Genomic DNA, 56,083 nt, shown 5'->3' with positions numbered 1-56,083 from the left:
CCCCCCCCCCCCCCCCCCCCCCGCCATCGCGGAGGGCGACGCCTCAGGCCGCGAGCGCCAGGTACGGCTCCCACCGCGGGTCGGACTTGTCCACGCCGCGCACTGTCCAGGACGACCCGTGCGGCGGCCCCGGGATCAGGCGCAGCTCCCACATCATCTCCTGGGGCGTGCGGTCCCCCTTGACGTTGTTGCAGCGCAGGCAGCACGCGACGAGGTTCTCCCACGTGTCCTTGCCTCCGCGCGACCGGGGAAGCACGTGGTCGATGGTCGACGCCGCCTTCCCGCAGTAGGCGCAGCGGTGCGCATCCCGACGCAGAACCCCGCGGCGGGTCACCGGCACGCGGCGCGCGCCGGGCACGCGGACGTAGCGGGTGAGGATGATCACCGCCGGGCGATCGTACGTCCCCGCCGCCGCCCAGACGGGATCGCCGTCCACACGTTCGACGACGGTGGCCTTCTCGTTCATCACGAGCACCAGGGCCCGCTTGAACGACACTACGGCGAGCGGTTCGTAGCCCGCGTTCAGCACCAGTGTGCGCATTCCGTTTCCTCTCGAATGGCCGAGACGGCTTCTCGGATGTTCGACTCGCGACGGTGGAAGAGGCGCTGGGGCATGAAAAAAGGCGCCGTCTATGCAGACAGCGCCCCAGAAGTCGCGGTGAGGCCGCGGCATCCGCTCACACGATGCCGAAGGACGAGCAGCCCGAGCGCATCCATGGTGCGGATGTGAGGCATGGTGTCCATCAGCGTTCCCTTCGGTTCTCCCGACGTCGCGAACAGGCTAACCCACCGCGACACGCCCGGGGTCCGCTCCACAGGGAAACGACAGACGGCGTGTCGGAGAACGATCGTCTCCGGCACGCCGTCTGTGATGCGGTGATCAGCCCGCGTTCTGCTGAAGCCAGGCGTACGGATCGACCACGGAACCGTTGATGTGCACCTCGAAGTGCAGGTGGTTGGCGGTCGAGCTGCCGGTCGAGCCGACGAGGCCGATCAGCTGCCCGGCGGCGACCGTTTGGCCTGCCTGGACCTGGCGGCTGCCGTAGGTCATGTGGCCGTAGGTGGTGGTCACCTTCTGGCCGTTGATGACGTGTTCGATGACGATGCCCACGCCGTAGCCGCCGTAGCTCTCGGACGACACCGAAACGACACCCGCGGCAGCGGCGAAGATCGGTTGGCCCTGCGGCGCGAGGATGTCGACGCCCTGGTGGTAGCCCGAGTCCCACAGGCCGCGGCCGAGGACGTAGCTGGTCAGGGGCCAGCGCACCTCGCCGGAGCCGGGTGCGGTCATGTTCAGGTTGATCGAGGAGACGGCGACGTTGGCGCTGGCCGCGAGCTGCCGGGCGCGCTCGGCGGCGGCCGCCGCGGCGGCCTCCTGATCCTTCTTCTTCTGGATCTCCTCCGCCGTGGTGGCGGAGTAGCTGCTGCGATCCAGGGTTTCGGCGTTCGCGTTCGAGGCGACGACGAGCGACTGGTTGTCGGGGGCCGACATCTCCTGCAGCGTCATGGTCTCGGCCGCGGGCAGCGATGCGGCATAGGCGGGGATGGCCACCGTCGCGACGAGCCCGGCCACCATGGACAGGATCACTGCGCTGCGCAGCGGCTTCGTGTTCCGCCGGAACGACGACGAGTTGGGGGTGGGAGCGGTACGCGAGACCGTCGACGACGCGACAGCGGGCTTCCGCGGGGGGCGGGCGGCGGGCCGGGTGACCGCGGCGCGCGCGCTCTTTCGAGTCTGACCCGTTGCGGGGACCTCGGGCAGGTCCGCGACGGAATCGGTGTGTTCAGCCAAGTTTCCTCCGGCGCCTCTGCGTTCATACGCTGGCTCGTCAGCACTCGATTGTGGGCGCGATGTGCGGGCTTCACCCTCTGCGGACGACGAGCCGGTGAGGCAAACCGCGAGGGGTCCGACGGCGGGCTTCTCGCCTGTGGACCTTTCGAGGCTACCCGAACATAACGAAACTGTCACGCCTGGTACCCCCGCGTGCAGGCGATGGCCGGGTTGCGACGTCTCCGGCCGTCACGCGGCGACACCGTGCGTCACCCGCGCCCGATCGCCGCGCGCGTCGAGTCGCTCCGGGGGCGCGATCGCCCCGCGGCTCAGGCCTCGTCGACGAGGAAGATGTGCGAGGCGACCTCGACCGGCAGCTCGAGTCCGTCCTCGACGCCGTCCATCTCGACCAGGACGTAGCCCTCGTTGAAGCGGTAGTTCCCTCGCGCGCCGGGAAGGACGCCGGCCGCCTTGAGCTGCTGCAGCAGTTCGGGATCGACCTGCGCCGGTTCGGCGAGACGGCGAACCGTGCCGGAGATGGGCTCACCGGCATCCGTCAGCTTGCGCACGAGTCCGACGACACCCTCTTCGAAGGTGGCGCTCGCGACGTCGCCGAGCTGGTCCAGGCCCGGAATCGGATTGCCGTACGGCGACTCGGTGGGGTGGCCGAGGAGCTCGACCAGGCGGCGCTCGACCTGCTCGCTCATGACGTGCTCCCAGCGGCAGGCCTCGTCGTGGACGTAGGCCCAGTCGAGACCGATCACATCGCTGAGGAGGCGCTCGGCGAGACGGTGCTTGCGCATCACGTCGACGGCCTTCTGACGCCCGTCGCCGGTCAGTTCGAGACGCCGATCCTCCGAGACGACGACGAGACCGTCGCGCTCCATCCGGCCGACGGTCTGCGACACCGTGGGACCCGAGTGCCCCAGACGCTCCGAGATCCGCGCGCGCAGGGGGACGATGTTCTCCTCTTCGAGCTCGAGGATCGTGCGCAGGTACATCTCGGTGGTGTCGATGAGATCGGTCATTCAGCAGTCCTCGGGCGTCGTGGCGGTGTTCCCAGCCTACCGACCCCGTCCGACACACGCGCCGGTCGCGTCCGACCCCCGCCCTAGAATCGACGCATGCCGCACGTGGACCTTCCCGCCGACCTCCTGCCCACCGACGGACGCTTCGGATGCGGCCCTTCGAAGGTGCGCGGTGCGCAGCTCGAAGCGCTCGTCACCCGCGGCGCCTCGATCCTCGGGACCTCGCACCGCCAGGCGCCCGTGAAGAACCTCGTCGCCAGCACGCGCGAGCGCCTCGCCGAGCTGTTCCGTCTGCCCGAGGGGTACGAGATCCTCCTCGGCAACGGCGGGTCGACGGCATTCTGGGATGCCGCGGCCTTCGGTCTCATCGAGAACCGCAGCCAGAATCTGGTGTCGGGCGAGTTCGGCGGCAAGTTCGCCGCCGCGGCCGCCGCGCCCTGGCTGCAGGCACCCGACGTGCGCCGCGCCGAGCCGGGCACCCGGGCCGCCTTCGAGGCCGTCGAGGGCATCGACGTGTACGCGTGGCCGCACAACGAGACCTCCACGGGCGTCGCCGCACCCGTCACGCGCGTGCACGGGGATGCCGGAGCCCTGACGGTCATCGACGCGACGAGCGCCGCGGGCGGCATCGATTTCGACGTCGCCGAGGCAGACGTCTACTACTTCGCGCCGCAGAAGAACCTCGGCTCGGACGGCGGCCTCTGGTACGCGGCGGTGTCACCGGCCGCGATCGAGCGGATCGAGCGCATCGCGGCATCCGGTCGGTACATCCCCGAGTTCCTGAGCCTGAAGAACGCGGTCGACAACTCGCGGCTGCAGCAGACGCTGAACACTCCGGCGCTCGCGACGCTCCTCCTCCTCGACGAGCAGCTGGGCTGGATCCTCGACAACGGCGGCCTCAGCTGGGCCGGTGCCCGCACGGCGGAGTCCTCCTCGGCTCTCTACGCGTGGGCCGAGGCGAGCGAGGTCGCGACGCCGTTCGTCGCCGATCCCGCCGACCGCTCCCCCGTCGTCGTCACGGTCGACTTCGACGACTCGATCGATGCTGCGGCGATCGCGAAGAGTCTGCGCGCGAACGGCATCGTCGACACCGAGCCGTATCGCAAGCTCGGCCGCAACCAGCTGCGCATCGCGACGTTCGTCTCGATCGAGCCGGAAGACGTCCGACGCCTCATCGGCGCGATCGACTACACGATCGAGCGCCTGCCGCAGGCCTGACCTCGCATCGCACCGGAAGCCGTCCCGCCGCCGCGGGGCGGCTTCCGTCGTTCAGAGCGGACCCGGATGCCGAAACCGGCGCCGTCAGCGACGGGTGTACGCGATTCAGTAGCTGCGTTCGTGCTCGTCGTCGTCGAAGTCGTCCTCGTCCGAGTCGTCGTCTTCCTCGTCGGAATCGTCCTCATCCGAGTCGTCGTCGGAGTCATCGTCCTCGTCGGAGTCGTCGTCCTCCTCGTCGGAGTCGTCGTCCTCCTCGTCGGAGTCGTCGTCCTCGTCGTCCGCCGAGTCGTCGAGTTCGTCGATGTCGACGCCGTCGAGGTCGCCCGCGTGCAACCGCGCCTTCGGCTCGTCGTCCTCGTCGTCGTCCGAATCCTCGTCGTCGGACTCGTCGTCCAGGTCGTCGTCGTCCTCGTCGTCCAGGTCGTCCTGATCGTCCAGGTCGTCGTCGGACGCTTCACCCGCGGCGGCTGCGGCGGCCTGAGCCGCCTGGTATTCCGCGAGGCGCTTCGCCCACGGCACCCAGTCCGGGGCGAGCAGCGCGCCTTCACCCGGCAGCAGCTCCGCCTCGAGAACCGTCGGCTCGGAGTCCTCCACAACGGCGATCGTCACGGTCCAGTGCCAGCCCGGGTATCCCGCGAGGCGCGTGTGGAACCGCAGCGAGACGACGTCGTCGGCCTCCACGACGTGGCCCGCCGGGGGTCCGATCGTGTCGGCCGGGGTGATCTCCCGGAGCGCCGAGAGCGCGAGGTCGTGTGCGTGGAGCAGTCGCTCGTCGGCGACGGGCTCAGGCTTCGAAGTCATCGGCGACCTTGCGCAGGACCGCAGCGATCTTCTTGGCATGCGCGCCGCTGGGGTAGCGACCGCGGCGCAGGTCGCCGCCGATGCCGTCGAGGAGCTTGACGAGGTCCTCGACGATGATCGCCATGTCGTCGGCGGGCTTGCGGGACCGCTTCGCCATGCTGACGGGAGCTTCGAGCACACGCACCGAGAGGGCCTGGAGCCCGCGCTTGCCGTCCGCGACGCCGAACTCCAGACGCGTGCCGGCCTTGGGGGCGGGTGTCCCGGCGGGCAGGGCGGTGGCGTGCAGGAACACGTCCTGGCCGTCATCGGTGGTGACGAAGCCGAAGCCCTTCTCTTCGTCGTAGAACCTGACCTTGCCGGTGGGCATGGACACCTCGCTGAGTGTGTGCGCGATTGCGCGGCGGAACGCGGAACCCGATCGGATCCCGGCCCCTCAGCCTACGGCACGCCCGCCAGGCGCTAGGCTGACGACGATGAGCACGCGCACCCCCGACGGCGATGTCCCGATCCGTCGCATCGATCGCATCCTGGCTTTCATGTCGCTGGGGCTGGGCATCCTCTCGATCGTGTGCTTCTTCGTCGTGATCCTCGCGCGGCCCGCCGGTGTCACGAACTTCGGTGAAGGCATCTGGCCGACCATCGTGGTGCTGCCTCTGGTCGCGCTCCCGATCGCCTTTCTCATGATGATGGCCGTGCTCATCATGAGTTTCGTGCGAAGGGCACGCGCCAACAGGGGACGCTGACGTGCCCGAGACCTCCGACCAACGTGCGCTGGCGGTCTCGTTGAGCGCTCTCGACGACGGGGTCCTGGCCGCTCTCCTCGCGGATCGCCACGTGTCGGAGTCCGCGACGTGGCGCGACATGTTCGACGCCGCGGACGCCCTCCTCGATCCCGCCTCCGTCGCTCGAGCCCTCCCCCTCCTGGACCGCGCGGAGGCCGACGCCCTCATCGCGGCGGCGGTCGACGGCATCCCGGTCCCGGATGACGCCCGCGAGGCCCTGCGCGGACGCGGCCTCGTCGACGCGGACGGGCTGCCGTACGCGGTGGTCGCCACGGCGGTCCGCGAGGCCGCCGCCGACGGACTCCCTGACGCCCCCGCCACCGCCGAGGTCCCGGCGTCGGACGACGCCGCCGCGGCCGAGTCGGCGTTCACCCACGCCGCCGCACTGGCGGACGTCCTCCTGCTGACGCTGGAGGCTCCGCTCGGACGCATCGGCTCGGGTTCGCTCGGCGCGGGCGAGCGACGCCGGCTTGTGGATTCCGGAGCCGCCGCGACTCCGGAGGAGGCCGACCTGCTCGTGGGCATGGCCGCGCGGACCGGGCTCCTCGGCACGAACGGTCGCGCATGGCTCGTGACGGCTTCCGGTCGCGCGTGGCTGCGACTGCCCACCCTCGAACGGTGGGCGACGACCGCCCGAGCGCTGCGCGACGCGCTCCCTCGCGCCTACCGCAGGCCGGACGGCGGATGGATGCCACAGGCCACCTGGTCCACCGCGACCCCGTTCGATCCCGCGGGGCCCGAACGCGCCGCACGGTGGACGCACCGCCTCCGCGCCTGGGGGCTGCTGGACGACCGCGGCGCCGTTCCCCCGTGGGGACGGGGACTCTCCGAGGGCGGCGACGTGGACGTGTCGGCGCTCAGCGCGCTGCTGCCGCCCGAGGTGGACCGCGTCTACCTGCAGAACGACCTCACGGCCATCGCGCCGGGACCGCTCGCCCCGCACCTCGATGTACGGCTGCGCAGCATGGCGGCGCGTGAGTCGCGCGCGCAGGCCTCGAGCTACCGGTTCAGCGCCGCGACGATCGGCGCGGCCATCACGGGCGGCGAGACGGCGGACAGCCTGCGCGAGTTCCTGACCGGGATCTCGCTCACCGGGCTCCCGCAGCCGCTCGCCTACGTCATCGAGCGCACCTCGGCCGAGCATGGTCGCGTGCGGGTCACCGCCGACACGGCATCCGGTCTCACCACCGTCCGTACCGACGACGAGACTCTGCGGCGCTCGATGGAGGTCGACACGTCGCTCCGCTCCGTGGCCCTGACCCGGTCGGGCGACGAACTCATCACGCACGTCGCCGCCGACGTCGTCTTCTGGGCGCTCACCGACGCCCGGTACCCCGCGGTCGCGGTCGACGAGGACGGCCGCCCTCGCGCGGTGGACCGCGCGCGGCTCGCCGCCGCGGAGACGCACGAGACGCCCACCGCCGTCTATGCGCCGCTCATCGCCCGGCTGCGGGCCGGGGGCGAGGATTCGGATGCCGCGTGGCTGGAGCGCGAACTCGACCAGGCGGTGCGCGCCCGCGCCGTGGTCGACGTCACCGTCCGCCTTCCGGACGGTTCCGCGCGCGTCTTCCGGCTGGAGGCGACGGGTCTCGGCGGCGGGCGCCTGCGCGGCAGGGACCGCGCCGCGGACGTGGAGCGCACCCTCCCGCTGTCGCACATCGACTCCGTCAGCCCCGTCTCCTGAGCGACCGGCGACGACGCCGCCCCCGGCGCACCGGTAGAATCGAACGCTATGGCTGACGGCCCCCTCATCGTCCAGAGCGACCGCACGGTGCTCCTCGAAGTCGCGCATCCCGACGCGGAGACCGCGCGGCACGAGCTCGCGGTCTTCGCCGAGCTCGAGCGCGCCCCCGAGCACATCCACACCTATCGCATCACGCGCCTCGGCCTGTGGAACGCCCGGGCAGCCGGGCACGATGCGGATGCGATGCTCCAGACGCTGGACCGCTGGTCGCGCTTCCCGGTCCCGGCCTCGGTGAGCACCGACATCCGCGAGACCGTCGGGCGCTACGGCCGGCTCGTCATCGAACGCGACGAGGAGGGGGCGCTCGTCCTGCGCTCGACCGATCCCGCGGTTCTCGGCGAGGTGTCGCGCAACAAGCGCATCTCGCCGCTGCTCATCGGCCACCCCACCCCGGACAGCTACACCGTCGACGCGTGGGCCCGCGGCCACATCAAGCAGGAGCTGCTGAAGATCGGCTGGCCGGCCGAGGACCTCGCCGGGTACACGCCCGGGACCCCGCACCCGATCGATCTCGCGGAGGACGGCTGGAAGCTGCGCCCGTACCAGCGCCAGGCGGTCGAGTCCTTCTCCGAGGGCGGCTCCGGCGTCGTCGTCCTTCCCTGTGGCGCCGGCAAGACGCTCGTCGGCGCCGGTGCGATGGCCGAGACCCGCACGACGACGCTCATCCTCGTCACCAACACCGTCAGCGCCCGCCAGTGGCGCGACGAGCTCCTGCGCCGCACGAGCCTGACCCCCGAGGAGATCGGCGAGTACTCCGGCCAGTCCAAGGAGATCAAGCCGGTCACGATCGCGACGTACCAGATCCTCACCGCCAAGCGCGGCGGGAAGTACGCCCACCTCGCCCTCCTCGACGCGCTCGACTGGGGCCTGGTGCTCTACGACGAGGTGCACCTGCTGCCCGCGCCCGTGTTCAAGCTCACCGCCGATCTCCAGGCGCGTCGCCGCCTCGGACTGACGGCGACCCTGGTGCGGGAGGACGGCCGCGAGGGCGATGTCTTCAGCCTCATCGGCCCCAAGCGCTTCGACGCGCCGTGGAAGGAGATCGAGGCCCAGGGCTACATCTCCCCCGCCGCCTGCTACGAGGTCCGCATCGACCTCCCCGCCGACGAACGCCTTGAGTACGCGGCCGCGGCCGACGAGGAGCGCTACCGCCTGGCGGCCACCGCGCCCGCGAAGATCGACGTCGTGAAGCGCCTGGTGGATCGGCATCCGGGCGAACGCGTGCTCGTGATCGGGCAGTACCTCGACCAGATCGACGAACTCTCGGACGCCCTGAACGCGCCGAAGATCACGGGCGCCACCCCCGTCACGGAGCGGGAGGAGCTGTTCCAGGCCTTCCGCGAGGGCTCGATCTCGCTGCTCGTCGTCTCCAAGGTCGCGAACTTCTCGGTCGACCTCCCCGAGGCCTCCGTCGCGGTGCAGGTGTCGGGGTCGTTCGGGTCTCGCCAGGAGGAGGCGCAGCGTCTGGGACGTCTGCTCCGACCCAAGCAGTCGGGGCACACGGCGAGTTTCTACACGCTCATCGCGCGCGACACGGTCGACCAGGATTTCGCGCAGAACCGTCAGCGATTCCTCGCCGAACAGGGCTACGCCTACACGATCCTGGATGCCGAGGGAATCGGCGCCGCGGCCGCCTGAGCCCTATCAGGACGCGGCGTTTCTCGCGACATCCAGCACTTCCCTGAGTGGAGTCACGATAATGGGGCGCATGACAGCACCGCGCATCCTCGTCGTCGACGACGAACCCAACATCCGCGACCTGCTCATCACGAGCCTGCGTTTCGCCGGATTCCAGGTCCGGGCCGTCGCCAACGGCGCGCAGACCATCTCCGCGGTCCTCGAGGAGGAACCCGACCTCATCGTGCTCGACGTGATGCTCCCCGACATGAACGGGTTCAGCGTCACGAAGCGCCTCCGCGGGGCCGGCTACACCGCCCCGATCCTCTTTCTCACCGCGAAGGACGAGACCGAGGACAAGATCACGGGCCTGAACGCGGGCGGTGACGACTACGTCACGAAGCCCTTCAGCCTCGACGAGATCGTCGCGCGCATCCAGGCCATCCTCCGCCGCACGATGCAGGCGGACGAGGAGTCCGTGATCCGCACGGGCGAGCTCACGATGGATCAGGACACGCACGACGTCAGCGTCGGCGACGTCTCGATCGACCTGAGCCCGACGGAGTTCAAGCTGCTCCGCTACCTGATGCTGAACCCCAACCGCGTGCTCTCCAAGGCGCAGATCCTCGATCACGTGTGGGAGTACGACTTCAACGGCGACGCGGGCATCGTGGAGAGCTACATCTCGTACCTGCGCCGCAAGATCGACCCGCACTCCTCCGAGCCCCTCATCCAGACCAAGCGCGGCTTCGGCTACATGCTGAAGTCCGGCAAGAGCGCCTGAGCGGAGCGCGATCCTGGAGAAATCCGACGATGCCCTGACGCACTGGTGGCGCCGGCTGAGCCTTCGCACGAAGGTCACCGGCGTCACAGTGACCCTGCTGGCGGTGGGGCTCATCGCCGCGGGCATCGGCACCCTGGTGTTCCTGCGCACCACCCTCATCAACAACCTCGACGAACAGCTGGGGCAGCAGGCCGCCGGCAACATCGCCAACAGCATCTTCGTCACCGACCAGGTCGACGGCGAGCCGCGGTTCACGCAGGTCGAGAACGCCCCGCAGATCGGCTCGATGGTCGCCGTCTACGCCCCGGACGGCGCCCGGAAGGCGTTCTACAACGGCACGGCGATGAAGACCGTGCCCGAGCTCCCCGACACGTTCACGGTCGAGCAGACCTACAGCCAGGTCGACCGGCGCATCGAGCTCGAGGACCCCGTTTCGGGTCAGCACTTCCTCGCGCGCGTAGGACAGCTCGTGCTCCCCGGCTACAACGGCGTGTACACCCAGATGGTGATCCAGCCGCTCGCGCCGACCGACCGGATCGTCGCCGCGTACGTGGGCATCTACGGGTTCGTCGCCCTGTTGATCCTCATCGCCAGCGCCCTGCTCACGCGCGCGCTCGTGACGCTGACGTTCCGCAGTCTCGGTCAGGTGGAGACGACGGCCATGGACATCGCGGCGGGCGACTTCAGCCAGCGACTGACCGACATCGTCCCCGACACCGAGGTGGGTCGCCTCAAGACCGCGATCAACGCGATGCTCGCCCGCATCGACGGTGCCCTCAACCAGCGGGATGCCACGGTGCGTCAGATGCGGCGGTTCATCGGCGATGCCAGCCACGAGCTGCGCACCCCCCTCGTCACGATGCGCGGGTACGCCGAGCTGTACCGCATGGGGGCGATCCGCTCCGACGAGGACGTCGCGCAGGCGATGGAGCGCATCGAGAAGGAAGCGATCCGGATGGGCGCCCTGGTCGAGGACCTCCTCGCGCTCGCCCGCCTCGACGAACGGCGCGACGTCGCGATCACGACGCTCGATCTGCGGCCGATCGCGAAGGATGCCGCCCTCGATCTGCGCGTGACGTCCCCGCAGCGCGAGGTCACGGTCGACGACACGACGAGTCGCGCCGCGATCATCCTGCCCGTGATGACGCTGGACGCCGAACAGCCCGCGGAGGGGGCGGCCTCGGCATCCGGCCGTCGTCGCACGGCACCCACGACGTCGGCGATGGCGATCGCCGGAGCGACGCTCTCGCGACTGCGTCGTCGCCGCGACGCGGGCGACACGACCGCGGGCGCCGAGGCGGATACGCACGAGAGGGACGCCTCGTCGGGACCCCAGCGCATGCCGAGCCTCGCGCCCATCGTTCTCGGCGACGAGAACCGCGTGCGTCAGGTCGTCGCGAACCTCCTGGGCAATGCCCGCCGATTCACGCCGGACGACTCCCCCATCGGCCTGCGCGTGGGTGTGGATGCCGCCACCGACATGGGGTGGATCGAGGTCATCGACCACGGCGAGGGCGTCCCCGAGCAGATCCGCGAGCAGATCTTCCAACGGTTCTGGCGCGCGGACACGTCGCGGACGCGCGAGACGGGCGGGTCAGGCCTGGGCCTGTCGATCGTGGCATCCATCGTCGACCTCCTGCACGGGACGGTCGAGGTGACGGATACGCCCGGCGGGGGTGCCACCTTCCGCGTCTCGCTGCCGCTCGCGGAGCGCCGGGATGCCAGCGAGCACGCGCTCATCACGACGCAGCCGCTGGAGCGCCTTCCGGAGGCCCTGAGCCCCGAGGCCACGGACGACTAGTCCCGCGACTTCGGGCACATGCGTGTGAGCGGACATTCGCCCGAAGTCAGCAGGCTCGGACACGAAAGAACGCCCCCTCCCGAAGGAGGGGGCGTTCTTTCGTGCCTAGGCGGGGATCAGAAGTCCATGCCACCGGTCGGGTCGGCGGGCGCAGCCGAGGCCTTCTCGGGCTTGTCGGCGACGACGGCCTCGGTCGTGAGGAAGAGACCGGCGATCGACGCGGCGTTCTGCAGCGCGGAGCGCGTCACCTTGGCGGGGTCGATGATGCCCTGTGCGAACAGGTCACCGTACTCGCCGGTCGCCGCGTTGAGGCCGTGACCCACGGGGAGCTCGGAGACCTTGTTGGCGACGACGCCCGGCTCGAGACCGGCGTTGAGCGCGATCTGCTTGAGCGGAGCCTCGATGGCGACGCGGACGATGTTCGCACCGGTGGCCTCGTCACCCGAGAGCTGGAGGTTCGCGAGCGCGGTCTTGCCGGCCTGGATGAGCGCGACGCCACCACCGGCGACGACACCCTCTTCCACAGCGGCCTTGGCGTTGCGGACGGCGTCCTCGATGCGGTGCTTGCGCTCCTTCAGCTCGACCTCGGTGGCCGCACCCGCCTTGATGACGGCGACGCCGCCGGCGAGCTTGGCGAGGCGCTCCTGGAGCTTCTCGCGGTCGTAGTCGCTGTCGGTGTTCTCGATCTCGCGGCGGATCTGGGTCACGCGACCCTCGATCTGAGCGGAGTCACCGGCGCCCTCGACGATGGTCGTCTCGTCCTTGGTGATGATGACCTTGCGCGCACGGCCGAGCAGGTCGACGGTGGCGTTCTCGAGCTTGAGGCCCACCTCTTCGGTGATGACCTGGCCGCCGGTGAGGATCGCGATGTCCTGCAGCTGCGCCTTGCGACGGTCGCCGAAGCCGGGAGCCTTGACGGCGACCGACTTGAAGATGCCGCGGATCTTGTTGAGCACGAGCGTCGCGAGAGCCTCGCCCTCGACGTCCTCGGCGATGATGAGGAGCTCCTTGCCCTCCTGGATCACCTTGTCGACGATGGGCAGAAGGTCCTTGATGTTCGAGATCTTCTGGTTCGCGATCAGGATGTAGGGGTCTTCGAAGACCGCCTCCTGGCGCTCGGGGTCGGTGACGAAGTAGGGGTTGATGTAGCCCTTGTCGAAGCGCATGCCCTCGGTGAGCTCGAGCTCGGTGCCGAAGGTGTTGGACTCCTCGACGGTGACCACGCCCTCCTTGCCGACCTTGTCGATGGCCTCGGCGATGAGCTCGCCGATCGCGGGGTCGGCGGCTGAGATCGACGCGGTCGCGGCGATCTGCTCCTTCGACTCGACCTCCTTGGCCGAGGCGAGCAGCTCGTCGGTGACGGCCTTGACGGCCTTCTCGATGCCCTTCTTGAGCGAGATGGGGTCGGCACCGGCCGCGACGTTGCGCAGGCCTTCGCGCACGAGCGCCTGGGCGAGAACGGTCGCGGTGGTCGTTCCGTCACCGGCGACGTCGTCGGTCTTCTTGGCGACCTCCTTGACCAGCTCGGCGCCGATCTTCTCGTACGGGTCGTCGAGCTCGATCTCCTTGGCGATCGAGACGCCGTCGTTCGTGATCGTGGGGGCGCCCCACTTCTTCTCGAGCACGACGTTGCGACCGCGGGGGCCCAGGGTCACCTTGACGGCGTCGGCCAGGGTGTTGAGGCCGCGCTCGAGACCGCGACGGGCCTCTTCGTCGAAAGCGATGATCTTTGCCATAAGTGTGTCGTCCCTCCCGGACGGGTGACTTCCAGATTTGGCACTCGACGAAAGCGAGTGCTAACTCATTCTGGCACTCGCCCCTGGGGAGTGCAAGCCACGCGCAGGGCCCGGAGCACGACGACGCCGCGGCCCCCGAGAGCGGGGACCGCGGCGTGTGCGAAGCGGAAGGAGGTCAGGCGATCAGGCGGACCGACTCGGCCTGAGGACCCTTCTGGCCGGACCCGACCGTGAACTCGACGGCCTGACCCTCCTCGAGGACCCGGAAGCCGGACATCTCGATGTTCGAGTAGTGGACGAAGACGTCCTGGCCGTCGGTCACGGTGATGAAGCCGTACCCCTTCTCGGCGTTGAACCATTTGACGGTGCCCTGGGCCATGCGAACTCTCCTGTTGCTGAACGACGAGGTCATCGTAAGCACGCGGACCCGCGCCGTTCCGGCCCGGGCGGGCATTGTTGACACGGCGGCAGCCAACTTTTTACGCCGCGGAAACACGCTGCGGAACGAGGGTCAGGGAGTGGGCTGGGCCGACGCGCGATCGAGGCCGATGACCACGACAAGACGCTTCTCCGCGCTCTCGTCCCCGGACGTGTTCGGGTCGTCCGTGGGCTGCAGGAAGTCGCTCTGCGCGATCTCCGCTCCGCCGATCGCGTCGGCCAGCCCGCGCGCCGCCTCCTGATCCTCAGGACCGCGGTAGTAGACGGTCGTCGTCGCGAAATCGGTCGTGTCGGAGTCCCCCGTCTGCACCGCGTCACCTGACCATCCGAGCGCGACGATCCGGTCGCGAAGTTCGCCGGCGAGCCCGGCGTTCCCGGTGCCGTTGAGCACGAGCACCGAGTACGACGTGTCGATGGCGGCCGGGGTGGTCTCGGTGGCGGTCGGGGTCGGCTCGGCCTCACCGCCGAGCGAGATGCGACCGGATGCCACCAGAACGCCGAAGACGCCGACGACGATCAGGACGACCGTCGCCAGGAGGGCCCAGAAGAAGACGACCCAGCCGCGGGAACGCGGACGCTGAGCCCGGTGGGCGCCGACGCGACCCCCCTCGGCCGGAAGGTCGTCGAAGCGATCCCGAGGGAAGGTCGATCTGGGCATTGGACGATGTTATCGGTCGGATTCTGTGGCGACCCTCAGTGGGCGGCAGCGCGCCCCAACCGCGCGCGGTGCTGCTGCGCGGCCTCGTCGCGGCGACGGCGGAGGCGTCGCACGAGCATGGGGTCCGCGGCCAGCGCCTCGGGATCGTCGAGCAGGCGCCCCAGCAGCTGGTAATAGCGGGCCGGCGCGAGGCCGAACTCCGCGCGGATCGCCTCTTCCTTCGCACCTCCGTGCCGACGCCACTCGCCCTCGAAGACGAGGAATGCACGATCACGGTCGGAGAGAGCCACGCCGTCACGCTACTGCGCGAGGGTCGCGGATCCCGGATGCCACGCCACCCATGCCCCGAGCGGATCGACGCTGGCGAGGATTTCCCCGTCCAGCGCGAGCGCGAACCCGCCGGGCCGCAGCTCGGGCGTCTCGTTCCAGGCGTCGTGGAGGCCGGCGGCATCCAGGGTCACCCATCTCCCCGCGGTGCGGGCGGCGTCGATCACTGCACCGCGATGGCGGCGCGGAACGTGGGCGAGGACACCCGGGGTCGTCACGACCAGGGTCGCATCGCGCGGGGCGAGAGCCGCGAGCGCCGGCAGCGCCGCGGCCCCGTCACCGGCGACGAGGAGCGGCGGATCGGCGGCGGCGATGTCGAGGGCGGCCGTGATGCGCTCACGGCGGCCCTCCTCCCCCGGCCACACCAGCCCGGTGAGCCACGCGCGGTCGCCGGGGTCGCGGGCGTCGAGCGGCTGCAGGTCGATGCCCGCTCGCCACACGATCTGAGGGAGGCGCAGCGGCGGGTCGCCGTCGACGTCCGACTCCAGGACCACCGCACTCGGCCCGTCCGTCGGGTCGAGGCGCGTGACCACGCCGTTCGCTGAACGGAAACGGTACGAGTAGCGGTCGGGGTACAGGCACAGCCCCGCGCTCGCGCCGATCTCGATCAGCGCGATGGGCCCGTCGATGAGCGACAGCGCGGGCAGCAGCGCGGCGCACCGCAGCGGTTCGTTCGTCTGCACGGAGCGCCGCCCGGACTCCGCGACGATCGCGTCCGCATGGGCGAGGACCCACGCGGCCCACGGGTCCCCGGTCACCAGCGGAGCGCCGAGCAGGCGCATGACCGCGAAGACGAGCGGAGGCTGCCGATGCGTGTCGGGGATCCGTGCGAGGACCGCCGCGACGTCCGGATCGGCGGTGACCCGCCGCGCCCACGCCTCGTACACCGGAGAACGTCCCGGAGCCTCGTCGCGCGCGAAGCGCCCGTAGCGGTCGACGACGGCGGTCACGGCATCCTGGTCCACTCGGCGATTATGCCGCCACGGGCACCGTGTCCTCGGGACACGAGAGAATGGAGGGGACGAAGGAGACCATCCATGACCTACGCCGTCGAAAAGTCCGACGACCAGTGGCGGGCAGAGCTCACGCCCGACCAGTACGCGGTCCTGCGCCAGGCCGGCACCGAGCGGGCCTGGACCGGCGAGCTGCTCGACGAGAGCCGCGCCGGCCTCTACACGTGCGCCGCGTGCGGTGCCGAGCTGTTCCAGAGCGGCACGAAGTTCGATTCGCACTGCGGGTGGCCGAGCTTCTACGAGTCGGTACGACCGGAAGCGGTCGAGCTGCTCGAGGACAACAGCCACGGCATGCAGCGCACCGAGGTCCGCTGCGCGAACTGCGGCTCGCACCTCGGTCACGTCTTCCCCGACGGCTTCGGCACGCCCACCGGCGACCGCTACTGCATGAACTCGCTGTCGCTGAGCTTCACCCCCGCCGAAGCGCCCACTGACGAGGCATGAGCGCGCTGGAGGCGATGCGCGACCGCCGGTCGTGGTCGAAGGTCACCGACCTCGCCCCGACCGGCCCCGAGCTGGAGGCGTTCGTCGCCGCCGCCGGTCGCGTGGCCGATCACAAGTCCCTGCGGCCGTGGCGGCTCATCGAGATCCGCGGCACCGACCGTGACGTCCTCGCCCGCGCGCTGAACAAGGCCGACGGCAAGAAGGGCCTGTCGTCGAAGCCGCGTCGCGCGCCGCTGATCATCGCCGTGGTCGCCGACCTCCGGTCGAAGAAGATCCCCGCATGGGAGCAGGAAGCGGTCGCCTCGGGCGTCGCGCACATGCTCAGCCTGGCGCTCGACGAGGCGGGCTTCGGCGTGTTCTGGCGCACCGACGACAACACCCGCAGTCGCGTCCTCGCGAAGGCGCACGGCCTGGCCAAGGGCGAAGTGCTGCTGGGATGGCTTTACGTCGGCGGGAAGCCGGTACGGTCCCGTCCCGTCCGACGGAAGACCGTGGATGCCGCGAAGCACATCTCGCGTCTGCCGGGTGGCAAGAAGCGCCGGAAGGTCGACGAGACCCGCCTCTGATCCGCGGCGGCGGTCAGCCCGCTCGTCGCCTCCACGGCACAGCCGCGACGACGACGCCGCTGATCGCCACCGCGGCCGCGATCACGGCCACGGCCACCGGCGGTGCCGCGGGCGCGGGCCAGACGGCATCCAGGATCACGGAGGTCGTGAGCAGCCCCACGACCGACCCGAGCCCCAGCACGAGCACGCCGGTGCGCTGGACGATGACCGACGACAAGAAGATGTAGACGACGCCGATCGCGCCGCCGAGGTACAGCCACGGGTCGGCGGGCAGCGCTCGCGGGGCGCCCACCGCGACGATGTGCACGAGCGCCGCGACGATGAGGACGGCCGTTCCGCCCGCGAAGTTCACGACCGTCGCCGCCAGCGGGCTCTGCACCCGTAGTCGGAGGCGACCGTTCGTTCCCTGCTGCCACGCGACACCCGCGCCGGCGATCACGGGGACGACGAGCATCCAGACCGGGATGCCGCCCACCCGGTCTCCCGCGAGCGACACCGCCACACCGGCGAGCGCGAGCAGCGCGCCGACGACCCGGCGGACGGTGACCGGCACCACGCCGGCGGGTCCGTGGCCGAACCGGTCGAGGAGCAGGCCGCCGGTGCTCTGGCCCGCGACGAAGCCGACGGTGAACAGGGCGACGCCGATCGTGGCCACGGCGAGGCCCTGGCACGCGACGGTGAAGGCCCCCGCGGCACCGCCGAACAGCATCCAGGCCGGGATCGAGCGTTCGCGCACCCCCGCGACCAGCCGCGCCAGCCCGGCACGGCCCGCGGGCAGCGCCGCGGCGATGATCAGCACCACGACCAGCCCCGACCCGAACGAGATCCCGCCCGCGAGCACCCCGTCGCCGAGTTCGCCGCCGAGCGATCCGTTCACGCGCGCCTGCAGCGCGGTGAGCGCCCCGATGAGCACGGCCCCGAGCACGGCGATCCCCGGTGATCGTCGGTGAGACATGGGCCCTCTCCCCCGGCCGCTGCCGTCGAGGGCCGTCGTCGATCGTACGTGCCCGCGCGCCGGTGTGGACCCCGGCGCCCGGATGCGCGAGGCTTTCCGCGTGCCTCACCTCAGCTCCGGTCCCGACGACGTCTCCGGCATCCTGTCCCAGCTGACCGCCGCGCGCGCCGATCGCGAGTTCCTCGCGGGCGTCGAACTCCATCTCCCCCGGCTGCACGACCTGTTCCTGCGCCTGTACGGCGACCGGCCGGACGGCGTCGAGCGGCTGGCATCCGTGGTCGACCTCGCCCGCCGATCGTGGCACGCCCGCCCCGAGGAGCTCAGGGACGTGGACCGGAACCGCGCGAGCGAACCGGACTGGTTCGAGAGCGAACGGATGCTGGGCGGGGTCTGCTACGTCGACCGGTATGCCGGTGGGCTCCGTGGCATCCGGGACTCCATCCCGTACTTCCGCGAGCTGGGGCTGACGTACCTGCACCTCATGCCGCTGTTCGAGAGCCCCGAGGGCAACAGCGACGGCGGTTACGCGGTGTCGAGCTACCGGCGCGTGAACCCGGCCCTCGGCACGATGGACGAACTCGCCGACCTCGCCGCGGATCTGCGCCGGGCGGGAATCTCGCTCGTGGTCGACTTCATCTTCAACCACACGAGCAACGAGCACGAGTGGGCGCAGAAGGCCGTGGCCGGGGAGCCCGGCTTCGAGGACTTCTACCTCATCTACCCCGACCGCGAGATGCCCGACGCCTACGAGCGGACGACGCGCGAGATCTTCCCCGACGACCACCCCGGCTCCTTCGTCCAACTGCCGGACGGCCGGTGGATCTGGGCCACCTTCTACCACTTCCAGTGGGACCTGAACTATGCCAATCCCGCGGTGTTCGAGGCGATGGCGGGCGAGATGCTGTTCCTCGCGAACCAGGGCGTGGAGATCCTGCGGATGGATGCCGTGGCCTTCATCTGGAAGCGGCTCGGCACGACGTGCGAGTCCCTGCCCGAAGCGCACCTTCTTCTGCAGGCTTTCAACGCGGTGCTGCGCATGGCGGCCCCGAGTCTCCTGTTCAAGTCCGAGGCGATCGTGCACCCCGACGAGGTGGTGTCATACATCTCCCCCGAGGAATGCCAGCTGTCGTACAACCCGCTGCAGATGGCGCTCACGTGGGAGGCGCTCGCCACGCGCGACGGACGTCTCCTGCAGCAGGCGCTCGAGCGCCGCCACGCCCTCCCCGAGGGAACCTCGTGGGTCAACTACGTGCGCAGTCACGACGACATCGGGTGGACGTTCGCCGACGAAGATGCGGAAGAACTCGGCATCCAGGGGTATCCCCACCGGCGGTTCCTCAACGACTTCTACGTCGGGCGGGTCGAAGGGTCGTTCTCGCGCGGCGTCCCGTTCCAGGAGAACCCGCGCACCGGCGACGCCCGCATCACCGGGACGACGGCCTCCCTCGCCGGGATCGAGGCCGGCGACGCGGGTGGCGAGGACCGCGTGATCCTCGCGCACGCCCTGGCGCTGTCCACTGGCGGCATCCCGCTCCTCTACCTGGGCGACGAGGTCGCCCAGCTCAACGACTACTCCTATCGCCGCAATCGCGCCGAGGCCGGCGACAGCCGGTGGGTGCACCGCCCGCACCGCCCCGAGCAGAACTACGCGGACCGGGGGGATGCCACGACCCCCGCCGGTCGCGTCTTCTCACGGCTCACGCGGCTCATCGACGTCCGCCGGTCGACGCCCGAGCTCGCCGGGAACGAGCTCATCGCGTTCGACGCCCACGTGGACTCGCTGGTCGCGTTCCTCCGTCCGGGCGACACCGGCGCGGCGGTCCTCGTGCTGGCCAACGTCGCCGACCACGCGGTCGAGATCGAGGCGCTGACGCTGTCCGGACTGCAACCGGATGCCATCGACCTCATCGCCGACGAACCGGTCGCCCTCGCGGGCGGGCTCACGGTTCCGGCGCACGGGGTGCTGTGGCTGCGGGTGGAGCTGCGCTGACGCAGCGTCCGTCTCGGAGCATCTCGCCATTCACACGGCACTGAACGAGCGAGACGTGCCGAAGATCGACGTCGGGAAACATCCACCGTCCGAGGTCGCGTTCATGGTCCGACGATCCTTCGATGGTGTCCCAGGTGATGCGTTGCGCCTCGCTCATGAATCTCGTTCTTTGCCCCGCGGGCGATTCTGTGTGGGCTTGGTGACAGGACGGGCCGATTGACATCGGGCGACGTTTGTGCGGTCGTGTGATTCGTCGACGACCCCGCACGTCATCGCGTCGGCCGACCGGGCCGCCAGGATCCGCCCCGGGAAAACACACCGGGGCGAGCGAGAGGGCCCCTGCGCGCGGGCATCAGCGGCGCCGGCGGGACCGGGTGTCATCCCTGCCGATGCATGCATCGACGTGGCGTCGCCACGAGAGTGCCGGCTACAGGACTTGAACCTGCAACCCCCGTATTACAAGTACGGTGCGCTACCAATTGCGCCAAGCCGGCGAGAACGCCAGTCTATCGGCGCGGCGCGAAAGACCTCAGCCCGCGGAGGTCGGGGTGGGCGTCGGGGTGGGGGTGGCCGTCGAGTAGTAGGCGTTGCTGTCGACCGTGAGCACGAACTGGGCGAACTCCTTCGGGTCGTCCATGCGGCCGACGTACGGCGTGCCGTTGACGAGGACCGTGGGGGTCGCGGTCAGCGCCTGGCCCTTGGTGTCGGGCAGGCCCTTGATCGCGCGATCGGTCGCGGCCTTGGCCCACGCGGTGTAGGTCTCGTCCTCGATGCACTGGCGAACCGTGTCGGGGTTGCTCACGCCCGCGCCCTGCGCCATGTCGGCGAGCTTCTCGTCGCTGTAACCGTCGGAGTCGACGGGCGGCTGGTTGATCAGCAGCTCGTGGTTGAACGCGAAGAACTTGTCCGAGGCGTGGGTCGCGACACAGGCCGCGGCACCGGCGGCGCGGAGGCTGTACTTGGTGCCATTCGACTTCGAGGTGAGCATCGCCACCGGGTAGTACGTGAGCGAAGCGGCATCCTGGGACACCCACTTCGACAGCTGTTCGGCGTTGGCGAGCTGGAACTCCCGCGCCTCGCTGGAGAGATAGTCGACGTACACGCGGATGTCGACCGGCGCGGCGGTGGTGGTCGGCGACGGGGTAGGCGTCGGAGTCGGGGTGGGCGTGGCCTCGGCCGCCAGAGCGGAGGCGTTGCCGTCGACGGTCTGATCGGCGCGCGGGTCGGCGATGCCGGTCGCCGCCGTGACGACGAAACCGTCGTCGGAGGCGGCATCCGGAAGCGCCTGCGAACGTCCATCGCGCGAGGACAGCGCGTAGGTCACGCCGGCGGCGCCCACGGCCACGACCGCGACGGCGCCGACGACCAGCAGCGTCCGGCGCACGATCCGCGCCCGGGTCTGCCGCGCCTTGACCTGCTGCGCCTTCTCGCGCACCGCCTCGCGGCGGGCGTTCTCGGCGGGCAGATTCGGCGTCTGGTCGTTGGACATGGGACCTCTCGGGCGCGGACGGATGCCGCTGACGATGATGGGAACGCACGGGTAGGCGAACGAGGATCGATGGTAGTAAGCCTGGCTGAGAAATGACCAGACACGTGCGATACTGACCCTGCGCTCACTGTCGCGCGCGCTCGGGGTCGCCCCCGTTCATTCCATTCACTACGGATCGTCCGGCACGTACCTGCCGGTGAAGGAGAAGAAGAAATGGCGTCCGTCACCTTTGACAACGCAACCCGTCTGTACCCCGGAGGCACTCGCCCGGCGGTCGACAAGCTCAACCTCGAGGTCGGAGACGGCGAGTTCCTCGTCCTCGTCGGCCCCTCCGGTTGCGGTAAGTCCACGTCGCTGCGCATGCTCGCCGGCCTCGAAGAGGTCAACTCCGGCCGCATCCTCATCGGCGACCGTGACGTCACCGACGTCCCCCCGAAGGACCGCGACATCGCGATGGTCTTCCAGAACTACGCGCTGTACCCGCACATGACCGTCGCCGAGAACATGGGCTTCGCCCTGAAGATCGCCGGCGTCGGCAAGGAAGAGCGTGCCGCTCGCGTCCTCGAGGCGGCGAAGCTCCTCGACCTCGAGCAGTACCTGACTCGCAAGCCGAAGGCCCTCTCGGGTGGTCAGCGTCAGCGTGTCGCCATGGGCCGCGCGATCGTGCGTCAGCCCCAGGTGTTCCTCATGGACGAGCCGCTGTCGAACCTCGACGCGAAGCTCCGCGTGCAGACCCGCACGCAGATCGCGTCGCTGCAGCGCCGCCTCGGCGTCACCACGGTCTACGTCACGCACGACCAGACCGAGGCCCTCACCATGGGTGACCGCATCGCGGTCCTCAAGGACGGTCTGCTCCAGCAGGTCGGCACCCCGCGCGACCTGTACGAGAAGCCGAAGAACGTCTTCGTCGCCGGCTTCATCGGCTCGCCCGCGATGAACCTGTTCCCGGTCGACCTGGCCGAGGGCGGCGTCCGCTTCGGCGACCTCGTCGTCCCCGTCGAGGCCGACGTCATCGGCAAGGCGCACGGATCGGAGGTCACCATCGGTGTCCGCCCCGAGGACATCCAGGTCGCCCCGGCCGACGGCAAGGGCCTCACGGTCGTCGTCGACCTCGTCGAGGAGCTCGGCGCCGACGGCTACCTCTACGGTCACACCGACATCAACGGCAAGCGCACCGACATCGTGGCGCGCGTCGACGGCCGCCGTCACCCCAACGCGGGCGAGACGGTCGTTCTGGCGCCGGTCCCCGGTCACGTGCACGTCTTCGACCTCGAGTCGGGCGAGCGCCTCACCGACAAGGCCATCGCTTCGGCCTGATCTACGCACCGTCGCGGCGCGGGGAGTCTTCTTCGACTCCCCGCGCCGCACCCTTTTCCCCGGAGGAACCGTGGCCGAATCCCTCAGCATCACCGCCAGCGCCGTCGACCCGGGACTGCTGCAGCTGCCGTGGTCGACGGGCCTGGCCGACTGGCCGAGCTCCCACATCGTCGCCCTTCCCAAGGGCATCTCGCGCCACCTCGTGCGGTTCGCGAACCTGTCCGGCCGCGTCGTCGCCATCAAGGAGACGACCGAGGAGATGGCCCGTCGCGAGTACGACATGCTGGGCAACCTCGACCGCCTCGACGCGCCCTGCGTCGACCGCGTTGCCGTGATCGCGGGGCGCACCGATGCCTCGGGCCGCCCGCTCCCCGCGGCGCTGGTCACGGCGCACCTGAAGTTCTCGCTCCCCTACCGCGCGCTGTTCACGCAGGTGCTGCGCCCGCACACCGCGACGCGTCTGGTCGACGCTCTGGCGGTTCTGCTCGTGCGCCTCCACAACGTCGGCTTCTACTGGGGCGACGTGTCACTGTCGAACACGCTGTTCCGCCGCGACGCGGGTGAGTTCGCCGCGTACCTCGTCGACGCGGAGACGGGCGAGCTGCAGGGCAACCGCCTGACCGCCGGGCAGCGCGCACACGATCTCGACATCGCCCGCATCAACATCGCCGGCGAGATCATGGACCTCGAGGCCGGAGGCCGCCTCGAGGGCGGAGTGGATGCCGTCGCGATCGCCGACGGACTCGTCGCCTCGTACCACTCGTTGTGGGGCGCGCTCACCGACAAGGAGACGTTCGCCGTCGACGAGTCGTGGCGGATCACCGAGCGCGTGCACCGCCTCAACGCTCTCGGTTTCGACATCGGCGAGATGTCGATCAAGACCGCGAGCGACGGCACGCAGGTCTCGATCCAGCCCAAGGTCGTGGATGCCGGGCACCACCAGCGTCGCCTGCTGCGGCTCACGGGTCTCGACGTGGAGGAGAACCAGGCCCGCCGCCTGCTCAACGACCTGGACGAGTTCCGCGCGCGGGTCTCGCGCCTCGGAGCCGACGAGGAGATGGTCGCGCACGAGTGGCTCACCCGCGTCTTCGAGCCCATCGTCATGGCGATCCCGTTCGACCTGCGCGCGAAGCTCGAACCGGCCGAGGTCTTCCACCAGGTGCTGGAACACCGCTGGTACATGTCCCAGGCGCGCGGCCGGTCGGTGCCGCTGGCCGAGGTCGTGACCTCCTACATCGACGACGTGCTGAGCCACCGTCGCGACGAGGCGACGGTCATGGGACCGCCGACCGACACGATGTCGCTGGCCACCATCTCCGACGCCTCGGCCCCGGATACCGGCGAAGTCCCCACCACCGACACGGACGTCATCGACTGGCGCGATCTGGTCTGACAGAACGACGACGGCGCCGCCCCGGAAGGGACGGCGCCGTCGTCGTTCGCGCGGTCAGTAACCGACGGCGAAGTGGTCGCGCGAGTGCTTCGGGTTCTCGATCTCGTCGAGCACCGCCACGGCGAAGTCGGCGCCCGAGATGAACGAGTTGCCGTCGGCATCCACGACGAGGACGTGCCCGCCGTCGCGGTACGTACCGGTGCGCTCTCCCGGAGCCCACACGCCGAACCCGCCGGCGGGGTGCACGTAGAACCAGTCGCGGTCCGAGGAGTCTGCCTCGAGGTCTTCCAGGATGCCGATGGCCTCGGACGCCTCGGGCTTGTACTCGTCGGTGAAGCCCTCGGTGTCGATGAGGCGCGGGCCGCCCTCGGCCACGAGCGATCCGCCGGCGCCGCCGATGACGCCCAGACGCACGTCCTCGGGGAGGACGGAGTTCAGCTGCGCGATCGCGGGGCGGAGCTTGCCCAGCATGTCGCCGCGCGGCGCGACGGCCGAGACGACGACATCGACGCCCTCGAGCTCGGCGAGCAGGCCGGGGACGTCGAGGACCGTGCCCTCGATGTAGGTCGCTCCCTCGACGCGCTCGGCCGGCACCGAACGGGCGACCGAGACGACCGTGTGGCCGCGACGGACGGCTTCGGTGACGATGTGGCTGCCGGCGTAGCCGGTTCCTCCGATGACGGCGATACGGGTCACGGGTGTTCCTTTCCTCCGGTCCGCGATCACCCGCGGACGTGTCCTCCCAGCGTGCCGGTTCCGGGCCCCGTCGCGAAGCGCGGACGCCCGAAACCGACACGATTCACAGCAGGATCTGCAGCGGGTTCTCGATGCGCGCCACGAACGCGGCCAACCACTGCGCCGCGACCGCCCCGTCGAGCACCCGGTGATCGGCCGAGAGGGTCACCGACATGACGGTGGCGGCCGCGAGCGACCCGTCCTCCTCGACCACCGGCCGCCGCGTCGCGGCTCCGACGGCGAGGATGCCGGCGTGCGGCGGGTTGATGATGGCCGAGAACGACGTCGTCCCGTACATGCCGAGGTTCGACACCGCGAAGGAACCGCCCTCGAGCTCGTTCTGCTTGAGGCGCCCCTCGCGCGCTCGCGCCGCGAGGTCGCGGACCGTGGCGGCGAGCTCGCCGATCGAGAGACGGTCGGCCTGGCGGACCACCGGGGTGAGGAGCCCGCCGGGCACCGACACGGCCACGGCGATGTCGGCGGCGGAGAACCGGCGCGTGGCATCCGGGGTCCAGATCGCGTTCGCCTCCGGAACATCGCGCATCGCGCCGGCGACCGCCTTCACCACGAGATCGTTGACCGAGATGCGCTGTTCGCGCCCCGCGTTGATCTGAGCCCGGAGCGCCAGCAGCGCATCGACGCGGCAGTCGGCCTGCAGGTAGAAGTGCGGAACGGTGGACTTCGACTCGGTGAGACGCCGCGCGATCGCGCGCCGCATGCCCGTGTGCGGCACGTCCTCGTACTCACTCCCCGCCGCTGCCGGAGCGAGCGGTTCGGGGGCGGCGGGGGCGGGTTGCGGATGCCGCTCCTCCGGCGCCGGTGTCCAGGCATCCAGGTCGCGGCGGACGATCCGTCCGCGCGGACCCGATCCGGGCACCTCGGCGAGGTCGATGCCGCGCTCCGCCGCGAGGCGCCGAACGAGCGGCGAAGCGAAGAGGCGGCGCTCCTCGGCGAGCGGTTCCGCGGGAGCGGGAGCGGGAGCCGGGGCGGAGGCGCCGGCGGGGGCGGAAGCCGGAGCGGCGGCGGGAGCCGGGGTGGACGCCGGTGCCGGGGCGGCCGGAGCCTCCGCCGCCTCCTCGGGCGCGGCCGCGACCTCGGCGTCGGACGGCGTCGCGGTCGCGGGGGCGGGCGCCCCTCCGGCGGCGGCGAGGGCGGCATCCACGCTCTCCCCCTCCTCGGCGAGGACGGCGATCGGGACGCCCACAGCGGCGGCGTCACCGGCGGGCAGGAGGATCCCGGCCAGGATGCCGGCGCGCTCGGCCTCGTACTCGACGACGGCCTTCTCGGTCTCGATCTCGACGATCGCCTGACCGGCGCGGACGGGACTGCCGACCTCGACGAGCCAGCTCTGGATCGCGGCCTCGGCGGCCCCGGTGGCGATCTCGGGCATGCGGACGACGACGGCCATCAGCGGATCCCTCCCGCCGCGCGCACGCGCTCGAGCCCTTCGACGACCTCTTCCGTGCGGGCGATCGCGGCGCGTTCGAGCACCTTGGAGATGCTCGGGCTCGCCTCGCCGCCGGTGACGCGCTCGACCGGCTGGTCGAGCCAGTCGAAGAACCGGCGCTGGATCTCGTCGGCGAGCCACGCTCCGTAGGACGGTCCGCGCGCGCCCTGTTCCACGATGAGGACGGCGTTGGTCTTGCGGATGCTCTCGCCGATGGTGTCCCAGTCGAGCGAGGCGCGGTCGAGCCAGCGGAGGTCGATGACCTCGGCATCCGTTCCGGTCTGCTCGACCGCCTCCAGGGTGTGACCGACCATCGACAGGTACGTGAGCACCGTCACGTCGTTGCCCTTGCGGCGCACGGCGGCGGATCCGGGCGGGATGACGTAGTCGAGATCGGCGTCGGGCACGCGGTCGGGCGTGCCGTAGAGGTCGACGTGTTCGATCACGAGCACCGGGTCTTCGAGCGCGAGCGCGGCGTTCATGAGTCCGACGTAGTCCGCGGCGGTCGAGGCGGCGACGATGCGCCACCCCGCCTGCGTCGCGAAGATGCCGGCCGGGTCCATGAGGTGCTGCGAGCCGTAGCCGGACCCCATCGCGACCTTCGTGCGCAGCACGAGCGGGACGGTGTTGTTGTCACCGAACATGTGCCGCGCCTTGCCGACCTGGTTGAACACCTGGTCGGCGGCGACCCACATGAAGTCGGGGTACATGAACTCCACGACGGGGCGGAACCGGCCGTCCATCGCGATGCCGCCGGCGGCGCCGAAGAATCCGTTCTCGCTGATCGGGGTGCCGATGACGCGGTCGGGGCCGTACTTCTCGGCGAGCCCCTTCGTGGCGCCGTTCGTGCCGCCGCCGAGGCGGTGCACATCCTCGCCGAGCACGATGATGCGCGGGTCGGTCTCCATGCGGCGGTCCATGGTCTGGGCGACGGCATCGACGAACTTCACGTCGCGCCAGGGTCCGGTCCATTCCGCGGGCTCGGCGGTCGCGAGCGCGGCGAGTTCGGAGGCATCCCCCCGGATGCCGGTGTCCACCACGGCCGGGTCGGGCCACAGCTCCGGGCGGATGCGACGTCGGCCGGGACGCTCGGGGTCGGCCTCGACAACGGCCGCGACCGACTGCGCGACGGCGGCCACGGCCTGCTCGCGGACCGCCTGCGCCTCGGCGTCGTCGAGGAGGCCCAGGCGGCGCATCTCGGACGCCATACGCTCCAGCGGATCGCGCGCGCGCCACTGGCCCTCCTCGTCCTTGGTGCGGTACCCGAACGCGCTCCCCGGGTAGGGGCCGTTCTGGTGGAAGAAGCGGTAGACCTCGGCCTCGACGATCGCGGGCCCCTCCCCCGCGCGCATGCGGTCGAGCGCCTCGCCCGTGGCGAGGTGCACGGCGAGCGGGTCCATGCCGTCCACGCGCCACGCGGGGATCGAGAAGCCCTGGCCGCGCACGGAGAAGCGCGTGTCGGCGCTCGCCTCGTCGGCGCGGGTCGACACCGCGTAGAGGTTGTTCTCGATGAAGAACGCGACGGGGAGCTTCCACGTCGACGCGAGGTTCATGGACTCCAGCACCGAGCCGATCTGGCTGGACCCGTCACCGAAGTAGTTGATCGAGACATCCGAGGTGCCGGAGTGCTTCTGCGCCCACGCGTGACCGGTGGCGAGCGGTGCGCCACCGCCGACGATCGCGTTCGTGCCGAGCGCTCCGGCCTCGAGCCACTGCAGGTGCATCGAGCCACCGCGACCGCCCGAGAAGCCCGAAGCGAGCCCGAGGATCTCGGCGAGCGTGCGGTCGAGCAGCGTCTGGATGTCCGGCGTCACGAGAGCGGCGGGGTCGAGCGCGCCGCCGGAGACGTACGCGAGCGTCTTGGCGAGGAACTGGTGGTGCCCGCGGTGCGAGCCGTTCACGGCATCCGCGGGTCGGAGCGACACGATCGAGCCGACCGCGCCGCCCTCCTGCCCGATGCTGGAGTGCGCGGGACCGTGCACGAGGCCCGCGCCCGCCAGGTCGAGCACCGCCTCCTCGAAGGCCCGGATGAGATGCAGCTGACCGAGCATCGTCCCGAGCAGTTCCGGGTCGGCGGCCTTCCAGTCCGCGGCGGTCGTCTCCAGCTGCACCCACTCGACACCGGTGTTCAGCCGTTTCCGCTTGGCCATGTCGCTCCTCACGCGTCGTTGCGTCCACCTATACAGGTCGTTCGCTCACACTGTACGATTCGATTGTCTCCAATACAAGGCAGAATCGCCGCGAGATACTGTCGAGAGACGCCTCCATCGGCGTCAATGGATCCAATGGAGGATGCGACATGGGACTTCCGGGACTGCGCGGCAGCGACCACATCGGCTTCACCGTGCCCGATCTCGACGAGGCCGAGGCCTTCCTCGTGGACGTCCTCGGTGCCGTGCCGGTGTACACGCTGCCCGGGCGCAGCGGCGAGGGCGATTGGATGACACGACAGCTCGGCGTCCACCCGCGGACGGCGATCCGCGAGATCCGCTTCTACCGCCTCGGCAACGGCACGAACCTCGAGGTCTTCGCGTACGACGCCGCCGACGGACAGGCTCCTCCCCCGCGCAACAGCGACATCGGCGGGCACCACCTCGCGCTGTACGTCGATGACCTGGATGCCGCGGTCGCCCACCTGCATGCCCATGGCGTCGATGTCATGGGCGAACCGGTCGTCAGCGGCGCTGCGTCGGCAGGGCAGCGCTGGATCTACTTCCGCGCCCCGTGGGGCATGCAGTTCGAACTCGTCAGCTACCCCGACGGCAAGGCCTACGAGCGCGACGCCGAAACGCTGCTGTGGCATCCCGCGAGGCCCGCCGAATGAGCGGTCCGCTCGCCGTCGCCCGCGATCACGGGCGCGCCGGCTCGGGGATCGCCGACACGCTCCGCGACGAGATCCTCCGTGGCATCCATCCGCCGGGGACCCGGATCCGGCAGGAAGACCTCGCGGCCCGCCACACGACGAGCCGCATCCCGGTGCGCGAGGCGCTGCGGATCCTCGAGGCCGAGGGACTCGTGACGCTCGTCGCCAACTCGGGCGCGTGGGTGTCGCGCCTCACGCTCGCCGAGTGCGAGGAGCTGTACCTCGTGCGCGAGCGCATCGAGCCGGTGCTCCTCGGGATGAGCGCGCCGCTCCTCTCCCCCGACGACCTCGACGCCCTCGACGACCTCGCCGCACGCATGGAGCACGCGGATGCCGAGGACTTCCTGCGCCACGATCGGGAGTTCCACTTCGCGACCTACGCGCCCGCGCGCACCGTGATGCTCGGCGACACGGTCGTGGGCCTGTGGAACCGGACCCACCACTACCGTCGCGCCTTCGTCACCGCGGCGCACGCCCGCCACGACGGCACCGCGCACCTCGACCACCGGCTGCTCGTCGCCGCCCTCCGCCGCGGCGACGCCGAGGAGGCCGCCCATGTACTCGAACGGCACATCCGGCGCACCCGCATCGAGCTGGAGCGGCATCCCGAGATCTTCGGCGAGAGCGGAGCACACTGAGGCAACGTCGGAACTCGGTCGCCTGGAGCGCGTGTGATACCGCGATCAGGACGCACGTCCTGCGCGGGTAGAGGCTCCCCGGTGACGACGGCCAGCTGCACCCCACGTCAGGGCGGGAGCCACCTCAGGCTTGCATCGTCCCTCGCTGGGGTTCGATAACGGAACCCCAGCGAAAGGAGTCGATGGAGGCGTATTCGTCAAGCCGTGAGACGCGCGACGAACTGAAGAGACAAAAATGTCTCACAATGGTCTCCGATCGCGAATTGTCCATCTCAACACGGACCTGCCGAATACCCAGTTCGGGGTACTTCTCCGCAAGATGTTCACGCAGGAGAGCCACCGCATCACCGGGCGATTCGACCTGAAGCAGCAGCACCGAGGATGGTGCGGTAACGTTCAAGCGACACACTCTGACGGCTCCACAGTGGCCATATCGGTTTCGATACGCCGAGATGTATCCACATTCAATCATTCGCGTTGGCATCCCGGCGCGACCGATCGTCGTGGATAGGTGGGCCAGTACGTCCGCCGTTCCGGCGGCGATGTTACCGAACGCGCGCCGAGATGCTGCGTAGCGTCGTAGCGTTATGCACGCTCGGACTGATCCGTTGGGTTGCAGATGGCTGCGACGAGAGGAGGAGCAGGAGTGCCCCAATGCTCGCAGCGACTGCGATCCACATCCCCGTGAAGGGGATGGTGTCGGCTGTGTCCCAGGGCAGAAAGAAGGCTCCGTGATCGGTTAGAGGGTTGATCACGACCAGGATGCCCACCGCGATCAGCGCCAGCGGTCGCCGAGGAGCGAGAAACAAGCCGACGATGGCGATTGCGATGCTGACAAGCCACAGTGTCGAGGGTAGGACCCATGATGAGTCCTCGCTTGATGCGGCTGCGCACTCCGCCGACAGCCCACCGAAACACACATTCCAACTCGCAATAAGTGCCCCCAGGGTGGCGGAGGCGCAGATGAGCATGAGTACGGAGAGTTTCCCGACCAGCGATTCTCCTGTCATGCCGAACACGATACCGACGCTCCGGTAAGGGGCCAAGGTCTGTTGGTGAACACTGTAGCGGTCGCTTTCCCCAGCCTGAAAGCTGCCCAGGGGGCGGCACACGCCGACTCACTTGGAAGAGGGGGCAAAAGATGATGAGCAAGAACGCACTTCTGCGGCGAACGGTTTCGATGCTGTTCGTCGCCTCGATCACACTCGGTGTTTCGGCGATCACCGCGTCGTCGGCCAACGCCGCGACACCACAGGTCTCGACGCAGGCACCGGCAGCAGCACAGCCAACCTCACCGGTTGGCACTCTGACGCTGGATGACGGGCGGACGGTGGAGGGCCCGCGCGCCTACCTGGAGCCAGGGGCGCCGTCATGGATCGAGTATCCGGCGGCGCAGGGCCGGATCACCACGATGGCTGTCGGAGGTGTCTGCACGAAGCCGCTTTGCGGCAAGATCACCAACAAGGGGGCGGTCAGTATGACCGTTGGTACCGACTACTCCTCGAACGGCGGGCTACAGCAGGGAGCCCGTAAGAAGGTCATTACCGAGGTTCCAACGTGACTCACCCGACCCGGCGTCAGGTGATGCGCCAGCCCCGGTCGACGTAGAGGTTCGCCGCCGAGACGCCCTCGTTATGGAGCAGGAAGCGGGTGGCATCCACCACGTCGTTCATCGTCGCGAGCTCACCGCCGGGCGTGCGGGACGAGTAGCCCTCGAGGACGCCCGCGGGCTTCCCGGCCCAGAACGGGCTGTCGCCGATGATGCCCGGGTGCAGCGCGTTGACGCGCAGCGGTGCGAGCTCGAGCGCGAGGGCCGTGGTGAGCCCCTCGACGCCGCCGTTGATGGTCGAGACCGTGACGGAGCCGGGGTACGGAGCGTCCTTCGCGCGGCCGCCGAACAGCACGATGCCGGTGGAGCGCTGCGGCACCAGGCGGTCCAGGAGCGTGTGCACGGTCTCGGTGTACCCCACGAGTTTCAGGGTCACCAGGCGCCGGGCGCGGGCGATGTCGTAGTCGCGCACGGTGTTCGCGTCGCGCTCGATCGCGGCGAGCACGAGGCCGTCCAGTTCGCCGACGTCGGCGAGGGCGGGGGCGATGTCCTCCGGCTCGGAGATGTCGACCGCGATGCCGCGGACGTTCGGGCCGATCTCCGCGGCGATCGCCTGGGCGGCGATCGGGTCACGACCCGTGAGCGTCACCTCGTGGCCGTCCGCGGCGAGCGACGCGACGATCTCGCGTCCGATCCCGGACGTGCCCCCCACCACCAGATACCTGCGGCTCATGCCGCACCTCCTTCTCGTTCGTCATCGGATGCCGGCAGGAGCCCCCGCCGGGTGACTTCGGCCGCCGCGCCCCAGTCGAGGCGCGCGAGGTCGGGTTCGGCGAGCGCCCGCTCGAACACCGCGGTGAGCGCGGCGAGGGTCGGCAGATGCGTTCCTGTCTCGCCCGCGATCTCGGCGCTCAGCCGCAGGTCTTTGTAGCCCAGGGCCACGTCGAACCCGGGCGGGTCGTACGCCTGCCGGGCGATCATCCCGCCGTAGCCGCTGTACACGACCCCGGCGAACAGCGTCGACGTGAGGATCTCGACGAAGAGTCCGGGATCGACGCCGCGCGCTTCGACGAGGGCGACCGACTCCCCGATCGCCTGGATCGCGTGGATGATGTCGTAGTTCACCGCGATCTTCACGGCGTTCGCGGTCGACGGCTCCGCCCCGAGCGGCCACAGGCGCGCGGCGAAGAGCTGCAGGAACGGCTCGACCGCGGCGACGTCGTCGGGCGCGCCCGCGACGAGGATGTTGAGCTTGCCCTCCGCCGCGACGGTGGGGCGACCGAGCACCGGAGCGGCGACGTAACGCGCGCCCGCGGCCGCGAACCGGCGCTGCAGCTCCCCCGCCTCCGCGGGGCTGATCGACGCCATGTTCACGTGGACGCCGCCGGTCGCGGATGCCACGGATCCGGCATCCAGGACGGAGAGGGCCGCGGGCCCGTCGGCGAGCATCGAGAACGACACCGGGTGCGCGAGCGCCTCGCCCGGCGTCGCGCAGGCCACGGCCCCGACCGCGACGAGGTCGTCCACGGGGCCGCGCGAGCGGTTCCAGACGTGCACGTCGTGGCCGGCGTCGACGAGGCGGCGAGCGAGCGCCGCCCCCATCGAGCCGAGGCCGAGGAATCCGACCGACGCCATCACGCCTCCCCGCGGCCCCACGTCGTGTTCAGGTGCGACTGCGAGTCGCGCTGGTTGTTCAGCGGGCCGCCGACCGCGATGTAGCGAGGGCCGGCGATCAGCAGCTCCTCGGCGGGGAACTTCGTGATGACCTCGCAGCCGTCGGCGGTGACCACGACCTCCTCCTCGATGCGCGCGGCGCCCCAGCCGTCCGCGGAGGGCCAGTACGTCTCGAGGGCGAAGACCATGCCCTCCTTGAGCTCCTCCGGGTGGTCGAACGACACCAGCCGCGAGAAGATCGGCTTCTCCCAGATCGACAGGCCGACCCCGTGGCCGTACTGCAGCGCGAACGCCGCTTCCTCGTCCGCGAAGCCGAACTCCTGCGCCGTCGGCCACACCGAGACGATGTCGGCGGTCGTGGCGCCGGGCCGCACGAGGGCGATCGCGCGGTCCATGTACTCGCGTGCCCGGGTGTAGGCATCCTTCTGCTTCGTGCTCGCCGACCCGACCGCGAACGTGCGGTAGTAGCACGTGCGGTAGCCGTTCCAGCTGTGCAGGATGTCGAAGAACGCGGGGTCGCCCGGCCGGATCAGCCGGTCGGAGAACACGTGCGGGTGCGGGGAGCAGCGCTCGCCCGAGATCGCGTTGACGCCCTCGACGTACTCGGACCCGAGGTCGTACAGCGTCTTGGCGACGAGCCCCACGGCCTCGTTCTCGCGGACGCCGGGGCGCAGGAACCGGTACAGGTCCTCGTACGCCGCGTCCACCATCGACGCCGCCTGCGTGAGCAGCCGGATCTCGTCGTTCGTCTTGATGCGCCGAGCCTCCATGAAGATCTGCTGGCCGTCGACGACCCGGATGCCGACCTGCTGAAGCGCGAAAAGGATCGGGAGCTCGATGACGTCGACGCCGAGCGGCTGGTCGGCGACCCCGAACTTCTCCAGCTCGCGCTTGATCTTGCGCGCGACCTCCTCGGCGATCCCGGCATCCGGCGGGAAGGCTCCGCGGAGGGTCGAGATGCCCGCCCGTGCGCCCGACTCGAGCCGTGGACGCTTGGTGCCCTCGTGCGGCGCGTGGGGATCGGCATCCATCTCGGACGAGGTGACGTCCAGCCACGGGTTGTACAGCGCGTGGTGCTTGGCCGCCGAACCGAAGTCCCACGAGATCGGGTCGGTGTTGCGGGTGAGCAGGCTGAAGCGGATGAGTTTGTCCATCGCCCACGTGCCGATGTGCGTCGCGGTCATGTAGCGGATGTTGGAGAAGTCGAACGCGAGCACCGCACCGAGGTCGGAGCGCTCCAGCTCCGCCTTCACGCGCGCGAGACGCTCGTCGCGGAGGCGGTCGAAGTCGACGCGCGCCTCCCAGTCGACACCGTTGGTGCCGGTGGTTCCGGTGTTCTTCATGATGGCCTTTCCGAGAGGTCTGAGGGTTCCGAAGGGGGACGCCGCGGCGGTCAGCCGGCTCGCACGCCCGGTGAGCGACCGCGGCGCACGAGCGCCATGACGAGCGGGACGACGGCGGCGAACAGGACGAACGCGCCCTGGATCCAGTACTGCCACGACAGCCCGAGCGAGAGGAACGCCAGCGCGCTCGTCACGGTCTGCAGCAAGAGCCCGGCCGCGGCGACCGCGAGGGCCGAGCCCGAACCGCCGAAGATGCTCGCCCCGGCGATGACGACGGCCGTCACGGAGGTGAGGGTGAGCGCCTGCGCCGCGTTGGCGTCGCCGATGCCCGACCGCGAGTACACCGCGAGTCCGGCCAGGGCCGCGAGCACGCCCGCGGTGACGGAGGCGAGCAACCGGGTGCGCGGGACGCGGACGCCCATACGGTTGGCCTTGACGGGGTCGGAGCCGGCGGCGCGCAGCGCGCGACCGCCGCGCGTGCGCTGGATGACGAACCACATCACCACCGCGATCGCCACGGCCAGCGCGAGGATCATCGGCACCCCCGCGATCGCGAGGCCGAGAGTCGTGAGGACGTCGGCGCGGGCGGAGCCGCCCGGGCTCGGACGCAGCACCTGCGCGAGGCCCAGGACCGCGATCGAGCTCACGAGCGTCGCGATCACCGGCGGCAGCGAGAGGCGCGTGACGAGGAGTCCGTTGACCCACCCCACCGAGGCACCCGCGGCGAGCGCGAGCACGAGGCCGACGAGGAAGTAGCCGATCCCCTGTTGCGCGAAGAACGACAGGATCACCGCCGACAGCGCCGTCACCGACCCGATGCTCAGGTCGATGCCACCGGTCATGACGACGACGAGCTGAGCGAGCCCCACGAAGATGAGGACGCTCGTCGCCGCCAGCAGTTGGCTGATGCTCAGCGGGCTCAGGAACGCCGACGACGCGAACGACGCGACGATCGACAGAGCGACGGCGAGCCCCAGGAGGACGACGGCCTGCGTCTCCCCCGCGAGGAAGCCGCGCGACCGACGGCGCGTGTCGCGAGCGACTTCGATGGATGCCGTCTCGTGAGACATCACCGCGGCGCCCGTGATCGCGCGCTCGTCGACGTCGTCGCCGATGAGGGTCGTCTGCACACGGCCGCGGGAGAACACCACGACCCGGTCGCACAGTCCCTCGAGCTCGACGGCATCCGTCGACAGCACGACGACCGCGACGCCCGAGGCGGCGAGTTCGCGCAGGAACGCGTAGATGTCCACGCGCGCGCCGGCATCGACGCCCTGCGTGGGGTCCTCGACGAGCAGCACCTTCGGGTCACCGAGGCGTCCCCGGGCGAGCAGCACCTTCTGCTGGTTGCCGCCGGACAGCGCCGACACCGGCACCTCGAAGTGCCGGGTCTTCACGGCGAGTCCGGCCACGCCCTCGCGGGTCAGCTCGTACTCGCGGCTCCGGCGGACGAAGCCGCCGGGCATCGCGGCGCGCAGGGCCCCGGCGACGGCGTTCTCGCGGATCGACATCTTGCCGAACATCGCCTCGCCGATGCGGTCGCCGGGGAGGAACACGACCCCCGCGGACGACGCCGACCGGCGCGAGCGGGTCGAGATCTCCTCGCCGTTCACGAGCACCCGGCCGCCCGTCGCGCCTCCGCCGGCGATGCCGCGGAGCACGCGGCGCTGGCCGTTGCCCTCGACGCCGGCGAGACCGATGATCTGGCCGGGGTACACCGAGAAGGAGACGTTGTCATACCCGGGGCCGCTGAGCTCCAGGACCTCCAGCGCGGGCGTCGCCGTCGCGGCCGGAGCCGCGGGCTTGTCGGGGAACGTCGTCTCGAGCGACCGTCCGACGATGAGCTCGACCACCTGATCCGCGGTGAAGTCCGCGACCAGGCCGCGCCCGACGACGCGGCCGTCGCGCAGCACGGTGAGGTCGTTGCCGATCTCCATCACCTCGGGGATCCGGTGGGTGATGTAGACGATCGCGACGTCCTTCTCGAGCAGCCCCCGGACCTGGGCGAACAGCCACGCGGTCTCCTCCGGGCCGAGCGCCTCGGTCGGTTCGTCGAGCACGAGCACACGGGGGTCGGATGCCAGGGCGGCGGCGATCTCGACGAGGTGCGCCTCGCGCAGCGAGAGCGACGACACGAGAGCGTGCGGATCGATCTTCAGCGACAGACGCTCGAAGTGGGCGCTGACCCAGGCGGCCGCCGTGCGACGGGAGGGGCGCTTGCTCGCGGGGAGCAGTAGGAGGACGGCATCCACCACGCTCAGGGAGGGAGCGAGCGCGGGGATCTGGTAGACGATGGCGAGTCCTGCCTCCCGCGCCTCGGCAGGGCGGATGCGATCGAACTCGCGCCCGGCGAGGCCGATGGTGCCGGCATCCGGCACCACCGACCCCGCCGCGATCCCCACGAGGGTGGACTTTCCGGCGCCGTTCTCGCCGAGCACGGCGTGCACGCGACCGGCGGCGATGTCGACCGAGACCGCGTCCAGCGCGGTGACACCGGGGTAGGTCTTGGTGATGCCCGAGAGAGTGAGTGCGGATGCCACGGTCGTGGGGGTCTCGTTCATCAGCCGAAGAGCTTCGTGATCTCGTCGGCGGTCAGCAGCGTCGACGGCGTCGCGTCGGACGGGGCGGACGACAGGCACGCCTTGTCGGGCGTGACCGCGCCGGCCGTCTTGCCGGTGGAGTCCTCGAACAGCGCGAGCTCGTACAGCGAGGGCTCGGTGTCGGACTTGCCCGCGACGGCGGCGAGGGCCTTGCGCAGCGCCACGCGGCCGATCCAGGTGCGCGACGAGACGGTGGCCAGCTCGTAGCCGGGGTTCTTCGCCTTCAGGTCGGCGTAGCCGCAGCTGAGGGAGTTGTCATCGGTCGAGGTGAGGATCGGCAGCTGCTGACCCGCGGCCTCGTACGCGCGGATGATGCCCGAGGCGGAGGCGCCGTAGTCGGCGATGATCGCGTTGATCGGCGTGCCCTGGGAGAGGACGCCGGCCATCGCCTGCTGCGCCTGCGCCGGGTCCCAGTTGGTCCAGATCGGCTCGGTGTTCACGAGCTTGATCTGCGGATTGGCGTCGAAGACCTCCTTGGCACCGGCGAACTCCTGCGTGGACACGAGGGCCCCCGAAGGACCACCGAAGAACGCGACGTTGCCGCCGGCGCTGCCCAGCTGGTCGACGATCCACTGCGCCTTGGACTTGCCGACGAACGCGGGGATCTGGTCGGTGTAGTCGAGGTAGTCGGTGCCGGCCGTGCCCTGCGGGTCGGACGCGAAGGCGACCACCGTGGAACCGGCCTGCGTGGCCTGGCGGATCGCGGGGAGGTGCGCCTCGCCGGGACCGGCGTCGGGGATGACGAGGATGATGTTCGTGCCCTTGGCGGCGAGGCTCGTGATGCCCGAGGTCGTGGCCTCGAGGTCGCCGCGGCCGGCGATGAACTCGACGCCCGAGATGGCGGAGCACTTGGCCGCCTCGCTCTGGATCTCGGCGAGGACGGTCTTGGACCACGTGTTGGTGCCGTAGCCGTCGACGACGCCGACCGAGACCTTCTTGCCGTCCGTGGGGCACACGGCCGAGATGTCGGTGAACTGGTCGACGGTGCCCGTGCTGCCGGCGGCGATGTCGGCGGTGAGGTTGCTGGCACCGTCGGTGCCGCCGCCTCCGCCGGCGCTGTTCGTCGACGAACAGCCGGCGAGGACCAGCGCTCCGAGCGTGAGGACGACGAGACCGGCTCGCCGTGCGGGTGCTGTGGTGATCATGGGGGTACTCCTCTTCGAGTGGTGATCGGGTATGCGGGGACGGGTTTCGGGCGCGACGGATCGCCCGTCGACCCGGATGGGTCGCGGTCGGAAATGAGCCGGTGTCAGGCTCCCGGACGCCGTCGCATGAGGTTCCGGATGCGGGAGGTGGAACCGCCCAGCTGGAGCTGGGCGACGATGCCGACGCCGATGATCAGCGCCTGCACGATGTTCTGCACGGCGGTGGCCTGCGTGAACGTCTGGACGAGCTGGGTCAGCTGGGCCAGGAAGAGTGCGCCGAGCGCGGTGCCGACGACGCTGCCCCGCCCGCCCGTGAGGGCGGTGCCACCGAGCACCACCGCCGCGATGGAGGGCAGGAGGTAGTCGTCTCCGGCGGTGAGCGTGGGCGTGCGGAGGAGTCCCGCGAGCAGCACGCCGCCGACGGCGGCGAGCGCGGCCGACAGCACGTACGCGATGATCGTGTACCCGCGCGTCCCGATGCCGAGGTTCGCGGCGCTCCGCGGGTTCTCACCGACGAGTTCGAACCGGCGACCGAGACGGGTGAGCTTCAGCACGACGTGGACGGCGAGCGTCAGCACAAGGGCGAAGAAGACCAGGACCGGGATGCCACCCCACCGGCTGAGCGCGAATTGGTTGAGCGCGTCGGGGCTCTGGGTGGCGAATCCGCCGGACAGCGCCTGGACCGTGCCGATCATCAGCGCGTTGACCGCGATGGTGACGACGAGCGGCGGAAGACCGAACAGCGTGATGACCAGGCCGCTGGCCAGGCCGAACGCCGCGGTGGCCACGATCGCGACGGTGATCGCCGCGGGGAGACCGAGCGCGTCGTCACCGCCGAAGCGCGCCACGATCAGGGCGCCGAGCGTGACGGCGCCCGGGATCGACAGGTCGAGGCCGCCCTGCTGGATGACGAGGGTCTGTCCGATCGCGACGATCGCGATGAGCGCCGCGAACGGCAGCATCGACACGATGGCCGTGGGCCCGACGCTGCCCGGCGCGATCAGCGGGCTGATCAGGAACAGCGCCGCGACAGCGATGAGCGCCCGGGTCCCCGGCCACGCCAGCACCATCCGCGCCGTGGACCCGTGGTCCTTCGGCGCGAGGCGCGCGGGAACGGCGAGGTCGGTCATGCCGTCACCAGGGCGGGGTGCCACGTGCCGTCGAGGCGCGCCTCGGGCATCTCGCCGAGCAGGTAGCTGCGGGAGGACTCGGCATCCGCCTTCAGCCGGGCGATGTCGACGCCGACGAGCTCGCCGTCCTTCTTCACCCGGCGCCCCTGGACGAACACGTCGCGGACGAGGCCCGGGTGTGCCGAGTAGACGAGGCTGCCGATGGGGTTGTTCAGCGGCGTGAGGGCGAGCGAGCGGTCGTCGAGCACGACGATGTCGGCGGCCTTGCCCACCGCGATGGAGCCCGTGGTGTCGGCGAGACCCGCGGCGTGGGCGCCGTCGATCGTGGCGAACTGCACGACCTCGGCGCACGTGAGGCTGATGCGCTCGAGCACCTCGCCGGTGTCGACCGACGGGGCGTTGTCGAGTGCGCGCTGCATGCCGATCGCGGTGCGCATCGTGGCGAACATGTCGCCGCCGTTCGAGCTGCACACGTCGATCGAGAAGGTCGGACGGATGCCGGCCCGCAGCAGTCGGCCCGTGGCGGGGAAGCCGTGGCCCATCTGCATCTCGACGTCCGGCGCGACCGAGGCGGTGCCGCCGCTGTCGGCGATGAGCTTCAGCTCGTCGTCGCCCAGCGTGCAGCAGTGCACGTACGTGATGCGGTCGGACAGCAGGCCGTCGGCGTGCATCTTGCGGATCGGACCCGACTTGCCCCAGTACCCGTCGCCGGCGTGCATCGTGACGCGGAGGTCGAGGTCGGCGGCGAGCTGGAAGTCGGCGACGTTGACCTCGGGGGTCACGACCTGCGGACCGCGCAGCGCGAGGGCCATCGTGACGAGCCCGCCCTCCGAGGAGAAGTGCTCGTCGCGCACCCGGCGCGCGTCGGCGGGGTGGACGTTGGCCGACGGCAGGCTCCCCCACTGCTCGGCCCCGCCGCCGTGGGCGAAGACCGCGCGCATCCCGGTGTCCTTGAGGGCGGCGACGGCGGCGTCCGCGTGCTCGGGGGTCGCGAGGTTGTGCGACCAGTCGACGAGCGTCGTGATGCCGGAGTCCAGCGCCTCGAGCGCACCGAGGTAGTTGCCCGTGTAGGTGTCCTCGGGACGGAAGTGCTTGCTGAGACCGGTGTGCAGACCCGCGAGGTACTCCGTGAGCGACCAGTCCGAAGCGAGGTTGCGGACGACCGACTGCCACGTGTGGCGGTGGGTGTCGACGAAGCCGGGGTGCACGATGCGGCCGTGGACGTCGATGACCTCGGCGTCCGCGGCATCCAGGCCCTGTCCGATGGCCTCGATCGTTCCGTCGGCCCCGATCAGGATGTCGGTGTCGGTGAGGACCTCGCCGGGACGGACGGCCGTGATCACGGTCCCTCCCCGCAGCAGCGTGCGCGTGCTCATGTGGTGGTGACTCCCTCGTCGAACCGGAGCGTCGTCGCGCCGGTGGTGTTCGTTGATTGGATGCTAGAAAGCAGCACTGAACGTGTCAAGTATTTGTTATCACTGTGTTCAGTTCGTCCAGCGCTGCTGAAATTCACGCGCGTTCGCGGTACAGCGGGATGTCGATCGGCGGCTGCGGGATGAACTCCCCCGCGCCGCCCATCCGCTCGTACAGGTACTCGTGCGAGCGCTCGAGGGTCGCCGTCGCGGCCGGGAGGTCGACGTGCGTGAGGACCCCGCCGCGCTTGACGACGCGCCCGTCGACGAAGATCGTGTCGATGCATCCGGCGTGCGCCTGCGACACCACCGCGCCCGTCGGATCCGCGCGATTCCAGCCGACCTGGCTGATCCCCGACATGTCCACGAGCACGATGTCGGCGCGCTTGCCCACGGTCAGGGAGCCGACGAGATGGTCGACGCCGGCCGCCCGCGCCCCGTTCAGCGTGGCCCACCGCAACGCGTCCTTGGTCGTCCACGACATCGTCTGCGGCGCCCGCATCGCGGCGTACTCGGGCTCGTCGGCGCGGTAGCGCGTGGCCTGCAGCACCAGCCGGCTGTGCGACACCATGTCGCCGCCGTTGCCCGAGACGCAGTCGATGCCGAGGCTCGGTCCCGGGGTGTGCGCGGTGGCCTCGGCGATCGCCGGATACCCCATGCCCATCTGCATCTCCGTCTCGGCGCAGACCGACACCGTGACCCCGCTGTCGTCGAGCAGATCCCACTCGTGGGGGGTGTTGAACGTGCAGTGCACGAGCAGCAGGTCGTCGGCGAGCAGCCCGTGGGCGTGCAGCACCTCGACGTCCCGGAACAGCTGCCGCACCATGACCTGATTGGCGTGGAACGTGATGCGCGCCCCGAGTTCGCGGGCGAGACGGAACTCCGCGGCCACGTCGGCGACGGGCGCGATCGCGAGCTCCTGCGGGGCGATCCCGAATCGCAGGAGCTGGTCGTCGCTGGAGAAGTACTCCTCGCGGATGCGGCGGGCGAGGATCGCCCGCGTGGCCAAGGCCGCGGGGTCGGCTCCCGCCGTCGAGCCCCCGCGCGACTGGCTCCACGTGTTGGTCGTGATGGGAGTCAGCCCGTGGGCGTAGAGCGCCCGAATGCCGGCATCCCGCAGTCCCGTGACGGCCGCGTGCGCGCCGTCCGGATCGAGGATGTTGTGGCAGTAATCGACGATCGTCGTGATGCCGGAGTTCAGCGCGTCGAGCGCGCCGACGTAGTTGCCGGCGTACATGTCCTCGGCGCGGTAGAGCGGAGCCATGTGCAGCCGGATGCCGCGCAGATAGTCGGGGATGTTCCCGTCGGCCAGGATGCCGCGCAGGGCCGTCTGCCACGTGTGGCGGTGGGTGTCGACCATCCCCGGGATGGCGATCTTGTCGGTCCCGTCGACGATCTCTCCATCGAACGATGCGTCGTCGACGGCGATGTCCGGGCGGATCTCCCGGATCACGCCGTCCTCGATGAGGATGTCGGTCCGGGCGAGGTCGCCCAGCTCCGGGTCGACGGTGGCCGCCGCCACGTTGCGGATGAGTGTGCGCATGGTCGCTCCCTCGCGATCCGACCGGATCACCCTCGACCCGGCGTTGTGCTGAACTACACACGAATGTACAGTCGCTCCCAGATTTGTAAAGTCTCAGCGAACGTTCCGCGGTCAAGGAGGACCCATGTCACGAACGAGCCCCCGTATCGCCGTGCTCGGCACCGGCGCACAGGGAGCCAGCGTCGGCGCCGACCTGCTGCGCGCGGGTCTCGATGTCACTTACATCGAGCAGTGGCCCGCACACGTCGAGGCCATGCGCGCCCGCGGCATCGAGGTGCGCCTCCCCGGCGAGACGCACGTCACGCCCGTGCACCCCCTGCACCTGTGCGAGGTCGCGACGCTCCGCGAACCGTTCGACATCGTCTTCATCGTCGTCAAGGCGTACGACACGCGCTGGGTCGCCGAACTCATCGCCCCCCACGTCGCCGAGGACGGCCTCGTCGTAGGGCTCCAGAACGGGATGACCCAGGATGCCATCGCCGCCGCCGTGGGCGCGCACCGGACCATGGGCGCCGTGATCGAGGTGGCATCCAACATGTTCGAACCCGGCATCGTGAACCGCCAGACCCCCGTCGCCGGCTCGTGGTTCGCCGTCGGCGCCTACGACGACGCGGCCCGCGGTCGCGAGCACGAGGTTCAAGCGGTGCTCTCGCACACCGGCCGCGTGGACGTCTCCCCCGACATCCGCTCGTCGAAGTGGATGAAGCTCGTCGCCAACGCCGGCGAGCTCGTCCCGTCCGCGATCCTCGACCTCCCCCTGGCCTCCGCCGTCGCGCTCCCCGGCGTACACGACTTCATGATCGAGTGCGGCAAGGAGGCCGCGCGCGCCGCGCTCGCCGACGGCAGCCGCCTCGTGCCGATCTTCGGCCTCTCCGACGACGCCGTCACCGACCCCGACCGCTACGCCGCCGACCTGCTCGGCGAGGTGCTGGACAGCTTCTCGCTCCCCGACACGAACACCACTGTTCTGCAGGACTGGATGAAGGGTCGCCACGCCGAGTACCAGGAAGTGAACGGGCTCGTTGTCTCGGTGCTCGCCGCGGCAGGCCAGGACGCCCCCTACAACGCCCATACCGTGCGCCTGGCCCAGGAGATCGAGGCCGGACGGATGCCACGCTCCGCCGCCAACGTCGACGCCCTGCTGGACGTCCCCGGACGCGGGTGAGGTCCGCCCGTGTTCAGGCGCGGCGCACAGGATGTGCGCGCATCGGCCGGTAGCGTGGTCTCGCGAGAGGCGGGGCACCCGTGATCGGGGTCACCGCCTTCGGACGAGGAGGCGCCGACATGACGGACGACATCGGCAGCAGGTTGCGCGACGCACGGCTCGAGCGCGGGATGAGCCTGCGGAGCGTCGCGAGCGCGCTCGGCGTCTCGGCCAGCCTGATCTCGCAGGTCGAGACGGGGAAGACGCAGCCCTCGGTGTCGACGCTCTACGCCATCGTGACGCACCTCGGCATCTCGATCGACGAACTGCTCGGCGTCTCGCCGGCGCCGCCGACGGGCGCCGCCGCCCCGACGCCCGAGCCGCGTCCCACCGATCCCACCGTGCAGCACGCCGCGGACAACGCCGTCCTCGACATGGAGAACGGCGTCCGTTGGGAGCGTCTCGCCGCCGGTGTCGGCCCGGCCGACTCTCTGCTCGTGACCTACCAGCCGGGCGCCTCGAGCTCCGTGGAGGGCAAGATGATGCGGCACGCCGGTGTGGAGTACGCCTACCTCCTCGAGGGCGAGCTCACGCTGCGCCTGGAGTTCGACACGTACACCCTGCGCGCCGGTGACAGCCTGCACTTCGACTCGGTGCGCCCCCACCTCTACATCAACCAGAGCGACGCGATCGCGCGCGGCATCTGGTTCGTGGTGGGGCGCCGCGAGCAGAACCAGGCGATGCCCTCGGCCGGACACCAGTTCAGCGCCCCGCGCGACACGATCGGATCAGCGGTCGACGTCCTTCGGGCGATGGACGATCTCGACCGCTGACCCGACCGGTGCTCCCCGGGTGGGAGCCTCAGGAGTGGCGGGCCACACGGCGCCGTGACGCCGTCGGGTCGATGATCGTCTTGATCTGTCGCGACCCCCCGCGTGTGAGCGGCTCCAGGGCACCCCCCGCGACCTCGTCGAGCGGCAGCACCTCGTCGGCGACGTCGGTCCAGTCCGGGCGCCCCGCGAGGAGTTCGACGGCGCGCGGCAGGTCGGCCGCGATCGCGTGGGCGACGGTCCCGACGATCGTGTACTCGCGCAGCGTCCAAGAGCCGAGCGGCACCGGGACGTCCTCCCGCTGGATGCCGACGGGCACCAGCACCGCGCCGGGCAGCGCCGCGGCGACCACCTCGTCCCAGCCCGCGCGGGAGCCGCTCACCTCGAACAGCACGTCGGCTTCGCGGCCGGACGCCGCGAGCTCGGCCGCGACGGATTGCTCCCCCGCGAGCAGCGTGCGCTCGGCACCCAGGTCGCGGGCGAGCGCGAGGCGCGCCTCGGACCGGTCGACCGCGAGCACGCGCGCCCCGACGGACGCGGCGGCGTAGGTGAGGAAGGCGCCGATCCCGCCGATCCCGAGGACGACGGCATCCTGCCCCGCGGACAGACCGCTCCGCGCGACCGCGTGCACCGCGATGGCCATGGGCTGCGCGAGGGCGAGAGTGTCGGATGCCAGGCCCCACGCCGTGACGTCGAGCAGCGTCGCGGCGGGCACGCGGACGAACTCCGCGAGCCCGCCGTCGATCTGCAGCCCCGCCGTCCGGTAGCGCCGACAGAGGTTCGTGCGTCCGGCCCGACACGGCTTGCACTCGCCGCAGGAGATTCCGGCTCCGCACACCACCTGTGCACCGAGCGGCAGGTCGACGCCGTCGCCCACCGCCTCGACCGTGCCGGTGAACTCGTGGCCGAGCACGACCGGCAGGTGCGTGAGGACCGGGCCGCGGGAGTATTCCGTGGCATCCGATCCGCACACGCCGCACCCGCTCACCCGCACGAGTGCCTCGCCCGGGCCGGGAGTCGGCACGGGGCGGCTCTCGATGCGCAGGTCGCCGGGACCGTACAGCACCGCCGCGCGCATGCGCGTCACAGGGCCACCCCGTCCGGCACGGCGAGCTGCACGGCCTGGCGCGACTCGATCATCCGCGCGAGGTGCGCCTCGTACACCGCGGCGTGCGCGGGCGAGTCGAGGTACGCGGCGAGCGCCTCCTCGTCGGCGACGAGCGCCACCACGGCGTAGTCGGCGGGGCTCGGACGCAGACGGAGGTTCACGCCGCAGCGATACCCGCGGAGCATGGAGAGACCGGATGCCATCTCCTCGAGCGCCGCGGTCACCGCCTCCACCTCCTCGGGGCCGACCTCGGGTCTCCAGGTGAACAGGGCGGCGTGCAGGATCATGCGGTCCTCTCAGTCGTGGGCACGGGCGACGACGTGCGCGTCCCCGTCGGTGTAGCGGTACGGGTTCTCGATCTCCTCGTCGACGGGGATCTCGGGGTGCATGCCCTCGGTCCACGCCTTCTCACCGAGCTTCGACCGCACGTACTCGACGGAGGCGGCGACCTTGTCGCGAACGGGTGCGAGCGGCAGGCCGATGCGCTTGCCCTGGTACTTCACGACCTTGCCGTCGACGACGACCGTGTGCACGTCGGCCGTTCCGGCCTGGTACACGACGTGCGCGTAGGGGTGGAGGATCGGGGTCATCGCGGGCGACTCGTCGTTCTTGATGAGCACGATGTCGGCGCGCTTGCCCGGGGTGAGCGAGCCGATGCGGTCCTCGAGACCGATCGAGAGCGCCCCGCCCATGGTCGCCATGTGCAGCACGTCCTCGGCCCGCAGGCGGTTCGCGACGATCGTCTCGCCGCGCGCGTGCGCCTCGAGGTGGTCGCGCGAACGGTCGGCGCTGAGGGTGGCGCGCATGGCCGAGAAGAAGTCGGCGCTCCACCACACGCTCGTGTCCATCGAGAGGGATGCCGGGATGCCGTGCTTGCGGATCGCCCACGTCGAGGGATATCCCTGTCCGGCGCTCTGCTCCGACTCCGTGGCGACCGAGACGGTGCCGCCGGTGGCGGCGATCTTCTGGTAGCTCTGCTCGTTGAGGGACGCGGAGTGCACGTACGTGATCTCGGGCGTCATGAATCCGGCGTCGTACATCTGGGTGATGGCGGTGTCGGTCGTCGCGCCCCACACTCCCGCGTGGGTCGTGACGCGCAGGCCCAGTTCGCGAGCCGCCTCGAACGCCCCGCGCTCGGGGAAGTCGGACGCGCCGGGGACGTCGAACGCCAGCTGCAGCGTCAGCATGTCGTCGTGCGAGGAGAAGTTCTTCGAGACGAAGTCGCGGAACTCGGGGGCGTTGGCCCACTCCCACGGGGCCCCCAGGTAGTTGCCGTAGCCGAGGACGAAGCGGCCCGGGATCTCGCGCAGTGCCTGAAGCGCGGCCTCGCCGTACTCGGGTGTGCGAAGGCCGTGCGACCAGTCCAGGGTGGTCGTCACGCCGGTGTCGACGGATTCGAGCGCGCTGAGGAGGTTGCCGGCGTAGACGTCCTCGGGGCGGAAGACTTCGCCCCAGTTCAGGTAGTAGAAGACGAAGTACTGGCTGAGGGCCCAGTCCCCGCCGTAGCCGCGGAGCGCGGACTGCCACATGTGGCGGTGCGTGTCGACGAAGCCGGGGGTGACGATGCCCCCCGAGGCGTCGATCTCGAGCGTGCCCTCGGGCACCTCGAGACGGTGGCCGACCGCGGCGATGTCGCGGCCGATCACGAGGACATCGGCATCCTCCAGAACGCCCTGCTGGTCCATGGTGATGACCGTGGCGTTGCGGAAGACGAACGGGCGCTCCGACGAGAACTGGTCGGCGACGGGTGTGGATTCTGTCATGGCTTTCTCCCCATTGAGAATGTACGTTCCTGGTTTACACTCTCCGTGAGGACGTGGCAAGAGTCGGGTTTTCGTTCAGCCTGGTTTCATGAACCCCAGCACCGACGCCCTCCCGTTCGCTGACACTCCAACGAAGGAGCGACATGTCCACTCCGTCCATCGCCGTCCTCGGCGCCGGCGCGAACGGCGCCTCGATCGGCGCCGATCTCTTCGACGCAGGGCTCGATCCGGTCCTCATCGAACAGTGGCCGGCGCACGTGGAGGCCATCCGCCACGACGGTCTGCGCATCGAGATGCCGTCCGGCACGCGCCACGTGCGCCCCCGCACGCTGCACCTGTGCGAGGTGGCGACCCTGCGCGAACCGTTCGACCTCGTGCTGCTCGTCACCAAGGCCTACGACGCCCGCTGGGCCGCGGCTCTCATCGAGCCGTACCTCGCGCCCGACGGGGCGATCGCGGCCGTGCAGAACGGCATGACGACCGAGACGGTCGCCGACATCGTGGGCGCGGACCGCTGCGTCGGCGCCGTGATCGAGATCTCCTCCACCATGACCGACCCCGGTGTCGTACACCGCCACGTCGATCCGGAGCGGTCCTGGTTCGCCGTGGATGCCACGGCCCCCCGCGGGAACGACGTGGCCGACGTCCTGTCGCACTCGGGCGAGGTCGCCCGGGTCGACGACATCGCCTCCGCCAAGTGGATGAAGCTCGTCAGCAACGCGTCGGTCCTCGTGCCCACCGCCGCGCTCGGCCTGCCGATGGTCGACGCGATCCGCGTCCCCGGCATGCGGGAGCTCATGCTCGACGCGGGCCGCGAGGCGCTCCGCGTCGCGGGCGAGCACCGCGTGCTGCCGATCTTCGGTCTCACCCCGGAGTCGATCGCGAGCTCACCCGACGTCGTCGAGACCATGCTCGACGCCCTCTACGAGCGGTTCACGGTTCCGGGCGCCACGACGACCGTCCTCCAGGACTGGCGCAAGGGCCGCCACAGCGAGGTCGACGACATCAACGGCGCGGTCGTGGCCGCGGGCCGGAGGCTCGGCATCCCGACCCCCGTCAACGAAGCGATCGTCGAGGTGGGCCACGCCATCGAGCGCGGCGACCTCGAGCCCGCCCTCGCCGCGCTGCAGCGGATGCAGCGCGGCTGAGGGATCAGCCGGCGTTGCGGAGCGTCGACACCTGGTACAGGGCGACGGATGCCGCGATCCCGGCGTTGAGCGACTCGGCCGCGGTCGAGATCGGGATGGACACGACCTGGTCGCACGTCTCGGTCACCAGGCGCGACAGACCCTTGCCCTCGGAGCCCACGACGATCACGACGGGGCGATCGGCGAGCTGCAGGTCGGGCAGCGCGACGTCGCCGTCACCGGCGAGGCCGAGGATGAAGACGCCCTGCTTCTTGAACTCCTTGAGCGTCGCGGTGAGGTTCGCCGCGAGCGCCACGGGAACGCGCGCGGCGGCACCGGCGCTGGTCTTCCACGCGGCAGAGTTCACGCTCGCCGACCGGCGCTGCGGGAGCACGAGACCCTGCCCGCCGAACGCGGCGGTCGATCGGATGATGGCGCCGAGGTTGCGCGGGTCGGTCACGCCGTCGAGGGCCACGAGCAGCGGCAGCTCGCCGCGGTCGATGATCTCCTCCAGCATGTCCTGCGGGTGCGCGTACTCGTACGGCGGCACCTTGAGGGCGACGCCCTGGTGCACGCCGTCGAAACCGGCCATGCGGTCGAGCTCGGGACGGGTCACCTCGAGCACCGGGATGCCACGGTGCGTGGCGATCGAGAGCATCTCCTTGACGCGGTCGTCCATCTCGACGCGCTGCGCGATGTAGAACGCGGTGGCGGGGATCTTGGCGCGCAGGGCCTCGAGCACCGAGTTGCGGCCGGTGACCGTCTCGGTGTCGTCGGTCTGCTTGGCGCGGGCACGGCCCTGCGACGAGCCGACCGGGCGGACGCCGGGCTTGCCCTTGCCGCCGGCGGCGGCGTAACGCTCCTGCGCCGCCTTGCGCTTGCCGGCGACGTGCCAGCTGCGGTCCTCCGCCTTGGGCGTGGGGCCCTTGCCCTCGAGGGCCTTGCGGGAGTGACCGCCGGTGCCCTTGAGCGGGCCCTTCTTCTTGCCGGGCTTGCGCGCCCCGGGCCGTCCAGGCTTGGTCATTCGATACTCCAATGGGTTCCGGCCGGAGTGTCCTCCAGCGTGATTCCGGCGGCAGCGATGGCATCACGGATGCGATCGGCAGCGGCCCAGTCCTTGTCGGCGCGCGCACGGGCGCGCTGCGCGATCATCTCGGCGACGAGCGCGTCGAGCGCCGTCTCCGCTCCCCCGCCGGCGGCGGCGGGCGCCGAGGCCTCCAGCCCCAGCACCTCGAGCATGCCGACCACCGCGCGGGAGGCCTCGACCGCCGCGGCGAGGTCGCCCTCGTCGATCGCGGTGTTGCCCGCCCGCACCGTCTCGTGCAGGACGGCGAGCGCCTGCGGCACCCCGAGGTCGTCGTCCATCGCCGCGGCGAAGTCCGCAGGCAGGACCCCGGGCTCGTACGCCGAGGGGTCGGCGTCCGCCGCGCGCACGACGCGCTCGAGGAACGTCGAGATGCGGTCGAGGGCGCTCGCGGCCTCGGCGAAACCGCGGTCGGAGATGTCGAGGTTCGAGCGGTAGTGCGCGGCGGCGAGCGCGTAGCGCACCACCCGCGGGTCGCGCTCCGCGAGAACGTCAGCCGCGAGGGTGAAGTTGCCGAGCGACTTCGACATCTTCTGCCCGTCCACCGTCACGAGGCCGTTGTGCACCCAGTACCGCGCGAACGCGTCGCCCGCCGCGGTCGACTGCGCGATCTCGTTCTCGTGGTGCGGGAAACGCAGGTCGAGGCCGCCGCCGTGGATGTCGAACTCGGGGCCCAGGTAGCGGCGCGACATCGCCGAGCACTCGATGTGCCAGCCCGGGCGCCCCGCACCCCACGGCGAGGCCCACGTCGCCGACGTCGGCTCGCCCTCCTTCGCGCCCTTCCACAGCGCGAAGTCGCGGGGGTCGCGCTTGCCGCGGGGATCCGCGTCGGTCGCCGACTCCATGGCATCCACGCTCTGGTGCGTGAGCTCGCCGTAGGCGGGCCACGAGCGCACGTCGAAGTACACGTCGCCCGCGGCGGCGTAGGCGTGGCCGCGTTCGATGAGCTCGGCGATGAGCTCCTGCATCTGGGTCACCGACGCGGTCGCGCGCGGTTCGTAGGTGGGGGGAAGGATGCCGACGGCGTCGTATGCCCGCGAGAACTCGAGCTCCATGCGGTAGGCGAGCGCCCACCACGGCTCGGTGTCGGTGGCGTTCGCGAGGATCTTGTCGTCGATGTCGGTGACGTTGCGGACGAAGGTGACGCGACCGAAGCGGTGGGCGAGCCAGCGGCGGAGGACGTCGAACGCGAGGGCCGCGCGGACGTGTCCGATGTGGGGGCCGGACTGCACGGTGGGGCCGCAGACGTACATGGTGACGTTCGCGGGGTCGACGGGGACAAAGTCGCGCAGAGCCTGCGCTTTCGTGTCATACAGCCGGACGGTCACCGCACAAGCCTACCGGCCGCCCCTGACGGCGACCCGTGCACGAAACATGCCGGCGCTAGGGTCGCAGAATGCCCCTGGACATCGCACGGGACGACGTCAGCGTTCCCGACCCCGGGCCCTCGTGACGGCCCACGTCTCCGGGATGCTGGCCAACACGCCGGCCGAGAGCTGCCACGCGCTCGACGCCGATGCGCTGGTCGACAACGGGGCGTCCCTGTGGTCCGCGCGCGTCGACGGCGAGCTCGCCGGCATCGGCGCGCTCGCCCCGTTCGGCGACGACGCGGGCGAACTGAAATCGATGCGTGTCGCCGAACGGTTCCTCGGCCAGGGGATCGGACGCGCGATCCTCCGGCACATCATGGCGGAGGCGCGGGAGCGTGGCATCCGGACCCTGTGGCTCGAGACGGGGAGCGGCGACGATTTCGCGGCCGCGCGCGGTCTCTACGCGAGCGAGGGGTTCGTCGAGTGCCCGCCGTTCGGGTCGTACCGCCCGGATCCACTGTCGACGTTCATGACGCGCGAGATCTAGGCCGGAACGACCAGCGCGGTCGCGAACGCTGCCACGCCCTCGGTGCGGCCGGTGAAGCCGAGGCCGTCCGTCGTGGTCGCGCTCACCGACACGGGTGCGCCCCCGAGCGCGGCCGACAGCACGCGCTCGGCCTCCTCCCGCCGCCCGGCGAACCGCGGCCGGTTCGCCTGCACCTGCACGGAGACGTTGCCGATGCGCCAGCCCGCGGCGCCGAGCAGATTCCGGGTGTGGGCGAGGAACGCCTCGGCGTGCGCGCCCGCGAACTCGGGCCGGTCGGTGCCGAAGTGCGTGCCGATGTCGCCGAGTCCGGCCGCCGCCAGGAGGGCGTCGACGATGGCGTGCGCGACGGCGTCGCCGTCTGAGTGCCCGGAGAGCGCCTGCTCCCCCGGCCACTCCAGGCCCGCGAGCCACAACGCGCCGTCGCCGCCGAAGGCGTGTACGTCGGTGCCGATGCCCACGCGGGGAGCGGCGGGACCGTCATGCCGCACGGCGCGAGGCGCGGCCTCCGCGATCAGCGCTCGCGCGCGGTCGAGGTCGGGGCCGGTGGTGATCTTGAAGGATGCCGCGTCCCCGGCGACCGTGATCACGGGGTGACCGGCAGCCGCGACGAGCGCCGCGTCGTCGGTGTGGTCGGCGTCCGCGGCGCGCGACGCCTCCTCGAGGATGCCGCGGCGGAAGCCCTGCGGGGTCTGTGCGGCGGCGAGCTCGGACCGGTCGACGGCCGCGACGATCGCCCCCGCGGCATCCACACGCTTGATGGTGTCCACAACCGGGACGGCCGGGATGACCGCGAGCGCACCGTCGTCGAGAGCGGCGACGACACGCTCGAACACCGCAACCGGCGTGAGCGCGCGCGCGGCGTCGTGGACGAGGACCGTGTCGATGTCGGCCCACAGCGCCGCCAGCCCGGCGGCGACGGACGACTGACGCGTCGCTCCCCCGGCCACGACGGAGACGAGGTCGATCCGGTCACCGGCGACCTCGCGGACGTCGGTGAGCGCGGCTCCCTCGAAGCCCGCGGGCACGACGATCACCACCTGGGCGCGTGGCGCGGCGAAGACACCGCGCAACGCGTGACGCAGAATCGTGTGCTTGTCGAGGCCGACGAAGGCCTTCGGCGCACCCCCGTTGAGGCGGGTGCCGGAACCGGCGGCCACGACGATGACGGCCAGACGCGGGACGGGTGCGGGAATCACCCGACCACGCTAGCGCGGACGCGCGGACGAACCGCGACCGACGTCAGGACGCGAGGACCTCGTCGAGCACGACGCTCGCGCGGTCTTCGTCGGTCTTCTCGGCCAGAGCGAGCTCGGACACGAGGATCTGACGGGCCTTGGCCAGCATGCGCTTCTCGCCGGCGGACAGGCCGCGGTCCTGATCGCGGCGCCACAGGTCGCGGACGACCTCGCTCACCTTGATGACGTCACCCGAAGCGAGCTTCTCGAGGTTCGCCTTGTAGCGGCGCGACCAGTTGGTCGGCTCCTCGGTGAAGGGCGCACGGAGCACCTCGAAGACGCGGTCGAGACCCTCTTTGCCGATCACGTCGCGGACGCCGACGAGGTCGACGTTCTCGGCGGGGACCTCGATGACCAGGTCGCCCTGCGTGACGTTGAGCTTCAGGTACTTCTTCGTCTCGCCCTTGATGACGCGTTCTTTGACCTCGATGATCGTGGCCGCGCCATGGTGCGGGTAAACGACGGTCTCGCCAACCTCAAAAAGCATGGAGTTATGTCCTTTCGGCAACATCCAGGATACCACAGGCCCCCATGCGCTAAGGTTCCGCCCCCTCCCCGGCAGCTGTCGTTCCCGCGCGTAGGGCGCCCGCGAGGGCGGTGCCCGGACCGGGCGCGGGTCGGCAACCCCGTAGGATGATCAGGATGCCGTCTGTCGTTCCGGGAGGATCCGTGAAAACGCGCCTGTTCGCGTCCCTGGCCGTTGGTGCCGCCGTCGTTCTGGGAACGACCGGCTGCAACCTCATCGCTCCCCAGGCGACCACGATCGAGTACTCCGCCTCCGACGGGGTCAACGTGCCCGAATCCGGCCCGCTGCAGGTGCGCAACGCCCTCATCGTGGCCGACGAGGAGGGCACGGCCGGCAACTTCGTCGCCGCGATCGTCAACGACACCAACCAGTCGCAGACCCTGCGCCTCGAGGTCGGCGAGGGCGGCAGCACGGTCCGCGCGTCGGTCAACGTCCCCGCCAGTTCGACCGTGAGCCTCGGCGACCTCGCCAACAAGGTGAAGCCCCTCGCCCTGGAAGGGTTCGAGGGCGCCCCGGGTTCCACCGTCCCGGTCTACTTCCAGTCCGGTGACGCCGAGGGCGCGCTGGTCCAGGTCCCCGTCCTCGACGGCGCGCTCGAGTACCTCGCGCCGCTCGCGCCGACACCCACGCCGACGACGACGCTGATCCCGGCGACGCCCGCGGCCACCCCGTCGCCGACGCCGTCCTCCTGATCTCCGCCCGCCCTGGCAACGCGAAGGCGCCGACGGTTCTCCGTCGGCGCCTTCGTCGTTCCCGCGGTCAGGCCTCGAAGCGGTAGCCCAGGCCGCGCACCGTCACGAGCATGGACGGTTCGCTCGGGCTCTGCTCGATGCGCGACCGGATGCGCTTGATGTGGACGTCGAGCGTCTTGGTGTCGCCGAAGTAGTCGGCCCCCCACACCCGGTCGATCAGCTGACCGCGCGTGAGCACGCGACCGGCGTTGCGCATCAGCACCTCGAGGAGCTCGAACTCCTTGAGGGGCATGTTGATCTCGGCGCCGTCCACCGACACGGTGTGGCGGTCGATGTCGAGGGTCACGCGGCCGCCGCTGAGGATCCGCTCGTCGATGTCGGACTCCTCGGGGCTCCGACGGCGCAGAACTGCGCGCATCCGGGCCAGGAGCTCGCGCGTCGAGTAGGGCTTCGTGACGTAGTCGTCGGCGCCCAGCTCGAGACCCACCACGATGTCGACCTCGGAATCCTTGGCGGTCAGCATGATGATCGGCACCTGCGACGTCAGCCGCAGCTGGCGGCACACCTCGGTGCCCGGCATCCCGGGGAGCATGAGGTCGAGCAGCAGGATGTCCGCTCCGCGCTCCCGGAACGCCGCCAGGGCGAGCGCGCCGTCCTCGGCGATCTCGACCTCGTACCCCTCCCGTCGCAGCAGGTAGGCGAGCGGGTCAGCGAGATCGGGCTCGTCCTCGACGATCAGAACGCGGGTCATGCGGTGTCTCCCTTCACGGGTGCGGGGCGGGTCGCGGTGCCGGACTTGCGGCTCTTGCGACGCGCCTTGGGGCGTACGAGGTCGAGGTCGGGTGCCTCGGACAGGGGCAGGCGGATGGTGAACGTCGAGCCGCGCTCGGGTCGCGACCAGAGGCGGACCTCGCCGCCGTGTCGCTGCACGGCGTGCTTGACGATCGAGAGGCCGAGACCCGTGCCGCCGGTGCGGCGCGAGCGGGCCTGATCGGCGCGATAGAAGCGCTCGAACACGCGGTGCTGATCGCTCTCCGGGATGCCGATTCCCCGGTCGGTCACGGCGATCTCGACGACGTCCTCGTCGAGCTTGATCCCCACCCCGACCTTCGATCCCTGTGGCGAGTAGGCGATCGCGTTGGCGATGAGGTTGCCGACGGCTTCGGTGAGGATCTGCGGTTCGCCCCGCACCCACAAGCCCTTCGTGCCGCCCCGCACGACGGTGACCTGGGCGGAGTCGGCCTGAATCGTGTGGGATTCGATCGCGGCGGTCACGACCTCGTCGATCGAGACGTCGCGCACGTCGCGGAGCTCGTCCGCGGCCTGGAGACGGGACAGGCTCAGGATGCGATTGGTGAGCGCGGACAGACGCTGGATCTCGGCCTGCAGACGGCCCGAGAAGTACCGCACCTGCGCCGGGTCGTCGGCGGCCGACTCGATCGCCTCGGCGAGGAGGCTCACCGCGCCGACCGGCGTCTTGAGTTCATGACTGGTGTTGGCGACGAAGTCCCGACGCATCTCCTCGACGCGCTCGCGCTCGGTGATGTCGCGGAGCACGAGCAGCACCAGGCGGGGCGACAGCGGGGCGGCGCGCACGGCGACCAGTCGCGGCTCCGCCGGGGCGGCTCCGCGCCGCAGGCGCAGCGTCTCGCTCACGGGGGCGCCGTTCTCCCGGGCCGCGCGGGCGACGCGGCGGAGATCCTCGTCGACGATGGCGGAGCCGGCATCCAGTCCGAAGACCTCGGCGGCCGGAGAGAGCGCCAGCACCGTGGCGGACGTGTCGCACACCACCGCCGGGTCATCGAGGGCGCCGAGCATGGACTCCACACCCTCGGGGAGCTCCGAGGAGCGCTGGGCGAGAGCCCGGTCCCGGGCGCGCCGCGCGACGACGATGAGGCTCACGACGGAGCTCCCGACGATGATTCCCACGAGGAGCGCGAGCAGCGAGAGCTGCGTGTGATCCATGGCTCCAGCGTAGAGCCGCCCTTCGGACGTCACCGGCCGTTCAGACGGGGCCGACCACACCCAACAGCTACTATTCACTGTCACAGCACCACTCGTTAACCTTCGCTGGGAAGAATCCCGGAGGGTCGCGGGACGTATGTGTGCCGTGCCGCCGACGAGGAAGGTATCGCGATGCGCGAAGTGTTCCACCAGTCCCTCGAGGACGTCCAGAGCCGACTGGTCGAGATCGCCGAACTGGTCGCGGTCGCCATCGACCGCGCGACGCGTGCCTTCGGGTCGAGCGACGTCTCCCTCGCGGAGGAGGTCATCGAGGCCGACGCGATCATCGACGAGAAGGCCATGGCCCTCGACGAGCTCGCGATCGAGATCCTCGCCCGCCAGCAGCCGGTCGCCCGCGACCTGCGCATCGTGGTCACGGCGCTCCGCGTGAGCGCGTCGCTCGAGCGCATGGGCGACATGGCCGAGCACATCGCCCAGCTCGCGCGCTCGCGCTTCCCCGAACGCGCGATCCCCAAGGGCCTCAAGAGCACGTTCACCCGCATGGGCGAGCTCGACGTCCAGGTCGCCCGGAGCCTCGCCGAGCTCCTCCGTACGCAGGACCTCAAGATCGCGGAAGAGATCCGTGACGTCGACGACGACATCGACGAGCTGCACGTCAGCGTCTTCGAGAAGGTCCTCGGTGACTCCTGGAAGGGCGAGGCCACGGCCACGGTCGACGCGACCCTCGCCAGCCGCTACCACGAGCGTTTCGCCGACCACGCGGTCTCCGTCGCGAAGAAGGTCGTCTACCTCGCCACCGGC

The 56,083-nt window shown here is 70.5% G+C and carries 53 protein-coding genes and 1 tRNA gene (1 of these 54 only partly in view); 20 read left to right on the top strand and 34 right to left on the bottom strand.

Annotated features, from left to right (window positions below; all coding sequences use genetic code 11):
- Positions 1–43: 43 nt before the first annotated feature.
- The 3 genes from AVW09_RS01885 to AVW09_RS01875 all read right to left on the bottom strand — a co-directional run bounded on the left by AVW09_RS01885 (position 44) and on the right by AVW09_RS01875 (position 2,799).
- Entirely contained in the window at positions 44–541 is a 498-nt protein-coding gene (locus tag AVW09_RS01885; protein ID WP_022877431.1) for an HNH endonuclease, read from the bottom strand.
- 339 nt (positions 542–880) lie between these two features.
- Complete coding sequence (locus AVW09_RS01880; RefSeq protein WP_063256388.1) at positions 881–1,792, bottom strand: M23 family metallopeptidase; 912 nt, start codon at positions 1,790–1,792, stop codon at positions 881–883.
- A 308-nt stretch (positions 1,793–2,100) separates the two neighbouring features.
- Positions 2,101–2,799, bottom strand: coding sequence for a metal-dependent transcriptional regulator (locus tag AVW09_RS01875; protein WP_063256387.1), 699 nt, complete (start codon positions 2,797–2,799; stop codon positions 2,101–2,103).
- Positions 2,800–2,895: 96 nt separating this feature from the next.
- Here AVW09_RS01875 and serC point away from each other — a divergent pair, with 96 nt between their 5' ends.
- A complete protein-coding gene (gene serC, locus AVW09_RS01870; RefSeq protein WP_022877427.1) occupies positions 2,896–4,017 on the top strand; it encodes a phosphoserine transaminase in 1,122 nt (373 codons plus the stop codon).
- A gap of 105 nt (positions 4,018–4,122) precedes the next feature.
- Here the strand turns inward: serC and AVW09_RS01865 are convergent, their stop codons facing one another.
- Complete coding sequence (locus AVW09_RS01865) at positions 4,123–4,818, bottom strand: DUF3027 domain-containing protein (protein WP_082822752.1); 696 nt, start codon at positions 4,816–4,818, stop codon at positions 4,123–4,125.
- Positions 4,802–5,185 carry a cold-shock protein gene (locus AVW09_RS01860; protein WP_026095562.1) on the bottom strand — a complete coding sequence of 128 codons (384 nt, stop codon included), beginning with the start codon at positions 5,183–5,185 and terminating at the stop codon, positions 4,802–4,804. Before AVW09_RS01860 ends, AVW09_RS01865 begins: the two co-directional genes overlap by 17 nt.
- A 106-nt stretch (positions 5,186–5,291) precedes the next feature.
- Between AVW09_RS01860 and AVW09_RS01855 the strand changes: the two genes are divergently transcribed.
- The 5 genes from AVW09_RS01855 (at position 5,292) to AVW09_RS01835 (ending at position 11,546) form a co-directional block, all read left to right on the top strand.
- Positions 5,292–5,561 (top strand): hypothetical protein, encoded by a 270-nt coding sequence (locus tag AVW09_RS01855; protein ID WP_063256386.1) that lies wholly within the window; start codon positions 5,292–5,294, stop codon positions 5,559–5,561.
- 1 nt (position 5,562) lies between these two features.
- Positions 5,563–7,284, top strand: a complete 1,722-nt coding sequence (locus AVW09_RS01850) for a helicase-associated domain-containing protein (RefSeq protein ID WP_063256385.1) — start codon at positions 5,563–5,565, stop codon at positions 7,282–7,284.
- 48 nt (positions 7,285–7,332) lie between these two features.
- Complete coding sequence (locus tag AVW09_RS01845; RefSeq protein ID WP_063256384.1) at positions 7,333–8,982, top strand: DNA repair helicase XPB; 1,650 nt, start codon at positions 7,333–7,335, stop codon at positions 8,980–8,982.
- A 70-nt stretch (positions 8,983–9,052) separates the two neighbouring features.
- Entirely contained in the window at positions 9,053–9,745 is a 693-nt protein-coding gene (locus AVW09_RS01840; protein WP_022877421.1) for a response regulator transcription factor, read from the top strand.
- 88 nt (positions 9,746–9,833) lie between these two features.
- Positions 9,834–11,546, top strand: a complete 1,713-nt coding sequence (locus tag AVW09_RS01835; RefSeq protein ID WP_231901732.1) for a sensor histidine kinase — start codon at positions 9,834–9,836, stop codon at positions 11,544–11,546.
- A 116-nt stretch (positions 11,547–11,662) separates the two neighbouring features.
- Here AVW09_RS01835 and groL read toward each other — a convergent pair whose 3' ends face one another.
- The 5 genes from groL to AVW09_RS01810 form a co-directional block, all read right to left on the bottom strand.
- Positions 11,663–13,282: a chaperonin GroEL gene (groL, locus tag AVW09_RS01830; protein ID WP_063256382.1), complete on the bottom strand. Its 1,620-nt coding sequence runs from the start codon at positions 13,280–13,282 to the stop codon at positions 11,663–11,665.
- A gap of 175 nt (positions 13,283–13,457) precedes the next feature.
- Positions 13,458–13,661, bottom strand: a complete 204-nt coding sequence (locus AVW09_RS01825) for a cold-shock protein (RefSeq protein WP_022877418.1) — start codon at positions 13,659–13,661, stop codon at positions 13,458–13,460.
- Positions 13,662–13,793: 132 nt separating this feature from the next.
- Entirely contained in the window at positions 13,794–14,378 is a 585-nt protein-coding gene (locus tag AVW09_RS01820; protein ID WP_063256381.1) for a LytR C-terminal domain-containing protein, read from the bottom strand.
- A 35-nt stretch (positions 14,379–14,413) separates the two neighbouring features.
- Positions 14,414–14,668, bottom strand: a complete 255-nt coding sequence (locus AVW09_RS01815; RefSeq protein WP_063256380.1) for a DUF3263 domain-containing protein — start codon at positions 14,666–14,668, stop codon at positions 14,414–14,416.
- Between the two features lie 9 nt (positions 14,669–14,677).
- Positions 14,678–15,670 (bottom strand): DUF2332 domain-containing protein, encoded by a 993-nt coding sequence (locus AVW09_RS01810; protein ID WP_063256379.1) that lies wholly within the window; start codon positions 15,668–15,670, stop codon positions 14,678–14,680.
- A gap of 72 nt (positions 15,671–15,742) precedes the next feature.
- Between AVW09_RS01810 and msrB the strand changes: the two genes are divergently transcribed.
- Both msrB and AVW09_RS01800 read left to right on the top strand, forming a co-directional pair.
- A complete protein-coding gene (gene msrB / locus AVW09_RS01805; protein ID WP_063256378.1) occupies positions 15,743–16,162 on the top strand; it encodes a peptide-methionine (R)-S-oxide reductase MsrB in 420 nt (139 codons plus the stop codon).
- Positions 16,159–16,728 (top strand): nitroreductase family protein, encoded by a 570-nt coding sequence (locus AVW09_RS01800; protein WP_063256377.1) that lies wholly within the window; start codon positions 16,159–16,161, stop codon positions 16,726–16,728. Before msrB ends, AVW09_RS01800 begins: the two co-directional genes overlap by 4 nt.
- A gap of 13 nt (positions 16,729–16,741) precedes the next feature.
- Here AVW09_RS01800 and AVW09_RS01795 read toward each other — a convergent pair whose 3' ends face one another.
- The gene (locus AVW09_RS01795) at positions 16,742–17,683 is read right to left on the bottom strand and encodes a DMT family transporter (protein ID WP_063256376.1); all 942 of its coding nucleotides are present in this window, start codon (positions 17,681–17,683) and stop codon (positions 16,742–16,744) included.
- Positions 17,684–17,765: 82 nt separating this feature from the next.
- Between AVW09_RS01795 and AVW09_RS01790 the strand changes: the two genes are divergently transcribed.
- Positions 17,766–19,673, top strand: coding sequence for an amylosucrase (locus tag AVW09_RS01790; protein ID WP_082822761.1), 1,908 nt, complete (start codon positions 17,766–17,768; stop codon positions 19,671–19,673).
- Between the two features lie 421 nt (positions 19,674–20,094).
- Here the strand turns inward: AVW09_RS01790 and AVW09_RS01785 are convergent.
- Together AVW09_RS01785 and AVW09_RS01780 are read right to left on the bottom strand one after the other, a co-directional pair.
- Positions 20,095–20,167 (bottom strand) — tRNA-Thr (locus AVW09_RS01785).
- 35 nt (positions 20,168–20,202) lie between these two features.
- Positions 20,203–21,162 (bottom strand): DsbA family protein, encoded by a 960-nt coding sequence (locus AVW09_RS01780; protein ID WP_063256375.1) that lies wholly within the window; start codon positions 21,160–21,162, stop codon positions 20,203–20,205.
- Between the two features lie 213 nt (positions 21,163–21,375).
- Here AVW09_RS01780 and AVW09_RS01775 point away from each other — a divergent pair, with 213 nt between their 5' ends.
- Positions 21,376–22,479 (top strand): ABC transporter ATP-binding protein, encoded by a 1,104-nt coding sequence (locus tag AVW09_RS01775; RefSeq protein ID WP_063256374.1) that lies wholly within the window; start codon positions 21,376–21,378, stop codon positions 22,477–22,479.
- Positions 22,480–22,549: 70 nt separating this feature from the next.
- A complete protein-coding gene (locus AVW09_RS01770) occupies positions 22,550–23,872 on the top strand; it encodes a DUF4032 domain-containing protein (RefSeq protein WP_063256373.1) in 1,323 nt (440 codons plus the stop codon).
- A 54-nt stretch (positions 23,873–23,926) separates the two neighbouring features.
- Here the strand turns inward: AVW09_RS01770 and AVW09_RS01765 are convergent, their stop codons facing one another.
- The 3 genes from AVW09_RS01765 to AVW09_RS01755 all read right to left on the bottom strand — a co-directional run bounded on the left by AVW09_RS01765 (position 23,927) and on the right by AVW09_RS01755 (position 28,204).
- Positions 23,927–24,568, bottom strand: a complete 642-nt coding sequence (locus tag AVW09_RS01765) for an NAD(P)-dependent oxidoreductase (protein ID WP_063256372.1) — start codon at positions 24,566–24,568, stop codon at positions 23,927–23,929.
- Positions 24,569–24,671: 103 nt separating this feature from the next.
- Positions 24,672–26,015 carry a 2-oxo acid dehydrogenase subunit E2 gene (locus AVW09_RS01760; RefSeq protein WP_063256371.1) on the bottom strand — a complete coding sequence of 448 codons (1,344 nt, stop codon included), beginning with the start codon at positions 26,013–26,015 and terminating at the stop codon, positions 24,672–24,674.
- On the bottom strand, positions 26,015–28,204 hold the full coding sequence (locus AVW09_RS01755) for an alpha-ketoacid dehydrogenase subunit alpha/beta (RefSeq protein WP_063256370.1): 2,190 nt from the start codon (positions 28,202–28,204) through the stop codon (positions 26,015–26,017). The genes AVW09_RS01760 and AVW09_RS01755 overlap by 1 nt, the downstream gene beginning before the upstream one ends.
- 149 nt (positions 28,205–28,353) lie before the next feature.
- On the opposite strand from AVW09_RS01755, the gene AVW09_RS01750 reads away from it, so the two are divergent.
- Positions 28,354–28,878 carry a VOC family protein gene (locus AVW09_RS01750; RefSeq protein ID WP_063256369.1) on the top strand — a complete coding sequence of 175 codons (525 nt, stop codon included), beginning with the start codon at positions 28,354–28,356 and terminating at the stop codon, positions 28,876–28,878.
- On the top strand, positions 28,875–29,555 hold the full coding sequence (locus AVW09_RS01745) for a GntR family transcriptional regulator (protein ID WP_063256368.1): 681 nt from the start codon (positions 28,875–28,877) through the stop codon (positions 29,553–29,555). The genes AVW09_RS01750 and AVW09_RS01745 overlap by 4 nt, the downstream gene beginning before the upstream one ends.
- 124 nt (positions 29,556–29,679) lie before the next feature.
- Here AVW09_RS01745 and AVW09_RS17495 read toward each other — a convergent pair whose 3' ends face one another.
- Positions 29,680–29,955 (bottom strand): hypothetical protein, encoded by a 276-nt coding sequence (locus tag AVW09_RS17495; RefSeq protein ID WP_156495922.1) that lies wholly within the window; start codon positions 29,953–29,955, stop codon positions 29,680–29,682.
- A gap of 741 nt (positions 29,956–30,696) precedes the next feature.
- On the opposite strand from AVW09_RS17495, the gene AVW09_RS17490 reads away from it, so the two are divergent.
- Positions 30,697–31,116 carry a hypothetical protein gene (locus AVW09_RS17490; RefSeq protein ID WP_156495921.1) on the top strand — a complete coding sequence of 140 codons (420 nt, stop codon included), beginning with the start codon at positions 30,697–30,699 and terminating at the stop codon, positions 31,114–31,116.
- A 16-nt stretch (positions 31,117–31,132) separates the two neighbouring features.
- Here the strand turns inward: AVW09_RS17490 and AVW09_RS01730 are convergent, their stop codons facing one another.
- From AVW09_RS01730 to AVW09_RS01695, 8 genes are all read right to left on the bottom strand, one after another.
- Positions 31,133–31,837, bottom strand: a complete 705-nt coding sequence (locus AVW09_RS01730) for an SDR family oxidoreductase (protein ID WP_063256365.1) — start codon at positions 31,835–31,837, stop codon at positions 31,133–31,135.
- A complete protein-coding gene (locus AVW09_RS01725) occupies positions 31,834–32,739 on the bottom strand; it encodes an NAD(P)-dependent oxidoreductase (protein WP_063256364.1) in 906 nt (301 codons plus the stop codon). Before AVW09_RS01725 ends, AVW09_RS01730 begins: the two co-directional genes overlap by 4 nt.
- Positions 32,739–34,121, bottom strand: coding sequence for a M24 family metallopeptidase (locus AVW09_RS01720; RefSeq protein WP_063256363.1), 1,383 nt, complete (start codon positions 34,119–34,121; stop codon positions 32,739–32,741). Before AVW09_RS01720 ends, AVW09_RS01725 begins: the two co-directional genes overlap by 1 nt.
- 50 nt (positions 34,122–34,171) lie before the next feature.
- Positions 34,172–36,682 (bottom strand): ATP-binding cassette domain-containing protein, encoded by a 2,511-nt coding sequence (locus tag AVW09_RS01715; protein ID WP_063256362.1) that lies wholly within the window; start codon positions 36,680–36,682, stop codon positions 34,172–34,174.
- Positions 36,682–37,866, bottom strand: coding sequence for a substrate-binding domain-containing protein (locus tag AVW09_RS01710; RefSeq protein WP_063256361.1), 1,185 nt, complete (start codon positions 37,864–37,866; stop codon positions 36,682–36,684). The genes AVW09_RS01715 and AVW09_RS01710 overlap by 1 nt, the downstream gene beginning before the upstream one ends.
- Before the next feature lie 104 nt (positions 37,867–37,970).
- A complete protein-coding gene (locus AVW09_RS01705; protein ID WP_063256360.1) occupies positions 37,971–38,996 on the bottom strand; it encodes an ABC transporter permease in 1,026 nt (341 codons plus the stop codon).
- Entirely contained in the window at positions 38,993–40,372 is a 1,380-nt protein-coding gene (locus AVW09_RS01700) for an amidohydrolase family protein (protein ID WP_063256359.1), read from the bottom strand. Before AVW09_RS01700 ends, AVW09_RS01705 begins: the two co-directional genes overlap by 4 nt.
- A 133-nt stretch (positions 40,373–40,505) precedes the next feature.
- Positions 40,506–41,951, bottom strand: coding sequence for an amidohydrolase family protein (locus AVW09_RS01695; protein ID WP_063256405.1), 1,446 nt, complete (start codon positions 41,949–41,951; stop codon positions 40,506–40,508).
- A gap of 124 nt (positions 41,952–42,075) precedes the next feature.
- Between AVW09_RS01695 and AVW09_RS01690 the strand changes: the two genes are divergently transcribed.
- Both AVW09_RS01690 and AVW09_RS01685 read left to right on the top strand, forming a co-directional pair.
- Entirely contained in the window at positions 42,076–43,116 is a 1,041-nt protein-coding gene (locus AVW09_RS01690; protein WP_063256358.1) for a ketopantoate reductase family protein, read from the top strand.
- 119 nt (positions 43,117–43,235) lie between these two features.
- On the top strand, positions 43,236–43,928 hold the full coding sequence (locus AVW09_RS01685; protein WP_082822750.1) for a helix-turn-helix domain-containing protein: 693 nt from the start codon (positions 43,236–43,238) through the stop codon (positions 43,926–43,928).
- 28 nt (positions 43,929–43,956) lie between these two features.
- On the opposite strand, the gene AVW09_RS01680 is transcribed toward AVW09_RS01685, so the two are convergent.
- From AVW09_RS01680 to AVW09_RS01670, 3 genes are read right to left on the bottom strand one after another with little or no spacing between them, the layout of a single operon-like run.
- Positions 43,957–45,003, bottom strand: a complete 1,047-nt coding sequence (locus AVW09_RS01680; protein WP_231901738.1) for a zinc-dependent alcohol dehydrogenase — start codon at positions 45,001–45,003, stop codon at positions 43,957–43,959.
- Between the two features lie 5 nt (positions 45,004–45,008).
- On the bottom strand, positions 45,009–45,320 hold the full coding sequence (locus AVW09_RS01675; RefSeq protein WP_063256356.1) for a Dabb family protein: 312 nt from the start codon (positions 45,318–45,320) through the stop codon (positions 45,009–45,011).
- Between the two features lie 9 nt (positions 45,321–45,329).
- Positions 45,330–46,796 (bottom strand): amidohydrolase family protein, encoded by a 1,467-nt coding sequence (locus AVW09_RS01670; RefSeq protein ID WP_063256355.1) that lies wholly within the window; start codon positions 46,794–46,796, stop codon positions 45,330–45,332.
- 143 nt (positions 46,797–46,939) lie between these two features.
- Here AVW09_RS01670 and AVW09_RS01665 point away from each other — a divergent pair, with 143 nt between their 5' ends.
- Positions 46,940–47,944 carry a ketopantoate reductase family protein gene (locus tag AVW09_RS01665; RefSeq protein WP_063256354.1) on the top strand — a complete coding sequence of 335 codons (1,005 nt, stop codon included), beginning with the start codon at positions 46,940–46,942 and terminating at the stop codon, positions 47,942–47,944.
- A 4-nt stretch (positions 47,945–47,948) separates the two neighbouring features.
- Here AVW09_RS01665 and rlmB read toward each other — a convergent pair whose 3' ends face one another.
- Positions 47,949–48,947 (bottom strand): 23S rRNA (guanosine(2251)-2'-O)-methyltransferase RlmB, encoded by a 999-nt coding sequence (gene rlmB / locus AVW09_RS01660; RefSeq protein WP_063256353.1) that lies wholly within the window; start codon positions 48,945–48,947, stop codon positions 47,949–47,951.
- A complete protein-coding gene (gene cysS / locus AVW09_RS01655) occupies positions 48,944–50,335 on the bottom strand; it encodes a cysteine--tRNA ligase (RefSeq protein ID WP_063256352.1) in 1,392 nt (463 codons plus the stop codon). The genes rlmB and cysS overlap by 4 nt, the downstream gene beginning before the upstream one ends.
- 121 nt (positions 50,336–50,456) lie before the next feature.
- Between cysS and AVW09_RS01650 the strand changes: the two genes are divergently transcribed.
- Positions 50,457–50,864, top strand: a complete 408-nt coding sequence (locus AVW09_RS01650) for a GNAT family N-acetyltransferase (protein ID WP_063256351.1) — start codon at positions 50,457–50,459, stop codon at positions 50,862–50,864.
- On the opposite strand, the gene AVW09_RS01645 is transcribed toward AVW09_RS01650, so the two are convergent.
- Together AVW09_RS01645 and AVW09_RS01640 are read right to left on the bottom strand one after the other, a co-directional pair.
- The gene (locus tag AVW09_RS01645; RefSeq protein WP_063256350.1) at positions 50,861–52,060 is read right to left on the bottom strand and encodes a bifunctional 2-C-methyl-D-erythritol 4-phosphate cytidylyltransferase/2-C-methyl-D-erythritol 2,4-cyclodiphosphate synthase; all 1,200 of its coding nucleotides are present in this window, start codon (positions 52,058–52,060) and stop codon (positions 50,861–50,863) included. The genes AVW09_RS01650 and AVW09_RS01645 overlap by 4 nt on opposite strands.
- 43 nt (positions 52,061–52,103) lie before the next feature.
- Positions 52,104–52,586, bottom strand: a complete 483-nt coding sequence (locus AVW09_RS01640; RefSeq protein WP_022878946.1) for a CarD family transcriptional regulator — start codon at positions 52,584–52,586, stop codon at positions 52,104–52,106.
- Positions 52,587–52,768: 182 nt separating this feature from the next.
- On the opposite strand from AVW09_RS01640, the gene AVW09_RS01635 reads away from it, so the two are divergent.
- Positions 52,769–53,317 carry a hypothetical protein gene (locus tag AVW09_RS01635; RefSeq protein WP_063256349.1) on the top strand — a complete coding sequence of 183 codons (549 nt, stop codon included), beginning with the start codon at positions 52,769–52,771 and terminating at the stop codon, positions 53,315–53,317.
- Between the two features lie 67 nt (positions 53,318–53,384).
- Here AVW09_RS01635 and AVW09_RS01630 read toward each other — a convergent pair whose 3' ends face one another.
- Together AVW09_RS01630 and AVW09_RS01625 are read right to left on the bottom strand one after the other, a co-directional pair.
- The gene (locus AVW09_RS01630; RefSeq protein WP_063256348.1) at positions 53,385–54,068 is read right to left on the bottom strand and encodes a response regulator transcription factor; all 684 of its coding nucleotides are present in this window, start codon (positions 54,066–54,068) and stop codon (positions 53,385–53,387) included.
- Positions 54,065–55,282, bottom strand: a complete 1,218-nt coding sequence (locus tag AVW09_RS01625; protein ID WP_063256347.1) for a sensor histidine kinase — start codon at positions 55,280–55,282, stop codon at positions 54,065–54,067. The genes AVW09_RS01630 and AVW09_RS01625 overlap by 4 nt, the downstream gene beginning before the upstream one ends.
- 171 nt (positions 55,283–55,453) lie before the next feature.
- Here AVW09_RS01625 and phoU point away from each other — a divergent pair, with 171 nt between their 5' ends.
- On the top strand, positions 55,454–56,083 hold the 5' portion of the coding sequence (gene phoU, locus AVW09_RS01620) for a phosphate signaling complex protein PhoU (protein WP_063256346.1). 45 nt of this gene lie beyond the right edge of the window; only the first 630 of its 675 coding nucleotides appear in the window; it begins with the start codon at positions 55,454–55,456; its stop codon lies off the right edge, out of view.

It is taken from the genome of Microbacterium sp. T32 (assembly GCF_001619615.1).
Taxonomy (GTDB): Bacteria; Actinomycetota; Actinomycetes; order Actinomycetales; family Microbacteriaceae; genus Microbacterium.
This window is presented reverse-complemented; position numbering and strand designations above follow the sequence as displayed.

Excerpts from the sequence above, each read along its gene's own strand:
- AVW09_RS01680 (WP_231901738.1), bottom strand. The coding sequence starts at position 45,003 with ATGCGCGCGGCGGTGCTGTACGGTCCCGGCGACCTGCGCATCGAGAGC.
- AVW09_RS01820 (WP_063256381.1), bottom strand. The coding sequence starts at position 14,378 with ATGCCCAGATCGACCTTCCCTCGGGATCGCTTCGACGACCTTCCGGCC.
- AVW09_RS01700 (WP_063256359.1), bottom strand. The coding sequence starts at position 40,372 with ATGAGCACGCGCACGCTGCTGCGGGGAGGGACCGTGATCACGGCCGTC.
- AVW09_RS01720 (WP_063256363.1), bottom strand. The coding sequence starts at position 34,121 with ATGAAGAACACCGGAACCACCGGCACCAACGGTGTCGACTGGGAGGCG.
- AVW09_RS01670 (WP_063256355.1), bottom strand. The coding sequence starts at position 46,796 with ATGACAGAATCCACACCCGTCGCCGACCAGTTCTCGTCGGAGCGCCCG.
- AVW09_RS01745 (WP_063256368.1), top strand. The coding sequence starts at position 28,875 with ATGAGCGGTCCGCTCGCCGTCGCCCGCGATCACGGGCGCGCCGGCTCG.
- AVW09_RS01800 (WP_063256377.1), top strand. The coding sequence starts at position 16,159 with ATGAGCGCGCTGGAGGCGATGCGCGACCGCCGGTCGTGGTCGAAGGTC.
- AVW09_RS01795 (WP_063256376.1), bottom strand. The coding sequence starts at position 17,683 with ATGTCTCACCGACGATCACCGGGGATCGCCGTGCTCGGGGCCGTGCTC.
- AVW09_RS01885 (WP_022877431.1), bottom strand. The coding sequence starts at position 541 with ATGCGCACACTGGTGCTGAACGCGGGCTACGAACCGCTCGCCGTAGTG.
- AVW09_RS01710 (WP_063256361.1), bottom strand. The coding sequence starts at position 37,866 with ATGATCACCACAGCACCCGCACGGCGAGCCGGTCTCGTCGTCCTCACG.
- AVW09_RS01825 (WP_022877418.1), bottom strand. The coding sequence starts at position 13,661 with ATGGCCCAGGGCACCGTCAAATGGTTCAACGCCGAGAAGGGGTACGGC.
- AVW09_RS01725 (WP_063256364.1), bottom strand. The coding sequence starts at position 32,739 with ATGGCGTCGGTCGGATTCCTCGGCCTCGGCTCGATGGGGGCGGCGCTC.
- AVW09_RS01845 (WP_063256384.1), top strand. The coding sequence starts at position 7,333 with ATGGCTGACGGCCCCCTCATCGTCCAGAGCGACCGCACGGTGCTCCTC.
- AVW09_RS01705 (WP_063256360.1), bottom strand. The coding sequence starts at position 38,996 with ATGACCGACCTCGCCGTTCCCGCGCGCCTCGCGCCGAAGGACCACGGG.
- msrB (WP_063256378.1), top strand. The coding sequence starts at position 15,743 with ATGACCTACGCCGTCGAAAAGTCCGACGACCAGTGGCGGGCAGAGCTC.
- AVW09_RS01855 (WP_063256386.1), top strand. The coding sequence starts at position 5,292 with ATGAGCACGCGCACCCCCGACGGCGATGTCCCGATCCGTCGCATCGAT.
- AVW09_RS01675 (WP_063256356.1), bottom strand. The coding sequence starts at position 45,320 with ATGATCCTGCACGCCGCCCTGTTCACCTGGAGACCCGAGGTCGGCCCC.
- AVW09_RS01730 (WP_063256365.1), bottom strand. The coding sequence starts at position 31,837 with ATGAGCCGCAGGTATCTGGTGGTGGGGGGCACGTCCGGGATCGGACGC.
- AVW09_RS01875 (WP_063256387.1), bottom strand. The coding sequence starts at position 2,799 with ATGACCGATCTCATCGACACCACCGAGATGTACCTGCGCACGATCCTC.
- AVW09_RS01755 (WP_063256370.1), bottom strand. The coding sequence starts at position 28,204 with ATGGCCAAGCGGAAACGGCTGAACACCGGTGTCGAGTGGGTGCAGCTG.
- rlmB (WP_063256353.1), bottom strand. The coding sequence starts at position 48,947 with ATGACCAAGCCTGGACGGCCCGGGGCGCGCAAGCCCGGCAAGAAGAAG.
- AVW09_RS01630 (WP_063256348.1), bottom strand. The coding sequence starts at position 54,068 with ATGACCCGCGTTCTGATCGTCGAGGACGAGCCCGATCTCGCTGACCCG.
- AVW09_RS17490 (WP_156495921.1), top strand. The coding sequence starts at position 30,697 with ATGATGAGCAAGAACGCACTTCTGCGGCGAACGGTTTCGATGCTGTTC.
- AVW09_RS01685 (WP_082822750.1), top strand. The coding sequence starts at position 43,236 with ATGACGGACGACATCGGCAGCAGGTTGCGCGACGCACGGCTCGAGCGC.
- AVW09_RS01840 (WP_022877421.1), top strand. The coding sequence starts at position 9,053 with ATGACAGCACCGCGCATCCTCGTCGTCGACGACGAACCCAACATCCGC.
- AVW09_RS01665 (WP_063256354.1), top strand. The coding sequence starts at position 46,940 with ATGTCCACTCCGTCCATCGCCGTCCTCGGCGCCGGCGCGAACGGCGCC.
- groL (WP_063256382.1), bottom strand. The coding sequence starts at position 13,282 with ATGGCAAAGATCATCGCTTTCGACGAAGAGGCCCGTCGCGGTCTCGAG.
- AVW09_RS01690 (WP_063256358.1), top strand. The coding sequence starts at position 42,076 with ATGTCACGAACGAGCCCCCGTATCGCCGTGCTCGGCACCGGCGCACAG.
- AVW09_RS01780 (WP_063256375.1), bottom strand. The coding sequence starts at position 21,162 with ATGTCCAACGACCAGACGCCGAATCTGCCCGCCGAGAACGCCCGCCGC.
- AVW09_RS01860 (WP_026095562.1), bottom strand. The coding sequence starts at position 5,185 with ATGCCCACCGGCAAGGTCAGGTTCTACGACGAAGAGAAGGGCTTCGGC.
- serC (WP_022877427.1), top strand. The coding sequence starts at position 2,896 with ATGCCGCACGTGGACCTTCCCGCCGACCTCCTGCCCACCGACGGACGC.
- AVW09_RS01640 (WP_022878946.1), bottom strand. The coding sequence starts at position 52,586 with ATGCTTTTTGAGGTTGGCGAGACCGTCGTTTACCCGCACCATGGCGCG.
- AVW09_RS01625 (WP_063256347.1), bottom strand. The coding sequence starts at position 55,282 with ATGGATCACACGCAGCTCTCGCTGCTCGCGCTCCTCGTGGGAATCATC.
- AVW09_RS01790 (WP_082822761.1), top strand. The coding sequence starts at position 17,766 with ATGCGCGAGGCTTTCCGCGTGCCTCACCTCAGCTCCGGTCCCGACGAC.
- AVW09_RS01760 (WP_063256371.1), bottom strand. The coding sequence starts at position 26,015 with ATGGCCGTCGTCGTCCGCATGCCCGAGATCGCCACCGGGGCCGCCGAG.
- AVW09_RS01715 (WP_063256362.1), bottom strand. The coding sequence starts at position 36,682 with ATGAACGAGACCCCCACGACCGTGGCATCCGCACTCACTCTCTCGGGC.
- AVW09_RS01695 (WP_063256405.1), bottom strand. The coding sequence starts at position 41,951 with ATGCGCACACTCATCCGCAACGTGGCGGCGGCCACCGTCGACCCGGAG.
- AVW09_RS01865 (WP_082822752.1), bottom strand. The coding sequence starts at position 4,818 with ATGACTTCGAAGCCTGAGCCCGTCGCCGACGAGCGACTGCTCCACGCA.
- AVW09_RS01775 (WP_063256374.1), top strand. The coding sequence starts at position 21,376 with ATGGCGTCCGTCACCTTTGACAACGCAACCCGTCTGTACCCCGGAGGC.
- AVW09_RS01750 (WP_063256369.1), top strand. The coding sequence starts at position 28,354 with ATGGGACTTCCGGGACTGCGCGGCAGCGACCACATCGGCTTCACCGTG.